This is a genomic window from Martinezella sp. CNPSo 3890 (assembly GCF_057784455.1).
Genome location: NZ_JBXSOR010000025.1, coordinates 1 through 56,401, shown reverse-complemented (window position 1 = coordinate 56,401; position 56,401 = coordinate 1). Strand labels below are relative to the sequence as shown.

Genomic DNA, 56,401 nt, shown 5'->3' with positions numbered 1-56,401 from the left:
GACCGTGCCGGACCATTCCCATTCGGCGGGCCCGGTCATCACGACATGGTCGTTACTATCCAGCCATTCGATGGTGAGCTTGCCCGGCGCGGGTGCGGAGGCAACCTCGATCGTCACCTTGCGGCCGGTGCGGCCGGTGCGCGCGGCGCTGACGGCGGCAGCACAAGCGGCCGAACCGCAGGCAAGTGTCAGGCCGGCGCCGCGTTCCCAGGTGCGGGTACGCAGCGAAGATGGGGACAGCACCTGTGCGAGCGTGATATTGGCGCGCTCGGGAAACATCGGGTGGTTTTCGAGCAGCGGGCCGAAACGATCGAGATCGAAGGACATCGGGTCCTTGTCGACCCAGAAAATCGCATGCGGATTGCCCATCGACATCGCCGAAGGCGAATGCAGGACCGGATTGTCGATCGGCCCGATCTGCAGCTCGATGCGGCTGGTATCGGAAAATTCCTCGGCAAGCGGGATCTTGTCCCAGTCAAAAACGGGCGTGCCCATATCGACCGAGATCGTGCCGTCCTCATGCTCTCTGGCATTGAGGATTCCGGCGACGGTCTGGAAGGTGAAAACCTTCTTGCCGGTTTCGGCCGCCAGCGCCTGTACGACGCAGCGCGTGCCGTTGCCGCAGGCCTGCGCCTTGGTGCCGTCGCAGTTCAGAATGTCGATCCAGGCATCGGTGCCCTCCAACTTCGGATCGTGGATCGCCATGATCTGGTCGAACTGGGTCGCCGGATCGGCATTGAGCGCAATCGCCGCCGCGGGCGTCACCACATCCTTGCGGCCGCGCATGTCGACGACCAGGATCTTGTTGCCAAGCCCGTTCATCCTCGCGAATTCGACCGTATTGCTCATAAGATCATTCCTGTTGTCGAGCTGTATATGGCGGAAATGCGGGGGAATTACCAGTGCTGCGTGAAGGACGATACTTTTCACACGATCGGCAGGACTTCTCCGGGCCGCCCCGATCCTTCGACAAGCTCAGGATGAGGGCGGAGCGAGTTGCCAGCCAGATGGGAGAGGTAGCCCTCATGGTGAGGAGGCCTGCAGGGCCGTCTCGAACCACGAGGGCGGGTGGCTCGTCCTTTGACCACAGCGAAGACCTCACCCAGAAACCTTGACGGAGTTCATTTTGAGAAAAAATCATTCTCGATGTCGGATTATCAAAAGCTGCCACGTCCTAGGCTCGTCCACTCCGTAACACCATAGGGATTATGACCATGCCGAATACCATACGCCTGCATCGCGTTCTGGCCACCAGCCCGGAAAAGGTCTATCGCGCATTCATCGAAGCCGACGCACTTGCCAAGTGGTTGCCGCCGAATGGCTTTACCTGCAGCGTGCATCACTTCGAAGGAAAAGTCGGCGGCACGTTCAAGATGTCGTTCCGCAACTTCACGACCGGCGAGAGCCACTCTTTCGGCGGCGATTTCCGCGAACTGATCCCGGGCGAACTTGTGCGCTACACCGACAAGTTCGACGACCCGAACCTACCCGGCGAAATGGAAGTGACCGTGACCTTGAAGAAAGTCCTCGTTGGCACCGAGGTCAACATCACACAGGCGGGCGTACCCGATGTCATCCCGCCGGAAGCCTGCTATCTCGGCTGGCAGGAATCGCTGATCAATCTGGCGAAACTGGTCGAGCCTGAGATTAAGCAGTAAGGTTCGCCGACGCACGACGCAATCCTTCTCCCCTCGGGGAGAAGGTGCCGACAGGCGGATGAGGGGGCTTGCCCGAGCACACTGAACTCAATGAATTCGAGGCGACTTAACCCCCTCATCCGACCCTTCGGGCCACCTTCTCCCCAGGGGGAGAAGGGATATTTGGCGCCCCCTCACACAATCGGCACATCGAAAACTTCGCCAGCCCTGAGCGGGCGAAAGCGATCCGGCTCCACGCCCTCGGCCTTCAGCGCGGCATCCAGCGCCTGAACGGGCGCATCGATGCCCTCGTCCGTCAGCTGGAAGGTCGCGAAATGATGACCGGCGACATAGGCTGCATTGCAGAGCTTCATGCCTTTGACTGCTTCTTCTGGATTCTGATGTTGGCCCTTCATGAACCAGCGCGGCTCATAGGCGCCGAACGGCAGGATTGCGAGGCGGAAGCCTCCATGCTTTTGCCGGGCGGCCTCATAATTGATGCCGTCGTGAAAGCCGGTATCACCGACATGGTAGATCTTGCCCGCTGGCGTGTTGAGCACGAATGCCGCCCAGAGCGCCATGCGCCGGTCTCCCATGCCCCGCGCCGACCAGTGATGGCAAGGCTCGGCATCGATGGTCACACCGGCCTTGAGGGCGATACGATCGCCCCAGTCGACAACAGTGATGTCGGCATCGGGAACGGCACGGCGGATGATCGTGTCGTTGCCGAGCGGCGTGACGATCTTTGGCCGGTGCGCCTGCTGCAGGCGGGCAAGGGTCACGAGATCGAGATGGTCGTAGTGATTATGCGTCACCAGCACGAGGTCGATATGCGGCAGGTCCTCGAAGCGGATGCCAGGCGGCACCACGCGCTTCGGCCCGACGGAGCGGAAGGGGCTCACCCGCTCCGACCAGACCGGGTCAGTCAGAACGTTCAGTCCTGCAATCTGCACCAGCATCGAGGCGTGCCCGACCATAGTCACCCGCATCTGATTGCCGAAGACATGCCGGTCGGGCTTGGCCAGCGGAAAGGCGCTGATGACGGGATTGGGCCAGCGCACCCTCCCGCCGCCGAGCTGCCAGCGCAAAAGATCGAACGCATTGCCGGGCGCGACACCACCAGGATTGAAGAAGCGTTGGCCATCGAAGTGGTCGGATACCGGACCCTGATAGTAGGGGTTTTTCCTAGCCGAGCGGGATGAGCTTGTCATGCCTTGTCCGCTCCTTGCGCGCCCGTCGCTTCGCCGGCCGGCACACCAATCCTGGCGAGCCATTCCGCCACCTCCTGCGTCGTCAGCGCCTCATCGAGCACGACGTTCGCCGGCATTGCGAATAGCTGCGGCGTGAAGAAACTCGTGTCCCACAATGCCGCGCCTGCCACCGGCGGGGAAAGCAGGATGACCTGCCGGCCATCGATGCGCGAAATCGTCTCGACGGATGCCTCGCCGGAAATGTCGACAAGACCCTGCTCATCTGGCCGCACGGTGTGATAGCGCCACCAGGGCTCGTCATTGCCATCTTCTGCTACGGTTACGCAGCGCGCCATATCGACAATGAACCTATTGGGCGTACGGCCGCCAGGAAGCCGCTCGCCGAAGGCTGCCTGGATAAGCGTGAACAGATGAAAGCAATTGACGATATTCTCATAGCGCAGACGAAAGCCCTGGCGGCTCGGCAGGTGCAGCACCAGCAGATCGTCGCTGCGGCTCAGAAGCACCTGGCGGACCCAGGCCGCACCTGGCGTATAATCCTGCAGCTCGGCAAGCTGCGCCATCAGCGCCTTATTGCCGGCCGCAAGCTTACGCTGCTCCGGCATGCCGGAAAGATGCGAAACCGCCGACTGGCTAAGCAGCTGGAAGGCGTCGAGCAGCTGCCTTTGCCGCGGGCTCAGCTCCTTGCGGCCGGCAAAGCCGCGATGGATCTGCGGCAGCCAGGCCAGATAGAGCTCCCACACGGCCGGACCGCTGCGCTCGACCGCCCCGCCCTTCTCGACAATGGTGCCGAGCATATTGGCAAGGATAGCAGCGCCCGGCGGCGGCAGGCGGCTAAGCTCGCGCGCCGCCCGCACCGCGATCTTCGGCTGGGCCATCGCCACCGCGTAGAAGGCCTGCGCCACCGCGTTGAAACGGGCGTCGACCCGGCCACCGGTATAGTTTCGGCAGGCGGCGAGGAGATCGGTCAGGGCTGCATCATTCATTCGGAACTGTCTCGGGGAATCATTTGGCGGCCGGGGATCGATACAACAATTCGAAGACGCTGGTATGGTCAAATCGACATCGATATGGTGATGTCATCCGTGCATTTCAGGCATTTCGGCCGCATTGGGTTGACTTTGCCGGCCTTTTCCTGTTTATCGCCCGCAATCTGCGACGAGCACAAGCCTCCGAGCCACCGACCGGGACCCATTAAGGTATAAAGAGATCCCGGAGGTCAACACCCGACAGCGCGATGCGCCCTCGGGTGCTTTTTGGCTTTGCGTCTTGTTTTCGTCATGGAAAAGCACGACGTTTTCGGGCGAGGAACCGCGCAAACTTGCGCCAAGTCCAAATCCCAAGCGATCGATAAGGAAGAAACGATGTTTGAAAACCTCCAGGACCGTCTTGGTTCCATTCTGAATGGACTGACAGGCCGCGGCGCGCTTTCGGAAGCCGATGTTTCCGCAGCACTGCGCGAGGTTCGCCGTGCGCTGCTCGAAGCCGACGTGGCGCTTGACGTCGTGCGCTCCTTTACCGATCGCGTCCGCGAAAAGGCCGTCGGCGCCGAGATCCTGAAGTCGATCAAGCCCGGCCAGATGGTCGTCAAGATCGTCCATGACGAGCTGATCGAGATGCTCGGCGGCGAAGGTGTCGGCATCGACCTGAATGCCCCCGCCCCGGTCGTCGTTATGATGGTCGGCCTGCAGGGCTCGGGTAAGACCACTACCACGGCCAAGATCGCCAACCGCCTGACCAGCCGCGATCGCAAGAAGGTCCTGATGGCCTCGCTCGACACGCGCCGTCCGGCCGCGCAGGAGCAGCTGCGCCAGCTCGGCGTGCAAACCGGCGTCGACACGCTGCCGATCATATCAGGCCAGTCGCCGACCGATATTGCCGCGCGCGCCGTGCAGGCCGCCAAGCTCGGCGGCCATGACGTCGTCATCCTCGACACCGCCGGCCGTACGCATATCGACGAGCCGCTCATGGTCGAGATGGCGGATATCAAGAAGAAATCCAATCCGCACGAAATCCTGCTGGTCGCCGATAGCTTGACCGGTCAGGACGCCGTCAATCTCGCCCGCAATTTCGACGAGCGCGTCGGGATTACCGGCCTCGTGCTGACCCGCATGGACGGCGACGGCCGCGGTGGTGCCGCCCTTTCGATGCGCGCCGTGACCGGCAAGCCGATCAAGCTGATCGGCGTCGGCGAAAAGATGGGCGAGCTGGAGGAATTCCATCCTCGCCGTATCGCCGACCGCATCCTCGGCATGGGCGACATCGTCTCCCTCGTCGAGAAGGCTGCCGAGAATATCGACGCCGAGAAGGCAGCCGCCATGGCTGCCAAGATGGCCAAGGGCAAGTTCGACCTCAACGATCTCGCCGATCAGCTCAAGCAGATGCAGAAGATGGGCGGCATGGGCGGTATCATGGGCCTGATGCCCGGCATGTCCGGCATGAAGGACAAGATGGCTGCCGCCGGCCTCGACGACCGCCTGTTCAAGCGCCAGCTCGCCATCATCTCCTCGATGACCAAGGCCGAGCGCGCCAATCCGGATCTCCTCAAGCATTCCCGCAAGAAGCGCATCGCCGCCGGTTCCGGCACCGACGCCTCCGACATCAACAAGCTTCTGAAGATGCACCGCCAGATGGCGGACATGATGAAGATGATGGGCGGCAAGGGCAAAGGCGGCATGATGAAGCAGCTGATGGGCGGCCTTGCCGGCAAGATGGGCCTCGGCGGCGGTATGGGTGGGATGCCCGACCTGTCGAACATGGACCCCAAGCAGCTCGAAGCCCTGCAGAAGCAGGCTGAAGCGGCAGGCCTCGGCCGTCCCGGCGGCCTGCCGGGTGGTTTGCCGGGTCTGGGCGGCGGGGGCGGTTTGCCGGGCCTCGGCGGCGCCAAGCTGCCTGGCCTTGGCGGTGGTTTCCCGGGCCTTCCCGGTTTGCCCAAGAAGAAGTGAGAGGGATCGCTGACCCATGATTGATCCAGACGTAAAAGCCCAATTGGGCAAATACCGCCAGTCGATCGACAATATCGATGCCGCACTGGTGCACATGCTGGCCGAGCGCTTCCGCTGCACCAAAGAGGTCGGCGTGCTGAAGGCCAAGTACGACCTGCCGCCGGCCGACCCGGCGCGCGAAGAATTTCAGATCGAGCGTCTGCGCCGCCTGGCAAAGGACGCCAATCTGGACCCGGATTTCGCCGAGAAGTTCCTGAACTTCGTCATCAAGGAAGTCATCCGGCATCATGAACAGATCGCTGCGGATTTCAAAGGGTAACCCCTGGCCGCATGATCCCGAAGACGCAGGACGTTTCCAGGGGATCACGCAGCAAGAAAAAAGCAGCGCGACGTAACCATACCGCACAACGAAGCGGTCAAGAAAAGCCTAAGGAGAATGAACATGGCATTGAAAATTCGTCTCGCCCGCGGTGGCTCCAAGAAGCGCCCGTACTACCACGTTGTCGTAGCCGACGCTCGCTCGCCGCGCGACGGCCGTTTCCTGGAGACCCTGGGCTCCTGGAACCCGATGCTTGCCAAGGACGACGCCAAGCGCGTTGAACTGAAGGTCGAACGCATCAAGCACTGGCTCGACCACGGCGCACAGCCGACCGACCGCGTTCTGCGCTTCCTCAACGAAGCCGGCATCGCAAAGCGCGAAGCCAAGAATAACCCGGAAAAGGCAAAGCCGGGCAAGAAGGCTCAGGAGCGCGCTGCCGAAAAGGCACAGAAGGCTGCTGACGCCGCTGCTGCTTCCGAGTAATCGGACCCCGCATTGATTGAAAACGGGTGGCATGGCGACATGCCGCCCGTTTTTTGTTTCCCATCGGCAAATGTTCAGCCTATGAGAGAACCAAAGACAGCGCCGCGTGTCACAAACGAGTGCCAAGGTCGATCGCTGTAGCATTTTGGATCTGCTGCATAATCCCGGCAATCGGCGAAGAGACCATGACGAAACTGCAAAATCCGGTATTGATGGCCACCATCGGCGCCGCACAGGGCTTGAGGGGCGAGGTGCGTGCCCGCGCCTATACATCCGATCCGACCGCGCTTGGCGATTACGGCCACCTGCACAGCATGGATGGCCGCAGCTTCGAAGTTCTGGAAATCCGCGAGGCCAAGAATGTCGTCATCGTGCGCTTTCGCGGCATCAACGACCGCAATGCCGCCGAAGCGCTAAACGGGCTGGAACTCTATATCGAGCGCGACAACCTGCCGGATGACGAACTCGACGACGACGAATTCTTCTACACCGATCTCGAAGGGCTGGAAGCCGTCGACGACCAGGGCGTCGGCTATGGCACAGTCAGCGGCATCTATGATTTCGGTGCTGGCGACCTGCTGGAGCTGAAGGGGCCGGGCAAACGGCCCGTGCTGATCCCCTTTTCCGAAGCAGCCGTGCTCGAAATCGATCTCGAGGGCGGCAAGATCCTGATCGATCCGCTGGCCGCCGGCCTGATCGACAACCCCGACGATCTTATCGGCAAGCCGGCAAAGCCGGAAAAGCCCCAAGGCAAGCCGAAGAAGTGATCCTTATTGGGAAGTGACCGCGCCATGAGTTTTCGGGCGACTATCCTGACGCTCTATCCCGAGATGTTTCCCGGCCATCTCGGCACGTCGCTTGCCGGCAAGGCGATGGAACGCGGGCAATGGTCGCTGGACACCGTGCAGATCCGTGATTTCGCCACCGACAAGCACCGCACCGTCGACGACACGCCGGCCGGCGGCGGCGCCGGCATGGTGCTGAAACCGGACGTGCTTGCCCGCGCGATCGACCATGCCAGCGAAAACGATAGCCGCCCCCGCCTGCTGATGAGCCCGCGCGGCAAGCCGCTCACACAGAAGCGCGTGCGCGAACTGGCCGCCGGTGACGGCGTCATCATCATCTGCGGCCGCTTCGAAGGCGTCGACCAGCGCGTCATCGACGGCCGTGGCCTCGAGGAAGTCTCGATTGGCGACTATATCCTCTCGGGCGGCGAGCCGGCCGCCCTCATCCTGCTCGACGCCATCGTTCGCATCCTGCCCGGCGTCATGGGCAATGATCTTTCCGGCCTGCACGAAAGCTTCGAAGGCGGCATGCTGGAACACCCGCACTATACCCGCCCGCAGATCTGGGAAGGCCGAGAGATTCCAGCCATCCTCACCTCGGGCAACCACGCGGCGATCGCCAAATGGCAGAGGGAGCAGGCGGAGAAGCTGACAAAAGAGCGGCGGCCGGATTTGCTGGACGAATTGTGGAAGAAGTAACGGCAACCCCGGCTGGATGAGCGACATTGGTTCAAGCGCGCCGCAAAACTGGCTCTAATCGCCACTTAATTCAGCCGCAAGGGGTGACAAAGGCGTGACAATAGGGTATGTGCGCGCCCGGCATGGGAAATTTCCCATCAACCAGCAAAGAAGAGCAGACGTATTCGCTCCTGCCTGAACGGGCATATATCCGAGGCGTGATCTCCGGGTCCGACCAAAGATAGAATGATGAGCGCTCTGGCTGTTGAACCAACAACGAGGTTGATACTATGAACATCATTCAGCAGTTGGAAGCCGAACAGGCTGCCAAGATCGAAGCCAAGCGCACGCTTCCCGAATTTTCCGCTGGCGACACCGTTCGCGTCAACGTGAAGGTCACGGAAGGCAACCGTACCCGCGTTCAGGCCTATGAAGGCGTTTGCATCGCTCGCTCCGGCGGCGGCCTGCAGGAAAACTTCACGGTTCGCAAGATCTCCTACGGCGAAGGCGTCGAGCGCGTATTCCCGGTTTACTCGCCGATGATCGAAAGCGTCGAAGTCGTTCGCCGCGGTAAGGTCCGTCGCGCCAAGCTCTACTACCTGCGCGACCTGCGCGGTAAGGCTGCCCGTATCGTCGAAAACACCGGCACCCGCGCCCGCAAGCTCAACGATGCCGAGCGCCAGGCTCTGGCCGATGAGAAGGCACGTATCGAAGCCGAGAAGGTCGCAGCCGCTCAGGCGCTCGCAGCCGAGAAGGCAGCAGCCGAAGCCGCAGAAGCAAAGGCAGCTGCCGAAGCTGCTGCTGCAGCCGAGCCGGCAGCAGAATAAGTTTCGCTCCATAGGGATCGCAAAGCTTGAAGGCGGCCCTAGGGTCGCCTTTTTGCTTCCAGCCGTCGGCGTCCGACAAACGGAAATTTCTCCGTCAGCCGCCTGTTTTAGAGTTGCTTTTCCATTTTTCTGATTGCAGCCACGGCAACGGCCTTGCCAGCAGCTTTCCAAATATGACAGTTTTCCGCCAGCCTGGCGTCGGATGATTTCAGGTCGAATCGACCTGAAATCTGAATCCGCGCCAGAATCAAATTGGGAGAGCATGATGTCGTCCGAAAACCGCTGACACTTTTCGGCATCATGCTCTAATCGGGGAGATTTTCATGGCATTCCGTCGTTCGTTCCTTCTGGGCCTTGGCGCCCTCGTGCTTGCACCTTTCGCCGCCTTCGCCGCCGATCTGCCGAACCTGAACGGCAGGACCGTCGTCGTCGTCACAGAGAATGCCTATCCGCCGCTGCAGTTCATCGACCCCAAGACGAACAAGGCGATCGGCTGGGAATATGACGCGATGAACGAGATCGCCAAGCGTCTGAATTTCAAGGTCGAGTACCAGAACACCAGCTGGGACGCGATGATCCAGGCCGTTTCCGAAGGCCAATACAACATCGGCATGACCGGCATCACCATCAAGGAAGACCGCAAGCAGAAGGTCGATTTCTCTGATCCCTATATGCGCTCGCAGCAGTTCATGCTCGTGCGTGGCGACGAGAAGCGCTTCACGGATGCCAAGAGCTTCGCCGCGGTCAAGGAGGCCCTGATCGGCGCGCAGCCGGGCACGACGCCCTTCTACACCGCCGTCTATGAAGTCCTCGACGGCAACGAGCAGAACCCGCGCATCAAGACCTTCGAAACCTTCGGTGCGACAGTGCAGGCACTGAAGACGGGAGACGTCGACATGGTGCTGACCGATGGCACCGCCGGCAAGGGCTATGTCGATGCCTCCAACGGCGGTCTGAAGCTGGTCGGCGGCCCGCTCGGCACCGAGGATTTCGGCTTCATCTTCCAGAAGGGTTCCGATCTCGTCGCCCCGATCAACGCCGCCATCGCCAGCCTCAAGGCCGATGGCACGCTCGACGCGCTGAACAAGAAGTGGTTCCTCGACTACAAGATGGGCCAATGAGCTCTGAAGACCGATATATTGGAAGCCCGCTCTGATGGCACCTTTGGCAGGTCCGGGCGGGCACCGCGGCAAGGAAGACTTTCCCTGGTGGCTGGTCGCCCTCGCTATCCTCGGCATCGCCGCCTCATTCGCAATTGCAGCGAACGGCCTCTATGCCCAGATTTTCTCTCTTCTGCTGAATGGCATCGGCGTCACGGTCTTCGTGACGCTGGTCGCCTTTACGTTGGCCATGCTGCTCGGCCTGGCACTGGCGCTGCTCGGCCTTTCCGATTTCCTCGTGCTCAGGCAGATGGCGCGCTTCTATATCGAGATCGTGCGCGGCATCCCGATGCTGGTGCTGCTCTCCTATGTCGCCTTCGTCGGCACGCCGGCCTTCGTCGCTGTCTATAATTTCATCACGTCTCCATTGGCCTCCGCTGGCTGGACGACACCGCTCGTCACCCGCGATGTGCCTTTCGTCTGGCGCACGATCATCGCGCTGACGATTGGCTATTCGTCCTTCATCGCTGAAATCTTTCGCGCCGGCATCCAGGCCGTCGACCAGGGCCAGATCGAAGCGGCAAAAGCGCTAGGCCTCAGCCGCTTCCAGCGCTTCCGACTTGTCGTCTTCCCCCAGGCGATCCGCGTCATCTTGCCGCCGCTGTCGAACGATTTCATCGCCATGGTGAAGGACAGTTCGCTCGTGTCCGTGCTCGGCGTCGCCGATATCAGTCAGCTCGCCAAGCTCTATTACTCGGCCAATTTCCGCTACTTCGAAACGCTGTCGATCCTCGCCTTCATCTATCTGCTGCTGACGATCGGTCTCTCGCTTTTACTCCGGCAGCTCGAAGCCTGGATGCGCCGCCGCTCCGGCAGCGACCGCTCCGCCTTCCCCCGTCTGGCCGCGGGCCAGCCGCCCGGCGCGCAAGTATGATGGCCAAAGGCGACCGTACCGATACTGCCTATCGTCGCCATTGCCGAAGGTTTTGAAAATTGATATGAGCATGGCCATGAGTAAGATCATGAGCAAAGACGGACGTTACGTCACGGCTTTCGTGCTGCAGGACCATAAGCGCCTGCCGGCACGTTTCTTTGCGATGATTTCGGGCGCGCTCAACAGCCGACTTCGCTGATCACACCCGAGGCCGGCGGTCCTGATCCGTCACCCCCCATCTTCGATAATGCCAATATGGATCTGTAGCCATGAGCGCTCCACGCACACTGTACGACAAAATCTGGGACGACCATCTGGTCGACGCCCAAGACGACGGCACCTGTCTTCTCTATATCGACCGTCATCTCGTTCACGAGGTGACGTCGCCGCAGGCTTTCGAAGGTCTGCGCATGTCCGGCCGCAAGGTTCACGCGCCGCAGAAGACGCTGGCCGTCGTCGACCATAACGTGCCAACCTCGCCGGATCGCCACCTCGGCATCAAGAACGAGGAAAGCCGCATCCAGGTCGAACAGCTCGCCAAGAATGCCGCTGAATTCGGCGTGGAATACTACTCCGAAAACGACAAGCGTCAGGGCATCGTCCACATCATTGGCCCCGAGCAAGGCTTCACCTTGCCCGGCATGACCATCGTCTGCGGCGACAGCCACACCTCGACCCACGGCGCCTTCGGCTCACTCGCCCATGGTATCGGCACCTCCGAGGTCGAGCATGTGCTCGCCACGCAGACGCTGATCCAGAAGAAGGCCAAGAACATGCTGGTGCAGGTCGACGGCCAGCTGCCGCCGGGCGTCACCGCCAAGGACATCATCCTCGCCATCATCGGTGAAATCGGCACCGCAGGCGGCACCGGCTACGTCATCGAATATGCCGGCGAAGCCATCCGCTCGCTGTCGATGGAAGGCCGCATGACCATCTGCAACATGTCGATCGAAGGCGGCGCCCGCGCCGGCCTGATCGCTCCGGACGAGGTCACCTTCGAATATATCAAGGGCAAGCCGCGCGCGCCGAAGGGCGAGGCGCTGGAGCAGGCAATCGCCTACTGGAAGACGCTGAAGTCGGATGAGGGCGCACATTACGACCGCATCGTCAAGCTTGATGCCGCCAACCTGCCGCCGATCGTGTCCTGGGGCTCCTCGCCGGAGGACGTCATCTCTATTCAGGGTATCGTTCCGAACCCGGATGAGATCCAAGACGAAACCAAGCGCGCTTCCAAGTGGCGTGCGCTCGACTATATGGGCCTGAAGCCGGGCACGCCGATGACCGAGATCAACATCGATCGCGTCTTCATCGGCTCGTGCACCAACGGCCGCATCGAAGACCTGCGCGCTGTCGCCAAGGTCGTCGAAGGCAAGACGGTGGCTTCCACGGTCAACGCCATGATCGTTCCGGGCTCCGGCCTCGTGAAGGAACAGGCGGAAGCCGAAGGTCTCGACAAGATCTTCAAGGCTGCCGGCTTCGATTGGCGCGAGCCTGGCTGTTCCATGTGCCTCGCCATGAACGACGACCGCTTGAAGCCGGGCGAGCGCTGCGCTTCGACCTCGAACCGCAACTTCGAAGGCCGCCAGGGCTTCAAGGGCCGCACGCATCTGGTTTCGCCGGCTATGGCCGCCGCCGCCGCGATCGCCGGCCACTTCGTCGATATCCGCGAGTGGAAATGATCTGCTTCGATTGATTGACTGCAAAAGGCGGCCTCAGAGCCGCCTTTTTTCTCTGCTGTGAAAATTCTCCCACCTGAGCCGTCTATCTCGGAATTCAGCGACAGCTCTTAGCCGTACCGCCTCAGGCCCGGTTTTCGCGACACCCGCTCGTCCTATATTTCTGAAATTTCTATTTGAGATTGCAGCCGGAAGATGATTTTATGCGGCCCGTCTGACTCATTCCCCGCGCTCCTCCCGATTTTTGATCCGAGAGGCACATGTCGATTTCAGATAAGATCTACCGCCCTTTCGAAAGGTTGATCCGGCCGCTCGACATCCCCTACCGGCCGCTGCCTCCCTCGGGGCCACTGGCCGTTCTTCTTCACTTCATCCTCATGTTTCGCGGCATCCTGATCACGCTCGCCCTCTGCACCATGGCGATTGAAGTCATGAGCCTGACCATCGTTTGGGGCCTGTCCGTCATTGTTGATGGTGTCACGCAGCAGGGTGCTGCCGCTTTCCTGCATAACGACCGGATGCTGCTGATCTTCCTTGGGCTGATGCTTTTCCCCTGCATCCCGATTGGCTCTTTCCTCGTCAATACGTTGAACTCGCATACGCTTGGGATCGGCATGCCGGCCGCCATTCAATGGCAAGGCCACAGGGCGGTGGAGCGGCAGGATCTCGCATTCTTCCACGATCTCTATGCCGGCCAGGTCGCCTCGCGCCTGCAGCAGGTAGCCTCAGCCGTCCAGCAGCAGGTCGTTTCGGCCTTCCAGTCCATTCCGCGCTTTATCATGCAGATGGTCGGCTCCGTCATCCTTCTGGGCGCGCTCTCCTGGCAGCTTGCCCTTCCGTCCATCATCTGGATCACGCTCAACGTGCTTCTCGCCGTCAGGCTGGCACCTGTCTTCACTGAGCGCTCACGCCGCTCGGCCAAGCGTCGCAGCCTGATTTCCGGCGCCATCACCGATCTCTACGCCAATATGCAAATGGTCAAGCAATTCGCCGCGGAAGACAGCGAGGCCGGCGCCATCAGAGGCATAATCGGCAAGGCTATCGAAGCTCAGCAGAGCGAACAACGCATCTACCGTACCGCTGAGGTCATCGTCGTCGTTCTCAACATGATGCACTGGCTGGCTATCCTGTCGATCGGCTTTACCGGGCTCGTGGATGGCTTCGTCACGATCGGCGAATTCACCGCCGCCGTTTATGTTCTCAACCGCCTCTCCGGTCACACATTTACTTTCCTGCAGATGGGCCAGCAGATCTTCCAGGCGATCGGCACGATCAAGGACGCCATGCCAGTCATGACGACGCCGCCTACCATTACCGACCGGCCGGACGCGCGGGATCTTGTCGTCCCGAACGGTGAAATCCGCTTCGAGAATGTTCGTTTCGCCTACAAATCTGGCAAGCCCGTCATCGATGACCTTTCGCTGACGGTGCGGCCGGGCGAAAAGATCGGCCTCGTTGGCCTCTCAGGCGCGGGTAAGACGACGCTCGCCAACCTGCTCCTGCGCTTCTACGATATTAAGGACGGCGCGATCCTGATCGACGGGCAGGATATCCGCGCCATCACGCAGGCAAGTCTTCGCCGCGCGATCGGCGTCATCGCGCAAGATGTGGCGCTGCTGCATCGTTCGGTCGGTGACAATATCCGCTACGGACGGCCGGAGGCGACCAAGGACGAAATTGAGGAGGTCGCGAAAATGGCTAGCGCCGATGCCTTCATTGCCGATCTCGCAGACAGCGAAGGCCGCAAGGGCTATGACGCCTTCGTCGGCGACCGCGGCATCAAGCTTTCCGGCGGCCAGCGCCAGCGCGTGGCCATCGCCCGCGCCCTGTTGAAAGACGCACCGATCCTGGTGCTGGATGAGGCAACCTCGGCGCTGGACAGCGAATCCGAAGCCGCCATCCAGGATAGGCTCAATTTGGTGATGGAGGGCAAGACAGTGATTGCCATCGCTCATCGCCTCTCCACCATTGCCAAGATGGACCGCATAGTCGTGCTCGATCACGGGCGCATCGTGGAAGAAGGCAGGCCCGAGGAACTGGCCGAACAGAATGGCCTGTTTGCCCGCCTATGGAAACGCCAGACTGGCGGCTTCATTCCTGAAGACATCAACGAACTTCTGCCGACATCGTCTACGATCTGATATCAGAAGTCTGGAGGCAACTGCTGCCTCAAGCATGTCGTGCAAAATACGAAGCGGTTTGCGATAACGACATGCGCAAAATCACGAGCCCAAGCGCGGCCGGCGAATCTGAAAGATCGCCACGCACCTTAGCAGCCTTCTATCCTCTCGGCGCGGTTGCCGGGTGCCTAGCGGGTGCTGATTGTTCGGTGGATGGAGCCTGCTGCGCCCGCTGGCTGAGCCAGACGCTACCGAGCACGACGACGATACCGAACATCTGCATCGGGCTCAGCTGCTGGCCGAGCACGGCCCAACCCAGGATCACCGCCATTGTCGGGCTGAGGAAGCCAAGCGGCGAGACCATCGAAGGCTCGAGCCGCGACAGACCCCGAAACCAGAGAATATAGGTGAGTGCTGCGCCGATCAGCCCGAGATAGGCGAAGCCGAGAATGTTGGCGCCGGTCAGATGCGGTAGTGGCGGCTCCAGCAGCAGCGCCACCGGCAGCAACACCACGCCGCCCGCCGTCAGCTGCCATGCCGTAAAGGTCAGCGGCGAGACATCAGGCCGCCAGCGGCGGCTGAGCACGGTGCCCGCCGCCATGGAGAAGGCACCGGCAATACCCGCAGCGATGCCGATCGGATCGAGCGTCGCATTCGGAGTCAGAATCAGCAGCGCAACGCCGCCGATGCCGGCAATGGCGGCGATAATCGAAAGGCCGCGGATCGCCGACCCCAGCAACAAGCGCGCCAGCACGATGACGATCAGCGGCTGGACTGCACCGACCGTCGCGGCCACACCACCCGGCAGGCGATAGGCCGAAATGAACAGCAGCCACCAGAAGACGGAGAAGTTCAGTGCGCCGAGGGCCAGCGTTTTCAACCACCAGATCCCGCGCGGCAGCCGCCGCACGATCACAAGCAGCAGCAGCCCGGCCGGCAGGGCGCGCAGCATAGCGACCGTGAGGGGATAGCCCGCCGGCAGCAGTTGCGTCGTTACCAGATAGGTGCTGCCCCAGATCGCCGGCGCGATGGCGGTCAGCAACAGGTCGAGATTGCGGTTCATGATCTTGGCCTCGAATTTATCTCGACCTCAAGATAACCTGAAATACCTTGACGTCAAGATAAATTCATGGCGAAGTTCCGGCATGGATCGCATCGACAAAATTCTCGCCCAGTGGCGCCGCGAACGACCGGATCTCGACACCACGGCCATGGGCCTGTTCGGGCGCTTGCGCAATCTCGCGCTCCATCTCTCGCGCGAGATGGAGAAGACCTTCGGCCGCTTCGGCCTGAACTCGGCAAATTTCGACATGCTGGCGACCCTACGTCGCTCGGGCGAGCCTTATACTCTCTCCCCCAGCGACCTTATGGAGACGATGATGGTCTCGTCGGGCACGATGACCAATCGCATCGATCAGCTGGAGAGGGCCGGCCTCGTCGCTCGCAGCCAGAACCCGGATGATGGCCGTAGCTTCCTGATATCTCTGACGCCGAAAGGCTTCGAGCTTATCGATGCGGCGGTGACGGCGCATGTCGAAACACAGAAACGCCTGATCTCCACCCTTTCCGAAGGCGAACGCATGGCTTTTGACCGCCTGCTGCGCAATTATTTAGCCGACTTCGAATCTGATTGATCGCTCCGACGCGATCCGGCGCAGACGTCGCGAATGCAGCCCCTCAGCCAGCGGTGCGCCGGGTCCGCATCCATGCGCGGATGCCAGAGCAGCGAGATCGTCACATCGGATGTCGGCACCGGCAGCGCGAAACTATGCATGCTGACACGCAGATTGCCCGTATAGCGCTCCGGCACACTGACGATCAGGTCGGAGGCGCGCGCCAAGGCCAGCGCCGCCGAGAAGCTGCCGACAATCGTTGCGATCTGCCGCGCCAGCCCCAGTTTCTCCAGCGCCTCGTCGATCTGTCCCTTCTGCAGGCCACGCCGCGAAACGAGAATATGCCGGCCGGCGGCATAACGCTCCGGTGTCATCTCGCGCGCGCCCAGCGGATGCCCGTGTCGGACCACTCCGATGAAGCGATCGCGGAACAGCGCCTGCGTCCGCAGCTCTGGGCCGGTATCGTCTCCCACGACGCCGGTCTCGAAATCGATCGTGCCGTCGCGCAGAGGCACGCTGTCCTTGTCCAGCTTCTGAGTGAAGTAGAGCCGAACACCAGGCGCCTGCCAGGCAATGCGTGCGATCAATTCGGCGCCGAAATTCTCCACGAAGCCTTCGCGGGTGCGCAACGTGAAGATTCGAGCAAGCTGCTTCAGATCGAGGCTTTCGGCGGGCCGCAAGGCCGCTTCCGCCTCCTGAACAAGATGACCGACGCGCTCGCGTAGCTCCAGCGCCCGCGGCGTCGGCACCAGCCCTCGCCCGGCCCTGACCAACAATGGATCGCCCGTCGTCTCGCGCAGCCGCGCCAGCTGCCTACTCATGGCCGACGGGCTCAATCGCAATCGCCGGGCGGCGCGCGCAACGCTGCCCTCGGCAAGCAGGACATTGAGAGTGACGAGCAGGTTGAGATCAGGCGTGGACATGATGCGACCATAACATGGTTTTCTTGATGCATAGCGTCAAATGCACTGATCAAGTGCAAATGCTGCGTATTCCGCCATATCATGCCGAGAGCTACCTTTCTGCCGGAAGTTTTATACGTCACTAGAAATGGAGCTCATGTTGCAGCCAATCATTGAAGATCCGGACAAAGCCGGCCACACAAAGTCCACATCCTCCATCCGCTGGGCCCTTACCAGCCTATCGCTGTCCATGCTGATGCCTTCGCTCGATACCAGCATTGCCAATGTCGGATTGCCAACGCTCGCCCAGGCATTCGGCGCCTCCTTTCAGCAGGTGCAGTGGATCGTGCTTGCCTATCTCCTCGCCATCTCCACGCTGATCGTCAGCGTCGGACGGCTGGGTGACATTTTCGGCAGGCGGCGCCTGCTGCTGATCGGCATCAGCCTTTTCACCCTCGCCTCGCTTTTCTGCGGCATTGCGCCGACACTCTGGCTATTGCTCGCCGCCAGAGGTCTGCAAGGTCTCGGCGCCGCCATGATGATGGCGCTCACTGTCGCGATGGTCGGTGAAACCGTGCCGAAAGAGCGCACAGGCAGCGCCATGGGCCTGCTCGGCACAATGTCTGCGATCGGCACCACGCTCGGCCCGTCGCTCGGCGGCCTGCTGATCGCAGGCTTCGGCTGGGAGACCATCTTCCTGGTCAATATTCCGTTGGGGATCGCGAACTTCCTGCTCGCCGCCTGCTTTCTGCCAGCGGATCGCCAGCACCGGAAGGCAAGCCAGGGGCGGCTGGATATGATCGGCACTTTTCTGCTGGCCCTGACGCTGGCCGCCTATGCGCTTGCCATGACGATCGGGCATGGAAGCTTTGGCGCTTTGAATATCGGTCTGCTGCTGGCCGCGTCTTCAGGCATCGCTCTGTTTGCCTTCACCGAGACGAAGGTGAAGTCGCCGCTGCTGCGCCTTTCCATGTTCCGCGATCCTAAGCTCAGCACGGGTCTTGTCATGAGCACCCTCGTTTCCACCGTCATCATGACGACGCTGGTGGTCGGGCCTTTCTATCTCTCCCGCGCTCTCGGCTTCGATGCGGCCCAGGTCGGCGCCATCATGTCCGTCGGCCCGCTGGTGTCAGCGCTGACGGGCGTGCCGGCCGGTCGCATCGTCGATCGCTTCGGCGCCCACCGCATGACCATGACAGGTCTTGTGGGCATGATCATCGGCCTGGTCCTGATGGCAGCACTGCAAGGCAGATTCGGAGCCGCCGGCTATATCGGGCCACTGGTCATCATCACCTCCAGCTACGCGATGTTTCAGGCATCCAACAACACCGCGATCATGAAGGGCATAGGCTCCGAGCAACGCGGCGTCGTTTCAGGCATGCTGAGCCTGTCGCGAAACCTCGGGCTGATAACGGGCGCGTCTGTCATGGGCGCCATCTTCACACTAGGATCGGGAACGAGCGATATTATCACAGCACGCCCGGAGGCCATTGCAACAGGCATGCAGATCACCTTTGTGGTCGGCGCCCTGCTGATCGTCGCGACGCTGGCCATCGCCGTCACAGGCATGGCACGTTCAAGGCGTGGCGCTCTTGCGCAAGAGGTCTCGTGAGAATGAGCCGAGAGGATGGCGGAGGATAATCCCGCCATCCGGTCACACCGATCCGTGGCCGCCGAATTGCGCCGAAACGAAATCGAGAAAGCTGCGGAGCTTCGGCGTGATGCGGCGATCCGGCGCATAGAGAACATGCAGCTGGCGCGTCGGCACGCTGTACCCGGGCAAAAGCGGCACCAGTGCTCCGGTTTCCAGGCTCGACTGAATGAGTTCGGACGACTGCAGAACGATACCGAGCCCTGCCAGCGCGGCTTTCAGCAGCGCCTCACCATTGTCGATCATCAGCCGGCCAGAAATCGGAACGCTCACATTCCCCTGTGGTCCTTCAAAATCCCAATGAGTCCTCAACATTGTATGCGAGAAGATCAGGCACTCATGATTTCGGAGATCGTCCGGCGTGGAGGGGGTGCCGTGGGCGCGCAGATAGCTCGGCGCAGCACAGATCATCAGGCGATAAGGCCCTAGACGGCGGGCGATCAATCCGCTGTCAGCAAGCTCACCGATGCGAAAGACCGCGTCATAGCCCTCATCGATCAGATCCACCATGCGGTTCGTCAGCGACAAATCGATCGAAACTTCCGGATGCGCATTCAGATATTTCGGAAGCACCGGAGCGAGCGCATGGATACCGAAGGTGACCGGGGCATTGACCCTCAGCTTGCCGCGCGGCACGGCCCGGGTTTCCGCCGCCAACGCCTCTGCTGCCTCGACTTCTGCCAGAATATTGCGCGAGCGCTCGTAAAACTGGCTGCCGACCTCCGTCAGGTGCTGACGGCGCGTGGTGCGGTGGAGAAGCCGAACACCAAGATGTTGTTCGAGAAATTGTACATGTTTGCCGACGAGCTGCGGCGACATGTTCAAGGCCTCTGCCGCGGCGCTGAATGAGCCGAGCTCGACTGCCTTGACGAAGATGCTCATGCCGGACAATCGATCCATTAGAAACAATCCGTTTAAAGTATCGATATATCTAGATCATTTATCCGGATATGGATATAATCTTATGTGTTTGTCAGTCACAACAAGGAGCTGACGAACATGAAAATCGCTGTCATTGGTACCGGAAATATGGGGGCGGGACTGGCTCGTCTGCTGACCCAAGCAGGGTCCGACCTGGTCATTGGCCATCGCGATCCCGCAAAGGCAGCAGCCTTTGCCGCCGAACTGGGCGCTGGCATCGAAGCGGGCGGCGTTGCCGCCGCTATCAAGCTTGCCGATATCGTCATACTGGCGCTGCCCTATAGCGTTATCGCGGAAACGCTGAAGGAAGCCGGAAATCTCAAGGGCAAGGTGCTGATCGATATCAGCAATCCCGTCACCGCAGATTTCAGCGGCCTCGTCGTCGGGCACTCGAGTTCGGCCGCCGAAGAAATCCAGGCGCTTGCGCCCGAGGCGACGGTGGTGAAGGCTTTTAATACGATTTTCGCACCGCTGCTGCCCGTCGAGGGACGTAACAGCAAGGTGCTGCAGGTCTTCATTGCCGGAGACGACGAGAAGGCCAAGCGCGCCGTATCCAGCCTCGTCAAATCCATCGGCTTCGAGCCGGTCGACGCGGGTCCGCTCCGCAATGCCCGTTTCATCGAACCGATCGGCGAGATGAACATCCACTTCGGCTTCTTCCTCGGCAAAGGTCCGACGGTGGCACCGGCCTGGGTTCAGCTCTGACGGCACTCAGGACTCCAGGATGACAGAAGGGGCTCGGAGCCTTCACTCCGAGCCCCTTTGCATAAGCGGATCGCAACCTGCGATCAGAAACTCGCCGTCAGCGGATCCGGCCCGATACGGCCGCCAGCCGAATCGAGCTTGGCCATATCAGCCAGGTCTTCGCCGTCGAGCTTGAAATCGAAAACCTTGAAGTTCTCCTCGATGCGGCTCGGCGTCACCGATTTCGGGATGACGATCAGGCCGTTGTCGATATGCCAGCGGATAATGACCTGCGCTGGCGTGCGGCCATGTTTGGCGGCGACCTTGCCGATGGCGGCGTTGGTGAGAAGCTTGCCCTGGCCGAGCGGGCTCCAGGATTCTGTCTTGATGCCGAGCTTGTCGTGAACCGCACGCAGTTCCTTCTGCTGGAAGGTGGGATGCAGCTCGATCTGGTTCAGCACGGGCGTCACGCCGGTCTCGCCGATGATACGTTCGAGATGCGCGGCGGCAAAATTGGAAACGCCGATCGAACGGGCGCGGCCTTCTTCCTTCAGGCGCACGAAAGCCTTCCAGGTATCGAGGTAGCGGTTGCGGTGCGGCGACGGCCAATGGATCAGGTAGAGATCGACATAATCGGTGCCGAGCCGCTTCAGGCTTTCGTCGAAGGCCTTCAGCGTGGAATCGAAGCCCTGCGCCTCGTTCCAGAGCTTGGTTGTGAGATAGATATCCTCGCGGGCGACGCCGGACTGGCGCATGCCTTCGCCGACCCCATCCTCGTTGGCATAGATGGCTGCGGTATCGACATGGCGATAGCCGGCTTTCAAAGCCGTGCTGACGGCCATCGGCGCAACATTCTCCGGCGTCTGCCAGACGCCGAGGCCGACCTGCGGAATGGAATGGCCGTCATTGAACGTGATTGTCGGTTGCGTGGTCACGATAAGTCTCCAAAGGATGATAAGTGGGTGGAGTGAAGGCGTGATTTAAATTCTGAAAGGAAAGGGCCGGCCTGGTTCGCATGGATGCACCAGTCTGGATGCCATATAGTGGAGAATGTTGGGATTTTAACCCCGGCCGACATTTCAGACAACCCGAACGGTCGTACCCCTTCGCAGCGATGGCAGAATGCGCCTCATGTCGCGAAGGCTGATTGCGACACACCCGGCCGTCGGCTCATATCCCGGCCTGATCAGGTGAAAGAAAATCGCTGAGCCGCGGTTGCGCCTGCGAGAGCTCACATTCCAGTCGAGCACCAGGCAGACGTCGTAGAGGCCGTCGCCTCGCCGCAATTCCTCATGGCTTGGCCCGAAAGGAGCTTTCACCAGCCTGTTATAGTTGGGATCGCCGGGCTGGTCGCACCACAGCATATCTTGACGAATGCGCCGCATAGGCAGCGCCGTCCGCAGAAAGCGAACCCGATCGCCGCGCGTGAAGCCGTGAAGCAACTTCATATCCGCGATGGGTGTTGCACCGTCTCCTTCGCGCTTCAATATGCTGCGTCCGGATCGGCCGATCGCTGCCGGTACCGTCATGCTCCCCACCTGTACCAGCGCCCGCGTTTTCTTACCTGGCGCAGGACGCACGACGATTGTCGAAGCGGTCCGCCTGGCCCCCGCCCTTGTCTTTTGCATTTTCCTCACATGTTTTTGCTTTGCGCGTGATTTCATTTGAAATCATAGCAGTTTCAACCAAACGACCAAGCCTGAGCCGCGTCGCGACTTGCTAAAAATGCAATTTGGCGTAGGACTTAAGTGGGATTAGAACGAGGACCCGAACGGCATGACCGCACGCACCATTCTCCTGGTGGACGATGATAACGACCTGCGTGAAATGTTGGTCGAGCAATTATCGCTTTACGAGGAATTCAACGTCCTGCAGGAGGCGACCGCCGGAAAAGGCGTGCAGACCGCGCGCACCGTGCCTGTCGATCTCCTCATCATGGATGTCGGCCTGCCCGATATGGATGGCCGCGAAGCCGTGAAGCTGCTGCGCAAGAACGGCTTCAAGGCGCCGATCATCATGCTGACGGGGCACGATACGGATTCCGACACTATCCTCGGCCTCGAAGCCGGCGCCAACGACTATGTGACGAAGCCCTTCCGCTTCGCCGTCCTGCTTGCCCGCATCCGCGCACAATTGCGCCAGCACGAACAGAGCGAGGATGCGACCTTCACGGTGGGACGCTACCTGTTCAAGCCAAGCCAGAAGCTGCTCACCACGGAAGACGGACAAAAGATCCGGCTCACCGAAAAGGAAGCCGCCATCATCCGCTATCTCTATCGCGCCGACCAGAAGGTCGTCACCCGCGACATCCTTCTCGAAGAGGTCTGGGGCTATAATTCCGGCGTGACCACCCATACGCTCGAAACCCACGTCTACCGCCTTCGCCAGAAGATCGAGCGCGATCCCTCCAACGCCGAAATCCTTGTCACGGAAAACGGCGGCTACAAGATCATTCCATAGGCGATCGATGGCGCTGAACGACGATATCCGACTGCTGTCGCAACTGCCGCTGTTTCACGGCATGGGCGATGAGCCGCTGCGGCTGATCGCCTTCGGCGCCGACCGCCGCCATGTGAATGAGGGCCAGACGCTGTTCCGGGAAAAATCGCCGGCCGAATGCGCCTATGTCATCACGCGCGGCAGTTTCGAGCTCAGCACCATCGATGCCGACGGCCAGAAACAGGTGGAAGCGGTGGTACAGGCAGGCACCATGCTTTCGGAACTGGCGATGGTGACCTTGGTAGAGCGGAAATACACGGCTGTTGCCGCCGAAGAATCCGACGTGATCCGCATCACCCGCGCCCTCTTCCATCGGCTGATCGAAGAATACCCAGACGCCGGCCTGCTGATCCAGAACCGTATCCGCGAAAACTTCGCCGCCCTTGCCAGGCAGGCAGCCGCAATGCTCGGCCGCTTCTCCTGACAGCAATTCCAGGAAAAGTGCGAAGCGGCTTTCCGTCCGGAATTGCGTAAATACAAAAGGATAGAGCGTTTTCGCGATTCAAAGAAAAGCGCAAACGCTCTAACAAGTTCAATTCCGCTTCAGAGATTGAAATGCGCTATGACCGGCACGTGGTCGGACGGACGGTCCCAGCCGCGCGCCGCTTTCAGGATCTCGATGCGCTGCAGATGTGGACCGAGATCGGAGGAAGACCAGATATGGTCGAGGCGGCGGCCGCGGTCGGCAGCCTCCCAATCCTTGGCGCGATAGCTCCACCACGTATAGAGCTTCTCGCTTGCCGGTACCTGCTGGCGCATCAGGTCGAGCCAGGCGCCGCGTTTCATCACCTCGAGCAACCCTTCGGTCTCTACAGGCGTATGGCTTACGATCTTCAGGAGCTGCTTGTGCGACCAAACGTCGTGCTCCAGCGGAGCGATATTGAGATCGCCGACGAGGATCGCGGAGGTGTTCTGCTCGGCATTGGCATGCAGCTTCTTCATCTCCTCGATGAAATCGAGCTTGTGACCGAATTTCGGATTGATGGCGCGATCCGGCTCGTCGCCGCCGGCCGGAACATAGAAATTGTGCAGGCGGATGCGCCGGCCGCCGCGCTCGAAGATGGCCGAGATGTGCCTGCTGTCGCCGACATTGCAATAATCCTGGCGATGGTCCTCGGTCAGCGGGAAGCGCGAGGCGATGGCCACGCCGTGATAGCCCTTCTGGCCATGGATGATGATGTGCTCATAGCCAAGCGCCCGGAGCGGCGCATGGGGGAAAAGCTCGTTCGGAACCTTGGTTTCCTGCAGGCAGAGAATATCGGGCCGGGCCTGCATGACGAATTGCTCGACGATCGGCATACGCAGCCGCACCGAATTGATATTCCAGGTCGCAATCGAAAATCCCATGCCCGAGCCTTTTCCTTGGAGCAATTCGAGGAAAAGTGCGCAGCGGTTTTCCGTCCGGAATTGCGTCAAAACAGACAGTCGGAGCGACTCGGCGATTCGATGAATCACCGGTCTCTCCGGTCAGCGTAAGGCTTTAGACCGGCTGTAGCGGAAAGAAAAGCGCCATTCGCCGCTTACCTATGGCTCGGGATGGAGTCGACCGTCAGCGCGTATAGTCGATGCGGAAAACGCTGTCGTCGAAGGCGACGTTGGTCTTCACATTGTTGATGATAACGTCGGTCGTCTTGCCCTGCGGATCGATAACGGTCCATTGGCGCAGGTCGTAGCTCTTCGAATCGAAGATCATCGTGATCGTCGAATCGCCGAATACGGTGCGGTTGCCGAGCGTGATCTTGGTCAGATCCGGCTGCGAATCGACATTGCGCACCATGTCGGCCGAAAGGTCGATCTTGTTGGCCAGCAGCAGGCTGAGCGGCGTCTTCGATAGCTGATACATATTTCTTGTCTGCGTCTGGTCGTTGATGACCTGCACGTTATTGCCGTCGCAAATCACGCGCATGCGCGACGGCGGATCGTAGTTGAAACGCATCTTGCCGGGCCGCTGGATGAAGAATGCGCCGCTCATCTGATCGCCGCGCGGTCCGATCTGCAGGAAACCGCCCTTCATCGACTTGATGGATGAGAAATGATCGGCAATGGCCTGGGCGATACCGGGATTGAGGGTCGCTGCAGCTGCCTGCGTCTGCGCCTGGGCCTGCGCGAAAGCCAAAACCGGCAGAGCACCTGCCGCGCCGACCGCAAGCACGGCGCCGAGTAGGTGCCGGCGGGTCAGGGACAGTCGGCTGGACGGCTGCGCATCAAATTTCGTCATCGAATTCTCCTTCATGCTTCGTCCATGGCGCGCAAAATCGGCGTCTTCATGGCGCAACGGCCCAGGGCCGGTAAGGGGCGGCAATCAAATTTCCCTGAACATAGAGGGGATATGCGACACGGAAAGGCTGATTGCCTCAGCGATCGAGAATATCGGCTTCGGTGGGAACGAGGATCTCACGTTTGCCGGCGTGGTTGGCCGGGCCGATCACACCTTCCTGCTCCATGCGCTCGATCAGCGACGCCGCACGATTGTAGCCGATGCCCAGTCTCCGCTGGATATAGGAGGTCGAAGCCTTGCCGTCGCGCAGCACGATCGCAACAGCCTGATCGTAGGGATCTTCCGAATCGGAGAGATTGGACGCGCCAACCGGACCGTGGCCGTCATCATCCTCGTCATCATCGGCGGTGATGGCATCGAGATATTGCGGTGCACCCTGCGTCTTCAGATAGGCGACGATATCCTCCACCTCGCCATCGGAAACGAACGGGCCGTGCACGCGCTGAATACGCCCGCCGCCGGCCATATAAAGCATGTCGCCCATGCCGAGCAGCTGTTCGGCTCCCTGCTCGCCGAGGATCGTGCGGCTGTCGATCTTCGACGTCACCTGGAAGGAAATGCGGGTCGGGAAGTTTGCCTTGATCGTGCCGGTGATGACGTCGACGGACGGACGCTGCGTTGCCATGATGACATGGATGCCGGCGGCACGCGCCATCTGCGCCAGACGCTGCACGGCGCCTTCGATATCCTTGCCGGCGACCATCATCAGATCGGCCATTTCATCGATAATGACGACGATGTAGGGCATCGGCTTTAGGTCGAATTCTTCCGTCTCATAGATCGCCTCGCCGGTCTGGCGATCGAAGCCGGTCTGCACGGTCCGGCTGATCGCCTCACCCTTTGCGACGGCCTGCTCGACGCGCGTATTGAAGCCGTCGATGTTGCGCACGCCGATTTTCGACATCTTTTTGTAGCGCTCTTCCATCTCACGGACGGTCCATTTGAGCGCGACGACGGCTTTCTTCGGATCCGTGACGACGGGCGAGAGCAGATGCGGAATGCCGTCATAGACGGAGAGTTCGAGCATCTTCGGATCGATCATGATCAGGCGGCACTGCTCCGGCGTCATGCGATAGAGCAGCGACAGGATCATGGTGTTGATCGCAACGGATTTACCCGAGCCGGTGGTACCGGCCACGAGCAGATGCGGCATCTTGGCGAGATCGGCAATCACGGGTTCGCCGCCGATCGTCTTGCCGAGCGACATGGCAAGCTTCGCCTTGGACGTCTCGAAATCGCGGCTGGCGATGAGCTCGCGCAGATAGACCGTTTCGCGCGTCGAGTTCGGCAGCTCGATGCCGATGGCGTTGCGGCCGGGCACGACGGCGACGCGCGCGGCGATCGCGCTCATCGAACGGGCGATATCATCGGCAAGGCCGATGACGCGCGACGATTTGATGCCTGGCGCCGGCTCCAGCTCATAGAGCGTGACGACCGGGCCGGGGCGGACATGGATGATCTCGCCCTTGACGCCGAAATCCTCGAGCACGCCTTCGAGCATGCGGGCATTCTGCTCCAGCGCATCGGCCGAGAGCGTCGCATCGCGGGCGACGGCCTTCGGCTCGGCAAGCAGATGGACGGCGGGGAGCTGGAAGCCATAGGGACGGATGAAGGAGGTCTGCGCCTCGCGTTCCGCCCGCGCACCCGGTTTTGGACGCGGCGCGGCCGGAGTGACACGATGGCCGGCAACGGCTCCCTTTGGAGCAGCCGGCGGGGCCAACGGCCACTCGTCATCCTCATCGTCAGGCAGGATATCGGCCGGACGCCGCGGATCGCGATCATAGATCGAATCCTCGTCTTCATCCTCATCGTCACCGAGACTGATCGACGGCGCGGAAACGACGCGGCGCGCCGGACCATCCATGGACGGCTCCAGACGGTCGCCCCGAGCCATGGGTGCCTTGGCGCGCACCGGCTCGTTCAGCGTACCGAATTCGTCGTCGTTGAAATCATAAGGCGCATCGAAGGCATGGTCGCGGCGCTTGCGCGGCCCCATGCCGAACAGCCGGCGCAGGCGAGCCTGCGTGTTGTACCAGGCATGCATGACCGCACCATAGGCCATGAAATTGGCGAGGAAACCGCCACGGTCGTCATCGTCATCCTCGTCCTCATCGCCGACCCGGCGGGCACGGCTGCGGGTTCCCTCGTAATCGTCCTCATCACTTTCGTCTTCCACGAGGTTTTCGCCGATGACGCCCGAGGCGAAGAGCATGAGCCAAATGGCCGGAACGGCGAGGACCGAACCAATGATGATGGCGACGACACCGCTCGGATAGGTGCCGATGAAGAGGGCTGGAAGACGCAGAAGAAGATCGCCGACGACACCGCCGATACCGTTCGGAATCGGCCAGGTGGGCGGCGCCGGGAAGCAGGCGATGGAGCCGGCCGCGACGATGCAGCCGCCGAACCAGGCGCCGAGGCGCGAGGGTACCCGATGAAGCTTGCGGTTTGTGATCAGCGCAAAGGCCCAGGCGACAACGGGTAGCATCGCCAGGATCGAGGCAAGGCCGAACGACTGCATCATGATGTCGGCAAAGGCGGCGCCGGGAAAGCCGAGCAGGTTGGTCGGCGCATTGGCAGTTGCGTAGGAATAGCTGGGGTCCATGACGTTCCAAGTCGCCAGCGCCGCAACGGCGAGCGCGAGCAGGAACAGTATCGCGAAACCCGTCAGGCCCTTGACCTGACGCCAAACCACGCTCGATAGCGATAAACGGTCGGGGCGACCGCTCAACGCCGCCGAATTGCTTCTGCCCATGATATCCAGCCCCGTTCCTGTCCAAAGCGCAAACGAATCGGTCTATGCCCACTCGCCGGCAGGTTAGCCATACCTAATCAGAGGAGGGTTAATGGCATGTTAACCATGCATGCCAACCTCATGAATCGCCTGTCGTCTGAAGAAAAATGGCTGTGCACGAACGAAAAGGGCCCGAACCAAGGTCCGGGCCAAGGGCGCCTATTTGCAATGAAATAGGACGCGACGGGATGTTGAGCGAAACCGGAGAGTTTGCCCCGGTTTCGCAAGCTCCAATCAGGAATTGTGGTAGGCCGCTTCGCCGTGCGAGGCGAGGTCGAGACCTTCGCGTTCGGCTTCCGGAGCGACGCGCAGGCCGATGATGACGTCGACGACCTTGTAGAGGATCGCCGAGCCGATGCCGCACCACAGGATTGTCGTGACGACAGCGGTCAGCTGGACAACGACCTGGCTGCTCATCGTGACGCCATCGGCATAGCCGACGCCGCCGAGCGAGGCACTGGCGAAGATGCCGGTTGCGATGGCGCCGAAGATACCACCGATGCAGTGTACGCCGAAGACGTCAGCCGTATCGTCGTAGCCGAACTTGTTCTTCACGACCGAGACGAAGAAGTAGCAGAGCGGCGAGACGATCAGGCCCATGACGATCGCGCCCATCGGACCGGCGATGCCGGCTGCAGGCGTGATGGCGACGAGGCCGGCAACCATGCCCGAAGCGCCACCGAGCATGGAGGCCTTGCCGCGGGTGAAGGTTTCGACCAGCGACCAGGAGATGATGGCGGCTGCCGTTGCGACGAAGGTATTGACGGTTGCGAGCATCGCGCCGCCGGAAGCTTCGAGGTTGGAGCCGGCATTGAAGCCGAACCAGCCGACCCAGAGCATCGATGCGCCGACCATGGTGAGCGTCATGGAGTGCGGAGCCATCATGTCCTTGCCGAAGCCGACGCGCTTGCCGACGAGAATAGCGCCGACGATGCCTGCAATACCGGCATTGATGTGAACGACGGTGCCGCCGGCGAAGTCGAGTGCGCCCATCTTGAAGAGCATGCCGTTGGAATCCCAGACCATGTGAGCGATCGGGAAGTAGACGAAGGTCGCCCACAGCGCGCAGAAGAGCACGGCTGCGCCGAACTTGATGCGCTCGGCGAAGGCGCCGATGATGAGTGCCGGCGTAATGGCGGCAAAGGTCATCTGGAACAGCATGAAGATGAATTCAGGGATGACCACGCCCTTGGTGAAGGTCGATGCCGTCGTCGAGGTCGAGACGCCCGACAGGAACATCTTGGCCGTGCCGCCCCAATAAGGGCTCGAACCACCGCCGAAGGCGAAGGAATAGCCGTAGAGAACCCAGAGGATCATCACGACCGCGCCGATCATCGTGCACTGCATCAGAACCGAGAGCATGTTCTTGGCGCGGACGAGACCGCCATAAAACAGCGCCAGACCCGGCACGAGCATGAAGAGCACGAGAATGGTGGAGATGAACATGAAGGCGGTGTCGCCCTTGTCCGGAACCGGTGCAGCGGCGGTCGCAGCGGCTGCAGCCGGAGCGGTCTCCTGCGCAAAGGCGATCGCCGGCGCAAGCAAGGCCGCAGAAAGCGCACCCACCCGTGTCAAGGCGGAGGAAAGCTTAGAAAATGACATGCAAATAACTCCCTGATCCGCCGTGTCTTACAGCGCTTCTGAATCGGTTTCGCCCGTACGGATGCGTACGGCATGGTCAATGGAATAGACAAAGATCTTGCCGTCGCCGATCTGGCCGGTCTTGGCGGCCGACGCGATGGCCTCGACGGCCTTGTCAACGGTTTCGGATGCGACTGCGACCTCGATCTTCAGCTTCGGCAGGAAGCTGACGGCATATTCGGTGCCGCGATAAATCTCGGTATGCCCCTTCTGGCGCCCGTAACCCTTCACTTCGGTCACAGTCAGGCCCTGGATGCCGACAGCCGTGAGGGCCTCACGGACCTCATCGAGCTTGAACGGCTTGATAATGGCCATCACAATTTTCATCTGGTTTCCCATCCTTTGTTAGCCTCGGCACGGAGCCGACTCTCCTTGCCGCCGACGAGTGTTTCTGCAGCGACTGGCCATATACATTCAAAGGACGTGCCAGATTCGTGACACATTTATAACGTGTTGAAATAAAACAGATTTATTGCACAGACCCAATAAAGTGGCATTTCTCATTGCGAGAGCCGCACAAATAAAGTGCAAATTTATAAATTTGCCGATTATTTAAGCATTTGCCTTTTTACGAATCAGGCCTTCCTGCGCCACCGACGCAATCAGGACACCGGATCGCGTAAACAGGCTGCCGCGGGTAAATCCGCGGGCGCCAGAGGCACTTGGGCTTTCCTGGCTGTAGAGCAGCCAGTCGTCGAGCTTGAAGGGACGATGGAACCACATGGCATGGTCGAGACTCGCCACCTGGACGGTCGGATCCAGTACCGATGTGCCATGCGCATTCAGGGAAACATCGAGCAGCGTCATGTCGGAGAGATAGGCAAGCACGGCATTCTGGTAGAGCCGGTTATCCGGCACCGGCCCCGTGACCCGAACCCAGATATTCTGCCGCTGGCTCGGCTGCGCGCGCGAGAAATAGCTCTCGATCGAAACGGGCCGGATCTCGATTGCCCGCTTGCGCTCCCAATAGCGGCGGACATTCTCCGGCGCATGGGCGAGATAGCGCTGTTTGACCTGCTCCTCGTCCATCAGTTCCTCCGGCATCGGCACGTCGGGCATGTCGCCCTGATGATCGAAGCCTGGCTCGTCGACCTGGAAGGACGCCGTCAGCGCAAAGATCGCCTTGCCGTGCTGGATGGCCAGTACACGCCGCGTATTGAAGCTCGAGCCGTCACGCAGGCGATCGACCTGATAGAGGATCGGAACCGAGGGATCGCCGGGCAGCATGAAATAGGCGTGCAGCGAATGCGCGAAGCGATCGCCATCCACCGTTCGCTGCGCCGCCATTAAGGCTTGGCCGATGACCTGCCCGCCGAAGACGCGCTGCCAGCCGACCTGCAGGCTATTGCCGCGAAACAGGTTCATCTCGATCGTTTCGAGATCCAGTGTCGCCAGTACGGTTTCCATCGGGGTGAGCTTCTCGGTCTCTCGCGACATTTTGCTTGAACTCCCATGGTAGGAACCGTCAACAGGATGCTCTATATAGAGCAGGACGTGACAGTAAGACACAGGGAAGCGCTATGTTGGACATGCTGGTAGTGGGTGGCGGATATGTGGGTCTTGCCGCAGCGGTCGCAGTCAAGCAGGCAGCCCCCCACCTCGATGTCATGATCGTGGAAGCCGCACCGGAATCCGCCTGGAAGAAGGATATGCGCGCATCGGCGATTATCGCCGCCGCCGCCAAGATGCTTGAAGTTCTGGGTGTCTGGAACGAGATCGCGCCGGAGGCCGAGCCGATCACCCGCATGATCGTCACCGATTCGCGCACCGGCGATCCCGTCCGCCCGGTCTTTCTCACCTTCGACGGCGAAGTGGCCGACGGCCAGCCCTTCGCCCACATGGTGCCGAACCTCACCATGGTTGGCGCGCTCCGTGGCGCCTGCGAGCGTCTTGGCATTACGATCAAGCATGGCCTCAGCGCCACGGATTTCGTCACCGACGACAACAAGACCACGCTCACCCTTTCGGACGGCAGCACGCTCGAAACGCGGCTTCTGGTCGCCTGCGACGGCGTGCGCTCCAAGCTGCGCGACATGGCGGGTATCAAGACCGTCAATTGGGATTACGGCCAATCCGGCATTGTCGTCACGGTCGAGCATGAGCGCCCGCATGGCGGCTGTGCCGAGGAGCATTTTCTGCCCTCCGGCCCCTTCGCCATCCTGCCCTTGAAGAACAATCGCTCCTCGCTCGTCTGGACGGAGCGCACCTCCGACGCCGAACGACTTGTGGCTTCCGACGATCTCTTGTTCGAAGAGGAACTGGAGCGCCGCTTCGGCCACAAGCTCGGCGCACTGCGCACGATCGGCGACCGCCGCGCCTTCCCGCTCGGCCTGACGCTTGCCCGCGCTTTCGTCGCGCCGCGCTTTGCGCTGGCCGGCGATGCCGCCCACGGCATTCACCCGATCTCCGGCCAGGGCCTCAATCTCGGCTTCAAGGATGTGGCGGCCCTTGCCGAAACCATCGTCGAGGCCGACCGCCTCGGCCTCGATATCGGCTCGATCAACACCCTCGAACGCTACCAGACCTGGCGCCGCTTCGACACCTTCCGCATGGGGGTGACGACCGACGTGCTGAACCGGCTGTTCTCCAACGACAACACGCCGCTACGCATCGCCCGCGATTTCGGGCTAGGGATCGTCGACCGCCTGCCCAGCCTCAAATCCTTCTTCATCGGCCAGGCAGCGGGGACGACTGCAAGGGATAATCCGCGGCTGTTGGCTGGTGAGGCGATCTGAAGAGTCGGGGTCGAATCGACAATCTCTGAAGCGGAACCTCTATTCGAGGTTCCGCATCTCGGCATCCATCCAGCTGCAGAATTGCCGGACCGCTCTCGATTCCGAACGGCGCCGGTAGCGATACGTGCCGGTTTCAACCGGTTCGTAGCCAGGCAAGTTTACCAGTGCACCCGATTTCATTTCCCGGCCCGTCAGGATGGTCGGTGCGAGCAGCACGCCAAGACCGGCGACGCAGGCATGAAGCGCAGCGTCGTCCGTGTCGAAGGCATGGCCGAAGGAAAAATCTGCCGGTGAAAGATGGAACGCCTCGCACCAGAGCCGCCAGTCCCAGTTACCCACACAGCATTGCAAAGCCGGCAGGCGCGGAACGGCAATCTCCCGACGATTAGCATCTTTCGCCAGCAAACCAGGGGAAACGACCGGGCGGCGCAAGTCGCGCGCAAGGAACTCCCATCCTTCGGCGACTTCCCCTATCCGGAAATGTCGAATGCTGACATCCGAGTCGGGAATGACCGGAAAACCGCGTGCGGAACTCGTTTCCACTCGGACGCGCACCTGTGGGCAGAGAGCGCGAAAGCGATCCAGTGACGGAATGAGCCAGCGCAGCGCAAGCGACGTGGTGGCGTGGACGCCGATTTCGTTTTCGTCGCGATAAAGCGCCTCGGCCGAGCGCTCGATGAGCCCGATCGCCGGCGCGACCTCCTGATAGAACCGCCGCCCTATTTCGGTAAGAGAGATGGTGTTGTTACCTCGGCGGAAGAAGCTCACTCCCAGCTCGTCCTCAAGCTTTTTGAGCTGGTGGCTCACCGCGCCGGACGTCACACCAAGCTCAGCGCCGGCGGCCGTCAGGCTTCCGGTACGCGCAACGATCGCAAACACCCGGATGGCGTTGAGAGAAACACTATGCCTTCCCTGCATGAATTTTCCTCAAGCTCCCCTCAAATTCCTCGTTTGAGCATCACGCGAAAATCCAGCACAAGCATACGCATAAAATGCTGATAGATCTGCGGCGTGGCCAAACCAAGCCGTCCAAATCCATAGCATGGCTGCCGGTTAAGGCAGCATTACTTTCTTTTCATTTTACCGACTGAGCAACCTGCCCATCTTTCCCATTCCGCCAGAAACAAAAAGCTGCTCCACCAAAGGTCCTTGATGCCTCCTCTTCGACATCGCTACCGCGACCCGATCACGCTTTTCGCACTGATTACGTGGATGCCATTCCACTCGCCCATAGTCCGTGCTGTTGCCGCGCTGTCACTCACACAGCTCATCGGCTGGGGCTCAACCTTCTATCTGCCGGCGGTGATTGGGCCTGCCATAGCTCGCGAGCTGGACATTGGTCTGCCCATGGTCATGGCGGGACCGACGATCATGCTCATTGTCATGGCGATGGTGTCCTGGCCGCTGAGCTCAATCATCGAACGCCACGGCGCGCGGCCGATCATGGCTTTCGGCTCTGCTATGGGCGCAATCGGCCTGCTGCTGATAAGCCTAGCCCACGGTCCGGTGTCTTATGTCCTACCGTGGATCATTCTCGGCCTTGCCGGCGCCTGCATGCTGACGACGCCGGCCCAGATCGCGGTGAGCGAGGTCGCCGGCGAGAAAACACACCAGGCACTTGGGGTATTGATACTGGTCGGCGGGCTGACATCGACCATCGTCTGGCCGACGACGGGGCTTCTCCAGGCGCAATGGGGCTGGCGCATGACAAGCCTGACCTATGCCGCTTTGATGCTGCTTGTCTGTCTTCCACTGCATTGGATTGCGCTTGGCCGCCACCCTAGGGAACGATCGCCCGTGACAGCGACAGCCGAACCCAACCCTATCGACAGGCCGAGTTTCACTTTACTGGCTTTAAGCTTCGCCGCCAACGGCTTCGTGACCTGGGGATTTGCCCTCACCATCATCGTCCTGTTCGAGGCTGCAGGTCTCGATCACGCCAGCGCGCTAGCAGCGGCGGCCTTCATTGGTATCGCCCAATGGGCGGGGCGCATGGTCGATTTCCTCGGCGGCCGGCGCTGGTCGGGCTTCGTCACCGGCCTCGCGGCCTCTGCCTTGTTTCCGCTGAGCTTCATCGTTCTTTTGCTGACCAGCAATTTCGCCGGCGCCATGCTTTTCGCCACACTCTACGGCATGGCGAGCGGCATCACCGCCGTCACCCGCGCAACGCTGCCATTGCAGATTTTCCCGGCTGACACCTATGCACGTGCATCTGCTCGGCTGGCCGTGCCGCTCAATCTTTCCTTTGCGGCCGCGCCACCGGCATTCACCGCCATCATGACATTAGCGGGTGCCCACGCCGCCCTGTGGCTGGCCCTTGCAATCTCGATTTTTGCATATTGCGCGCTTCTCGGTCTTTTGCTGGTACACCGCCGAATGAAGCGCGCATCACATCAGCACTGAAACTGCCCTTCAATCCTCGATACGTCTTGCCTCCGAAATCAGCATGATCGGAATGCCGTCGCGGATCGGATAGGCGAGACGCGCCTTTTCCGAGATCAGCTCGTTCTTTTCCCGGTCATAGCTCAGCCGCCCCTTGGTCAGCGGGCAGACGAGCAGATCGAGCAGTTTCGGGTCGACCTTGCTGACGGTGACATCCATCTGAAACTCCTACTGCAGCAGGGAATCGGTGTCGCCGGAGCCGGCGAGCACGATTTTGACAATGGCGATGAAGGTTTCTGCCCGGGTCTTCAGGTCAGGCGCCTCGAGAAGGGCCTGTTTCTCAGCCGGATCGAAGGGCGCCATCATCGATAGCGAATTGACCAGCATCATGTTGTCGGCCCGCTCGACGCTTTCCCAATCCGCCTCCAGCCTGTTGGCCTCCAGATAGGCACGGAAAGCCGAAAGCAGTGCCGGGCGATCGACCGTGCCTTCCTCGTGATGGGATTTCAGGTCCGAGATGAAGGGGGTGATGCGGAATATGCGATAGGGCTGGTGGGTAGTGATTTCATCCATCAGCCGGAAACGGCATATGCCCGTCAGTGCGGCGATATAACGCCCATCGCCGGTCTCCGAGAGGGAGGTGATGCGTCCGAGGCAGCCGACATGCGCCAGATTGGACGAATCCGGCGGCTCTCCCAGCGCCGGCTGGATCATGCCGATCAAACGATTTCCGGCGATCGCCGCATCGAACATGGCGAGATAGCGCGGCTCGAAGACATTGAGCGGCAGTTGCGCCCCGGGCAGCAGCAGCGCGCCGGATAAGGGAAAGACGACCACCGATTCGGGCAGATCGCCCGGCTTCAGATATCTCGCATTGCCGACTTGCATCTTTTCCATCCCGCTAGATCGCCCCGACGCGCTGCGCGCCGCAGTGGGCCGCGCAGGAACGACACACATTCGCGGTCATCGCCCCTTTTCGCGCCGCGTCACCGACAATGTGAGCCCGTCTGCCGAAAACACAAGAGCATTTTCGATGAAAACGCCGATGGGAGCCGTTTGCCGGATACATAGGACGGCCGTCTAACAAGCGATCGCCCGGAAGGTTCCGCGCGATCGCCATGCTCGTAGGACAACCGACCCGTTATGAAAACAGAATAGAGGAAAGCTTGCGCCGCGCCGCGATCGTGGCGGGATCCTTGGCACCCCATACCTCGAAGAACTCCAGCAGCTGGCGGCGCGCGCCGTCATCGTCGTAGCTGCGGTCCTTGCGCATGACGGTCAGAAGATGCTCGGCCGCCTCCTCGCGCTTGCCTTCGACATTGCGGATCTTGGCGAGCTTGATGCGCTGCTCGTGATTGTCGGGATTGGATGCCAGCTCCCGTTCGATCGCCACGGGATCGCCGAGCTTGCGGGCTTCGTCGATCTGGTCGAGCTTCTTGACCACGGCCTGGATACCGGCATCGTTGGCGAGCGTTTCCGGCAGATCGGTCAGCGCTTCGCGGGCGCGCTGGCTCTGGCCGGCGGCGATCATGCATTCGGCCATGCCCGCGAGCGCCTTGGCATTTTCCGGATCGGCCTGCAGCACCGCGCCGAAAAGTTCGGCCGCGCCATTGACGTCGCCGGCGGCAAGCAGGCCGCTTGCCTCTTCCAGAACGGCAGCAATCTCGGCTGCCGGATCGTCGCCGCCAGCGGGACCGCCGAGGCGATCGATGAACTGGCGAACCTGGCTTTCCGGCACCGCACCCATGAAGCCATCGGCCGGACGGCCGTTGACGAAAGCGATGACGGCCGGGATCGACTGGATGCCGAGCTGGCCGGCGATCGAGGGATGATCGTCGATATTCATCTTGACCAGCTTGACGCGGCCCTTGGCTTCGGTGACGACCTTTTCGAGCACCGGCGTCAGCTGCTTGCACGGGCCGCACCAGGGCGCCCAGAAATCGACCAGCACCGGCTGGTTGCGCGATTCCTCGATAACGTCCTTGGCGAAGGTCGCTGTCGTCGTATCCTTGATCGGCGAAGCGCCGCCAGCGGCTGGCGTGGCGCCGAAGGATGCCGAGGCCGACATCTGCCCGCCGAAGGAAGCGTTATAGGGATTGTTCGAACCGCTCATGAGTGTCTCCCGCCTGCCGGCATCCTTGATTTTGTGAGAAGCATGATCTCCAGACGAGACGACGAGGTTCGCCTGCCAGCACGCTCCATGAAGTGGCCAAAGCGACCGGACAATCCGAAGAGAAGCCGACCGCTATAATCTTAGCGCTAAAATCGTACGTTAGCTCGTCACTTTCAAGACTAGCGGCGTATGACCCGTCGCCTCCATGAAGCGCAGGAGATCACCGCTGGCAATCGAGGTGGTCGCATCGTTCGACAAGGGATGGCAATTGACAATGTCATGCGCCATCAGCTCGGCATCGAGGACGAAGGTGACATTGTTGGCGATGTCGTTGATCGCGCCGAAGGCCGTGACGGAGCCCGGGATGACGCCAAGATATTCCATCAGCTTTTCCGGCTTGCCGAAGGACACCTTGCTGGCCGCACCGATCAGCGTGTGCACGGTCTTCAGGTCGACCGTCGCGTTTTCCTCGACGGTCAGCAGGAAGAAATTGTCCTTCTTGTCCTTCACGAAGAGGTTTTTCGTATGGCCGCCCGGAATTTCGTCGCGCAGCGATACCGATTCGGCGACGGTGAAGACCGGAGCATGATCCTTGGTCGTATGGCTGATACCGAGCCCATCCAGGAATCGGAAAAGATCGTCGCGGTTTTTCGGGCTGGTCTCGGTCATGGCGTCTCACAATCGAAAATGGTTCGCCCCTGATACGTCGCCCACAATTTCATTGCAATCTTCGAGACGACAAAGCCCGGCGTTTCCGGGCTTTCCAATGGTTCGCGAAAAGAAGATGCAATTTTTCTTCGCGAACTCGTCATTTCCCTGTTGCATTTGAAAAATGGTTAGGCCATATAGCGCCCGTCGCCGCAAGACGACGCCCAGCGGTCCAACACACTACCCCGGATCGCGACGGGAATGAGCGGGTGTAGCTCAGGGGTAGAGCACAACCTTGCCAAGGTTGGGGTCGAGGGTTCGAATCCCTTCGCCCGCTCCAGTTTTCCAAGATCTTTCGCGAAGAGAAGAAGTCACGGCTCAGGCCGAGGCTGGCATTTTGCCGAAAAGGCAAGTTTGCGTATTCCTGTTTCCTTCCCTGCATCTATGCCTTGCCCACACCGCAGGGTCTCAAATCAGTCTCATTTGACGTTCAGGTCTGTGCATCGGATAGACCGGACGGAACGTGGTATTGCTCGCATGAAAACAAAGATTTCCCTGCTGGTTGCGATGCTTTCGCTTCTGTCCGTTCCCGCGTTTGCCCATCCGCATATTTTCATCGACGCCAAATTCGAGGTCGTCTCGGCGCCCGATGGCTCGATCAGCGAGCTGCGCAATGTCTGGAGCTTCGACGAAGTGTTCACCTCTTCCGTCCTTATGGATTACGGCAAGAGCAGCGACCAAGCTTTGAGCGCAACCGAGCTCAAGGCGGTGGGAAAGACGGTTCGGGATTCGCTGGCGCAGTATGATTACTACACGAACGTCACCAGCAACGGCAAAACAGTGCCGATGGCCAAGCCGGATGCGATCCAGGCGGACTACAAGGATGGTTCGCTGACGCTGACCTTTTCGCTGAAGCCGGAGCAGAAGACCTTTCTCAAGGGAACCACCATCTTCGGGATCTACGACAAGACGCTCTATACGGCGGTCGATTTCGCCACCGACAACGATTTGAGCACATCGGGACCGGCCTTCGGCCGCTGCAAGCGCAAGGTCATCAGACCCAACCCCAAGGAAGTCATGGCGGAAAACCAGGCCGCGTTGACAAGCATGTTCTTCAGCGATCCCAAGGGCACGGACTACTCGCTGCTGGTGGCGACGCGGCTCGAAGTCCAGTGCTGATCCTGCCAAGGACACCTTCCCTCACTCGAAAGGCGGACCGTCGTCTTCGGCAGGCCTCTTGCCGCTTGCAGCAGGCGATATATAGCGGCGGGCGATGATCCAGCAGGCGAGCGCCCAGCTCGCGCCGGCACACCAGCCGCCGAGGACGTCGGTGGGGTAATGGACGCCGAGATAGATCCGGCTCACACCAATCATCAACGTCAGCAGAATACCGGCCGCGACGATGAAGACCCGGGTCGAGCGATAGGTTCGCGTGCCTGAGATCAGCGCGGCAAGGGTCAGATAGGTCACGGCGGACACCATCGCATGGCCGCTCGGAAAACTCAGATCGTGAACCTCGACCAGATGCGGCACGATATCGGGCCGCGCCCGCGCGACACCAACCTTCAAGGCTGTGCTCAGCGCCCATCCACCCAGCACAGAAACGAGGATAAAGATGGCGATGGCGCGCTGCCGGTCGAGCAACAGATAGATCGTCACCAGCGCCGTCATCAGCGCAAGCACAGTCGTTCCGCCGAGGCTTGTTATGTCCTTGACCGCATGGGTCAGCCAACCCGGACCGATCGGCACAGAGAGATCGCCGGGCTGACGAAGCGCCAGCAGGATCGCCTCGTCGAATCCCTTCGTGCTGCCTTCGAGCACCTCTCCTGTGAGATAGATGAAAAGAAGAATTCCGCCCGAAAGTGCGGCGAACATTACAAGCAGCAAGGGCTCATAGCGGTTCAACCATCCAGGAATACCCGATGTGCCTAACGGCCGATCCTTCATACGCTAAAACCCGCCTTGCCTGCTCTCATATCGTTTCGTCCACGAACAAAGCCCGGACAAACCCTATCTAGGAATAAAATGCGCGGGTTCCAATCAATCAAAGCCGCGATGCTATGTTCGGTGCCGCAGGCGCTTCAGGTTCGTGAAATAAACTGTCTCTATCTTGACGCGAATTTGCTGCAGCCGGCGCAGGGAGGATCTGGTCGGCGTCGTTTCCTGCTCAAGGATCACGATAAAGGATACCGTCAATGAACCAGACGAGCATCGCCTCCACGAGCCGTGCAAAAGGCAATTCGGCAAGAGGTTAGACGACGTGTTTGCTTTCGAACTTTCCGCTATTTTCCACGCCGCGAGCTGTGCTAGTAGTGCTGCAGGGGCGATCAGGCATCAGGTGTTTTCAGAGTGTTAAATGTTGGGACATCTTTCTCCGCCCGGCTGTCTGCGCTGGCCGGAACGGGGCTGCTGGCAGCGTCTATTGTCGGCATGTTTCCCGCCTCATCCAGGGCGGACGATGCAGCCAAATCCTCATCCGATACCTGGGTCGTGACGCTTGGCGCGACCGTGGAATATGGCCCGAGCTATGAGGGATCGAAGCATTATACCTTCGGTGCCCTGCCGTCCTTCGATATTCACCGTTTGGGTGAGGCGCAGGAATACAGTGCCCCGGACGACAATTTCGATTACCAGCTCTTCGATCTCGGAGGCCTCGAAATCGGCCCTGTGGTCGGCTTGAGAGACGATCGCTTCGATCTCAATGATTTGCATCTGCAAAGCCAGCGCAAGGTGCGCTGGAATTTCGATGCGGGCGGCTTCGCCCAATATTGGCTGATGGACAATCGGCTCCGCTTCCGCACGGAGATCCGCCAGTCGCTTTGGGGCGGCGATGGACTGGTTGGCGATTTCGCCCTCGATTGGTTCCAGCCGCTCGGAGACAAATGGCTATTGTCCGCCGGCCCTCGCCTGTCGATGGCAAATTCGGTCTATATGCGCACCAACTTCGGCATCTCGGAAAGTGAAGCCGCGAGGCATGGCCATATCAATGCCTTCGATGCCGGTGCCGGCGTGAAATCGGTCGGCTTCACCGTGGCTGCGACCTATACGATCTCGCCGGAATGGAGCGTACAGGTTTACGGAAAATATAACCGTCTGGTGGGCGATGCGGCCGACAGCCCGATCACCTCGCGCTTCGGCTCACCCGACCAGAACATCATCGGCTTTACGCTCAACAGAACCTTCAACGTCAAGTTTTGAAGCGCTCTTCGCTTCATTCTCGGCGATATAGTTGCGCGTCAGCGGAATGATGTCGTTGCGCTTGGCAATCTGGATCTGGAAGACGACGAGATCCTCGTAGCGGAAGGCGGCCTCCGCCGTCGAAAGATAATATTCCCACATACGGCAGAAGCGCTCGTCGTAGAGCTTGGCGGCGTCGTCCCAGCGCGCCATGAAACGCTCCCGCCATGCCTCCAGCGTCTTGGCATAGTGCAGCCGCAGCACCTCGACATCGGTGATGGCAAGCCCCGCCGCCTCGATCTCCGGCACAATCTCCGACAGAGCCGGAATATAACCGCCTGGAAAGATGTATTTGTCGAGCCACGGCGTCGTGAAGCCCGGGGTTGCCGAACAGCCGATAGTGTGCAGCACCATGATGCCGTCATCCTCCAGCAGCTCAGCGCATTTGCGGAAGAAGGTGCGATAGGACGCAAGCCCGACATGCTCGAACATGCCGACGGAAACGATCCTGTCGAAGCGGCCGGTCAGGCTGCGATAGTCCCTCAGCGCAAATTGCACCTCAGCCGGCGTTCCCCTGGCCCTGTCGGCAATCCGCTTGGAGGCATAGTCGTGCTGCTCCTCTGAGAGGGTCACGCCGAGCACGTAACCGCCCGGCGCATGTTCGGCCATATGCAGAGCCAGGCCGCCCCAGCCGCAGCCGATATCGAGGATGCTGTTGTTCGGCTCGATCAAAAGCTTGGCGGCGAGATGCCGCTTCTTGGCAATCTGCGCGTCATCAAGCGATTGGTCGGCATGCTCGAAATAGGCGCAGGAATATTGCCGGTCCGGATCGAGAAAGAGCTCGTAGAGCCGGCCGTCGAGATCGTAATGATGGGCGACATTGGCTTTCGAGCGCCCGGGCAGGTTACGATGGCGGAAGATCCTGAGCTTGGTCCGGACATGATCGATGATGCGGGCAATAAGAGGGTGGGTGCTGTTCTGCCCCTCACGCAGCATCATCGCCACGAAATCGTAAAGCGTGCCGCATTCGACGATAAAGCGACCATCCATATAGAGTTCGCCCAGCCGCTTATCGGCGTCGATGAGGAGCGCCCATTCAGCACGGTCATCGGTGAAACGGACATGGACCGGCGCACCCGTGCCGTCGCCGAAGGTCAGCACACGGCCGCTGGCCGTCGTCACGGTCAGCGCGCCCCGCGTGACGATGGAGGAAAGTCCACGCTTCAGGCACCAGTCGACAAGGCTGGAGAAAATGGCGGGGGTTTTGCCCTTGGGGCGGTTGTCAGCTTGCATGTTGGACATCACCTATCCTTGCCGGTCCCCGTACGCAGTTCCTCCTGCTTCGGCTCCAATTCCTCATGATGCTCCTCCGTCTCGACACCGGCGCCTGCAATCAGCCAGACGCCCGTCAGGATAAAGCCGCTGCCGACCATCTGCAGGGCGACCACCCGCTCGCCGAAGACGAACCAGCCGGTCGCGACGATCAGCACATAGCTGATGCCCGTCAGCGGAAAGGCGCGGCTGAGATCGAGCTCGGCCAGCACACTCATCCAGATGAAGAAACCGACGATCTCGATGGCGATAGCCACCAATATCCATGGAGAGGAGAGAGCCTGCCACAGCCATGCCTGCATACCTTCATCGTGCAATTGCCCGGCGCCGAGCTTGATGAGGACTTGGTACAGGGTGCTCAACACCGGCACGGCAAGCCAGAAAAACCGCATATTGGGCATTACGCATCCGCCTCGTCTGTCGAGAACAGCGGCGATACCAGTCGCAGCACACTCTGAAGCAAGGGATTGCGATGGTGAAAATACATCGCATTGGCGGTCAGCCTGCTGCCGAGGCGCACCTTGTTTGCATAGTGAGCCTGCCCGCTCTGATAACGACCCAGGCCGTTCTCCAGGCAGTAACGCAGATTGGTAAACCAGCTGATGAAATAGAGATTATAGGGCCGGCCCTTTTCCCCATCCATGCAGAAGAACTTGTCGATAGCCACGCGCTCGTTATGCACGATCAGATTGGCGGCAAGCAGCTTGTCCTCGACGAAATAGAAGGCGCAGAAAGATCGGCCGGGCATATGGGCGAGAATGCCCTGGAAATAGGCAGGAGTCAGCTCCTCGAACTGCCATTCGCTGCGATTGCGCGTATCATGATAGAGCGCCATCACCTGAGGCAGGAACTCGCCGAAATCCGTCCGCATCTCCACCCTGACCTGGTCGAAGGATTTCATCTTGCGGCGCATATCTTTGCGGGTGCCAGCCGAAAGCCTGGCGAGATATTCGTCGATCGTCTTGAAATCGATGTCGAGCCACGCCGTCGGAAGAGCGCCGATCGAGGCATAGCCGCGCGCGGCAAACAGATCGCCGAACTCGGCCGAAGCCTGCTCCGGGATATCCTTGAGACCAATCAGCGCACACCGCTCCGTCACGGCAACCTGCTCGAAGAAGGATAACATCTCCGTCAGCAGGACGCGACGACGCTCCTGCGGGATGTCGGGATGAAAGCCGATCGCACCGGTCTCGGTGCAGGGCGATCCCAAACATGCAAGGCGCAGCTTCAGAAAACCTGGAAAATATCGCTGCACCCTGCGCACGGATCGACGCAGGAATCCCTCATCCAGCGTCGTATCGAGAGCGTAGAGGCAGACAAAGGCCGGCATGGCGACGCTCACGCGCCCACCCTCCGTAACGGTGATATAGCGCCATTCGAACCCTTCGAGGCCGGCTTCCTCGATCGCCAGCAGGCAATCATAATCCTCGACGTCATTCGGGAAGCATGCATTCCATGCGTCGCGGCCGATAGCGCGGATGCTGAAGTGAACTTCGGCCACCGGGTCACCCATCGACTGCGGCATGATTTTAAGCAGCGGCTGCGACATGACGCGCCTCGAAGAAGTCGGCCGTGAAATCGGCCACCTGCCGATGCTGCCGGTCGACATGGATCATATGATAGCTGTCCGTGATCCATTTCAGCTCATGCGGAGCACCGATATGCTCGGAAATATAGCGGGCATGCTTCGGGCTGGCGAGATCGTCGTCCTCGGCATGCAGGATCAGCGTCGGCGTCTGCATCTGCGGCAGCAGGCTGCGAAGCGTCTTGCCCAGCCGATGCATCTCGACCAGGCCCTTGCCGGGGAATTTTTCCAGAACCCCTTCGCTCGCCATGCCTTCGATCAGCCGGCGCATGCGCTCGTCCTTGATCCCGAGCGAGGTGGTCTCGCTGAAGCTCAGCCGGTCGAGGAACGGAACGCGCGACAGCCAGCCGATCTGCGAGGCCAGCAGCGGATAGTAGAAGGGAACGTCCCAGCCGTCATAACTGAAGCAAGGCGAATAGATCGCCACCGCACTGATGGTCTTCTTCTGCTGTTCGGCGGCCAGCATTGCCAGCTTGCCACCGACGCAGATGCCGGCGGCAAAGACCTCCTGCGTTCTGGATGCCAGCAGCTCCGATGCTTCGACGACAGAGGCGAGCCAGTCTTCCCAGCGGGTCTGGCGCAACGTCTTCGCATCGACGCCGTGGCCCGCCAGCAGCGGCGCATAGATACTGTAGCCCCTGCGGTTGAGATGCCGAGCCACTAGTTTCATTTCGGCAGGCGCACCCGTCAGTCCGTGGACCAGAAGGACGCCCTTGCCATTTGAGCCCTCCATGAAGAAGCTCAATTCATCAGCTTTCATGAGATAGCTCCGACTGCCGGTTTTCCTTGGCCATGAAGCCAAGCGCATGGCAGGTGCTGATGACATGCGTCCCGTTCTTTTCCTGCTCTTCCTTGATCTGCTCGTGCAGCGCCTGCAGCTTCGTCCAGTGGGTGCGGGGACGATAATGGTGCTCGGCATGATAGCCATTGCCGAACCAGAGCCAGTTGTAGAAAGGCTTGTGACTCGAAACGCCCCAGGCGATCGGCTCGTCCGGATCGCCGTTCAGATGCTCGTAATAGCCGTTCAGCGACGACAGGCAATTGCCGATATAGTAGAACGGCACGAAGAACAGCACCGCCTTCCAATCGTAGATCAGCGCGACCGCGGCAAGCCCCAAGAAGAAATAGAGCTCGAAACGCCCCCAAGCCGCATCGAAGGGGCGGTTGCGGGCAATCGCTTTGTGGATGTCGCCAAGGCTGTCCCGGAAGAAGCTCAGGAACGTATAGGACCATACGTTTTCCGGTTGGCCGTCGCGGCCATAGCGATAGATCGAGAGCATGTCGATCGTCTCGCCCTTTTCATTCGGACGGTCGCTATTGCCCGAATGATGGCGCATATGCACCCAATGATAATAGGTCTGCGAAAAGCCAATCGCGACCGACTCCAGGAGACTGAAGCCGTAGTTCATCCAGCGCGGCTTGAAATAGGGCGTGTGAATGAAATTGTGCGATATGCTGTTGATGTTCCAGGAGATTGAAACGGCATAAAGACAGCCAAGAATGGCCGAGAGCCAAAGTGGCCGGCTTTCGAAGCCGACAATCAGATAGACGTCGAAGGCGAGATGGGCGACGGCGGCAAGCACCGGTGCCAGATCCCATCGGGTGTGCGCAAAGATTTTCATAGTCCGGTAACTCCCACGCAAACCACACCGGCGGTGACGAGAAACACGCCCGTCGCGTGGCGCAGGTTGATGTTTTCCTTGAAGATGACGGCGCCGGCGAGCACGATGACGACATAGCTCATCGCCATCAGCGGGAAAGCGATGGTCAGTGGCACGTGCTCCAGAACGGCCGTCCAGGCGAAAAGCTCCACGGCCCAGAGCAGAATGCCGAGCCAGGTGACCGGTTTTGCCAGCGCCTTAAAGGGGGCGTTCTCACTGGCGGATTGCTTGAAGCAGACTTCGCGGGCGGTTTCCGCGACCACGCAGAACAGGATGAGCCCAAGCATGGGAAGTGTCAGGCTGCCAGTCATTGCATATACTCCGCCAGCACCTCCAGCAGGGCGTGATTGGCCGCGCTGTTGATGTTTCTCATCGTTTCGGCACCCTGCCGCATACGCGGCTGATCGATGAAGATCTCCGCGCGCTTCATGAACTGTGTCCGAAGGCTGCCAGCATAACTCGGGGTCGAATAATCCCCGATGACATCGGCGCCGATGATGCGGTGACGGCTGCCGATTTCGCTGATGAGGGAGAGGAGATAGGGCAACCGCATGCGGCCCTGATCCCAATTGGTAACGGCATCGTCGGCGGCCAGCACGTCCTTATCGATCGTCACGTAGACCGCCTCGGTGCGAATGCGGCTGAGCATATGATCGATGAAATTTTCCTCGCCGATTTCGGCGATCGATTTCCAGTGCAGCGCACCTCTTTCCTGTCGGTAGCTGGCACCGGTGCCGTAATCGGCCAGTACACGGCTCGGCGGATGTTCGTAAGGATAGAGTTCCAGCTTGCCGTCGGCGAGCCAATGCAGATTGGCCCCCTTGCGCTCGGGGCTGCGAAGATCATGACTGCAGACGCCGATCGTAATGACCTTCTGGATGCAGGGATTGGCAAGGGCGCGATTGACCCAGGAGCCGCAATGCATGCCGCCGTCGAACTTGACCCAATCCGGATGATTGTCGAAATGGATCAGTGTGGCCGCACCGGATTGTCGCTCGAGTGCGCCATCGAGCAGCAAAGCCGTGACATGGTGGAAATCGCCGGAGCCCATGAAGCACAATTGCGGGTCCTTGCCGGTCGTCGGCCTGTTCTTGACGATCTCGCGACTGAGATCATCAAGGGCGCTCTGTTTGCTCCACAGCCGAACCTGTTGCCCCGCATTCTTGCCGAAATACTGGTGCGCGCCGGCAAATTTGCAGGCGCGCACAAAGTCAGGCTGCAACTCCAAAGCATCATCGAGATGAAGAAGCAGCAGTTGCACCGTCTTATCTCCGGGCAGCACGCGTCAGAAGCTGATCGAGCAGGGCAAGCGCCAGATCGATCTCTTCGCGGGTGATCAGCAGGTTCGGAGCAAAGGTGATGACGTTCTTGTGGTAGCCGCCGACATCGAGCACGAGGCCGTAGGTCCTGCCGCCGACCTGAAGGTCGCCCTTCATGCCTTCGTCGCACATCCAGTCCATCGTCGCCTTGTCCGGCGTGTAGCTGTCGTCCTTGCAGATTTCCATGCGCAGGGCGAGGCCGAGACCGTCGACTTCGCCGACGATGGCATGGCGCTTCTGCAGCTGCTTCAGCCCGTCGAGGAAATGCGCGCCCTTTTCCATGATCGCAGCGCCGAAATCCTGCTCTTCCAGCATCTTCATCGTTTCGAGCGCGACGGCAGTCCCCATCGGGTTGCTGGCGAAGGTCGAATGCGTGGAGCCGGGCGGGAAGATCGTCGGGTTGATCAGCTCTTCGCGAGCCCAGACGCCGGAAAGCGGATTGAGGCCGTTGGTGATCGCCTTGCCGAAGATCAGCGCATCCGGCGAAACGCCGAAATGCTCGATCGACCAGAGCTTGCCGGTGCGGTAGACGCCCATCTGGATTTCGTCGACGACGAGCAGGATGCCGTGATCGTCGAGCACCTTCTTCAGTTCGACGAAGAAGTTCATCGGCGGAATGACGTAGCCGCCAGTGCCTTGGATCGGCTCGATATAGAAGGCCGCATATTCGGACTTGCCGGCCTTCGGGTCCCAGACGCCGTTATATTCGCTTTCGAACAGGCGGGCGAATTTCTGGACGCAGTAATGTCCGTATTCTTCCTTCGACATGCCCTTCGGGCCGCGGAAGTAATAAGGGAACTCGATAAACTGCGCGCGATCGCCGAAATGGCCGTAGCGGCGGCGATAGCGGTAGCTCGAGGTGATAGCCGAGGCGCCGAGCGTGCGGCCGTGATAGCCGCCCTCGAAGGCGAACATCAGGCTCTTGCCGCCTGTATAATTGCGCACGAGCTTCAGCGAATCCTCGACTGCCTGCGAGCCGCCGACGTTGAAGTGCACGCGGCCCTTATGGCCGAATTTACGCTCGGCATCCTGGGCGATCAGTGCGGCAAGCTCTACCTTCTCGCGATGCAGATATTGCGAGGCGACCTGCGGGAGACGGTCGAGCTGGCGATGGGCGGCTTCGTTCAGGCGCTCGTTGCGATAGCCGAAATTGACGGCGGAGTACCACATCTGCAGATCGAGGAACGGTGTGCCGGTCCGATCGTAGACATAGGAGCCTTCGCATTCCTCGAAGAATTTGGGCTTATCCGTGTAGTGAACCGTATCGCCATGGGAGCAATAGAGCTCCTCAAGAGCGCGCAATTCCTCTTCGGAGCGGACGGACTCTGTCTCGCCGCTGAAGGCTTCGGCTACATTCGTTTTCATTCAATGCCTCTTGGTCTGGTTCACGCCGTCTTGACTTGCGGCAGTGCACGGGAGCGTCGCTCGACGCTCGGGAGAACGGCTTCCATCTTTGAAAGCAGATCGGAGAAGTCTTCGAAGCCGACATAGGGAATGCCGTTTTCCTCGCAGTAATCGACAAGCTTGGCCTTGGCGAAAACGAGGTCGACCTTGTCGGAAACACAAAAGTCGCTACGCCCGTCGCCGATATAGACGTGCAGGTCGCTGCTATCGACGACGCGGCATTTGCAGACACCGGCACCGGATACGCAGCCCGTCGCCGTAAACGGCGGAAACAGCGAATAGGATTCGCGGCCCTGCGAAACGCTGCAGGTCAGCACATTGGCGACGATCGGAAGGCCCTCGATGCCATGACGCGCCAGGATGCGCCGGATGAAATAGTCCACACCATCGCTGACGATCGTGATAGGCAATTCGTCGCGGCGGCAAAAGGACAGGAAACTCTCGAAGCCCGAATCGATCGACAGCGTGTCGAGAAACCGGTCGAGTTCGCCCCGGCTTGCCTGGATGAGAGCGATCTGCCGGCGCATGCATTCACCCGAGCCGATCAGCCCCTGCTTCCACAGCTGTTCGATATCTTCCCACTCGGGGCCGGCGAAACGGGACAACACCATATCCGTCGCGTCTTCGATGGATATGGTTCCATCAAAATCGCAAAACACCTGCATGAAATACCCCTTCGCCTAATCCTAAGTTGCGTCTAACAACCTCAGATGAGCCGGGCATGAGCGGAAAATGATGCGAAAATGAAAAACGACGAGACGTTGTACTTTTAACTCAACGGCAATCTTAGATCGACCTGAAGACCGTTACCCAAACGTGAGGTAGAAAGATCGACCGTTGCCGAGAGACGGTCCGCCGTATCCGCAACGATAGCGAGACCAAGGCCGGCCCCTTCCGTGTGAAGCGTGTTGAGGCGATAGAAGCGCTGGAATACCGCTTCCCTTTCATGCGGCGGGATGCCGGGACCGCTGTCGCTGATGGAAATACAGCCAAAACCGTCCTCCGAAGCGATCGAAACTTTGATCTCCCCTCCGACGGGCGTGTATTTGATGGCATTGTCGAGCAGATTGGTGACCAGCATGCGTAGCAGCGACTCGTCCGTCCTGACTTGGATCGGCTCGTCCCCTTCGAGCACGACCTCGAGCTCGCGGCTGGTGATGATGTTGCCGAATTCGGCAATGAGCGACGCCATCCAGTGATAGAGCGGCACCGATGTCAGATTGAGGGGATGGTGGCTGACCCTGGCCAGCCGCAGCAGCTGCTCGATCAGATGGATGGTACGGTTGTTGCTGGCCACGAGATCGGAAATGATCGCCTGCCGCTCGTGATCGCTGTCGCTGTGTTCGAGCATCCGCAAAAGCAGCTTCACGCTTGCCTGCGGCGTGCGCAACTGATGCGCGGCAAGGTCGGAGAAGCGCCGCTCCAGCGTCAGCGATTGGCCGAGCTTTTCCAGCAGCTGATTGATCGACCGGCCAAGCGGCAGCAGATCGCGCGGCAGCTCTTCAACGGGGATAGCCGAGAGATCATCGGGCGATCGCGTGCGGATCTGCCGTACCAGCCCGTGGATGGTGCGCAGACCGCTATTGATGCCGAGCCAGATGAGAAAGCCGATGACCGGCACCAGCATCAGCAGCGGAAAGAACAGATTGAGGAGAATGTTGGAAACGAGCGTTTCGCGAAGCGCGATCTTCTCGCCGAGCTCGATCACGATGGTCGTGTTCGGGATCGGCAGGGAATAGACGCGCCACTCGTCTCCCCCATAGGTCAGCGTGGTGAAGCCGACCTTCTGCTGCGGTACATCGGAGAGAAAGGCCGTGCTGCTGTAGAAGCGGATATTGCCATCGACCCAGGCGCGAAACATGTGCGCATCGGCATAATCATCGGCATCTTCATTGAAGGCCAGCTGATTGTCCATGTTGAAGTCGATATCGTCGATCTGCTTGGCCGCATGGTCCGGATTCTTCTCCAGCGGGCGGCGCAGCAGGCTCCAGATCACATTCGCATCGTCGATGAGCTGGGCATCGTAGATATTGTTGATCTCCCGCGTCGCGCTGTTGAAGGCGAAAGCTGCGATCACGACGATCGTCACCACGACGACAGGCGCGATGCGCAGAAACAGCTTGCGGGTAAGCGTGGAATTGTTCATCGCTCGATCATGTAACCGACGCCGCGGATCGACTTGATGAAATCCGTGCCGAGCTTCTTGCGCAGATTGTAGATCGTCACTTCGATCGTGTTGCTCTCGACGGTGTTTTCCGCGTCATAGAGCGCATATTCGATATCGTTCTTCGTCACATATCGGCCGCTGCGCTCCATCAGCAGCTTCAGGAGATGGAATTCCTTCGCCGTGGTATGGACCTGCACATTGCCTTTGCGCGCCACCATGGCAGAGGGGTCGACTTCCACGTCGCCGCAGCGGATGACGCTTTCGGTCCGCCCGTCGCGCCGGCGGATGAGCGCGCGCAGCCGCGCCAGCAGCTCGTCGAGATCGAAAGGCTTGACCAGGTAGTCGTCGGCACCCTCATCGAGGCCCTCGACCTTCTGGCGCACGGAATCCATCGCCGTCAGCAGCAGCACGGGCACGGAATTTCCCCGCTGGCGGATGCGCCGCAACACCTCCATGCCGCTCAGCTGCGGCAGATTGATATCGAGCACGATCGCCGCGAAATGGGAATGCGCCGCCGCCTCGAGGCCGGATTCGCCATCGCGCATCCAGTCGACGCCATAAGCGTGCTTTTCCAGCGCCTTCTTCAGCGATGATCCGAGGATATTGTCGTCTTCAACAAGCAGAACGCGCACGACCGACCTCACTTAGCCGAATATTTCATAGCCGATATCGGCCGCAATTGGAGCGGCGATGTGGCAAAGCTATGACGGATCATTTCCGCCTGGCAAGAGCGCGGGCGTCCTGCATCTTCCGAACAGGTCGAAAACGCTCCGCAATCCACTGGCGGAAAATACTATCTCAGTTTCCGCATGGAGGCCTCCAGCGCCTCGAAGATCCGGGGATCGGTCGACTGCGCGACATTGAAGCGCATGAAGCGTCCGGCCGTATCCGAGAGGCTGAAAACATTGCCGGGCGCAAGGACAATGCCTTCGGCAAGGCAGGCACGCGCGACATCGGCGGCATCGAGCCCTTCCGGCAGCCGGCACCATAGAAACATCCCGGCCCGGGGCTTCAGCCAAGGCACGATGCCGATCGCCTCCAGCCGCGTCGACACCTCCGCCATGGTTTTAGCAAGCCGTACCCGCAGGGCCTCGACATGCCGGCGATAGCTGCCATCCTTCAGCGCGAGATGGACAAGCTCGGCCGACAATTGCCCGCAGCTGAAGCTGCTGGCAACCTTCAGATCGACAAGACCGTCGATCCAATCCCGCCGCGCCGCGATGAAGCCGCAGCGCACCGAGGCCGAAAGCGTCTTTGAAAAGCTGCCGATATGGATCACCCGGTCGAGCCCGTCATAGGCAGCGAGACGTGGCGCCGGAACATCCTCGAAATCGGCGAAGATATCGTCCTCGATGATCGTCAGCCCGGCAGCATCCGCCAGCTTCAGCAGCCGGTGTGCCGTCACGGGCGAGAGCGTCGCACCCGTCGGATTGTGGATGGCTGAATTGGTGATGTAGAGCCGTGGTTTGTGCTGTTCGAGGATCTGCCCGAACAGTTCGACATCCGGCCCCGTGGGCGTGAAGGGTACGGAGACGACATTGGCACGATGCGCCCGCAGGAGCGCATGAAAATTGAAATAGCAGGGATCGTCCACGAGCACGGTATCGCCCGGTTCGAGCAGGAAACGGCAGAGAAGATCGATCGCCTGCGTGCCGGATTCCGTCAGCAGGATCTGATCCGGCGACACCGTGATACCATGTTCGCCAAGGCGCCGGGCGAGCAACTGCCGCAGCGGCGGCAGGCCCAGCGGCGTCCCGTAATTGGCAAGCGCTGCCATGTCTCCACGCGCCAGCGTTCGCATCGCCCTGCGCAACGCCGCCTGCGGCAGCCAGGAGGGTGGAAGCCAGCCGCAGCCGGGCTTCAGGACATCGTCTCCCACCTCCAGCGATTGCCTGGAAATCCAGAGCGGATCGACGTTGCGATCCGATCTTGCTCCGGTCTCGGACAAGGAAAGCGGCGGCAGCGGGCCGCAGACGTAAAATCCGGCACCCGGCCGTGAACGGATCGTGCCCTCTGCGGCAAGCCGCTCATAGGCCTCGACCACGGTTGAAACAGACACCTGCATCGTCTTTGCGAAGCTGCGCACAGAGGGAAGCCGCGCGCCTGGCATCAGGCTGCGAGTGGCGATACGGTCGGAAATCGCAGCCATCACTCCCTCGATGCGCGTGCCGCCGCCTGCGCTTGCCACCAACAGACCATCCATCCGTACCGCCTCTTATACCATAACAGTTCATGAGAATTGTACTGTACCGTCTCTGGCTTGGCCAGACAAATGCGTCGATACCGCGAACATCAAGAAGGAGCATGCGCGATGGACAAGACGACGACAGGATGGATCTATGGTTTGGCGGGAGTGGTTATCTTCAGCGGCTCCCTGCCGGCGACGCGGGTGGCCGTGATGGATTTCGACCCTCTGTTCCTGACAGTTGCCCGAGCCGCAATCGCCGGTCTCCTAGGCCTCGGCCTGCTATTCGCTTTTCGCGAAAAGCGCCCGACCCGCGGCGATATCACCTCGCTCGTCATCGTCGCCCTCGGCTGCGTCGTCGGCTTTCCGCTCTTGACGGCACTGGCGCTAAAGCACGTCACATCGGCCCATTCCATTGTCTTCATCGGCTTGCTGCCGCTGGCAACCGCCATCTTCGGCGTGATGCGCGGCGGCGAGCGGCCACGCCCGGCCTTCTGGATATTCTCCATCCTCGGCAGTGCGCTGGTCTGCGGCTATGCGCTTGCGCAAGGCGTGTCGGCCTCGCCTGTCGGCGACCTCCTGATGCTTGCAGCCGTGATCATCTGCGGCCTTGGCTATGCCGAAGGTGCGGTCCTCTCGCGCCGGCTGGGCGGCTGGCAGGTCATCTGCTGGGCTCTGGTCCTGTCCCTGCCCGTCACCGTCGCGCTCTGCTTCATGACTATGCCGCACAGCATTGACGGCATCGGCGGTCCTGCCTGGCTCGGCCTCCTCTATGTCTCGCTCTTCAGCATGCTGATCGGCTTCATCTTCTGGTATCGCGGGCTCGCCCAGGGCGGCATTGCAGCTGTCGGCCAGCTGCAGTTCCTGCAGCCCTTCTTCGGCTTCGCGCTTGCCGCAGCCCTCCTCAAGGAAAGCGTCAGCTGGTCGATGCTCGTCGTGACCCTGGCCGTCGTCGCCTGCGTCGCCGGAGCGCGAAAATTCGCCCATTGAGTCCATCACCCGGCAAATCGCGGTGCTTGACCTTCTAAACCGATCAGTCTATTAACGACAAATCGGTTTAGAAGGAGCACATCATGCCGACCCCACTCGTCCCGCCTTTCACCCGCGAAACCGCCATCGCCAAGGTCCGCATGGCAGAGGATGGCTGGAACAGCCGCGATCCGGAACGCGTCTCCAAGGTCTATACGGAAGACAGCCAGTGGCGGAACCGCGCCGAATTCCCGCGTGGCCGCAAGGAAATCGTCGAATTCCTGACACGCAAATGGGCACGTGAACTCGACTATCGGCTGATCAAGGAACTCTGGGCCTTCGAGGGCAATCGCATCGCCGTGCGCTTTGCCTATGAATGGCATGACGACAGCGGCCATTGGTTCCGCTCATACGGCAATGAGAACTGGGAATTCGATGCCGATGGCCTGATGCAGCGCCGTTTCGCCTCCATCAACGACATGCCGATCAGAGAAGAGGACCGGAAATTCCACTGGCCGCTCGGCCGCCGTCCGGACGATCATCCCGGCCTCTCCGACCTCGGCCTTTGAGATGGTGCGTACCGTCTTCGAAAGATCCGATGCCATCGCCCTCGTTGCCGAAGTCTTCCGCGAACTCGGCTACGAAGGTGCGTCGATGAGCGAGATTACCGCCCGTACGAAATTGTCGAAAGGCAGCCTCTATCACTTCTTTCCGGGCGGCAAGGAAGAAATGGCGGCGGAGATCATGGCCAATATCGATGCCTGGTTCGTGACGGAGATGTTCAAGCCGCTGGAAGAGGGCGAGCCACGGTCAGCGATTGCCCGCATGTGGGAGACGACAGACAGCTATTTCCGCTCCGGCCGCCGGGTCTGCTTGATTGGCGCCTTCGCGCTCGATGAAACGCGCGATCGCTTTTCCACCGCTATACGTAACTATTTCCATCGCTGGGTCGAAGCGCTTGCCGGCGCTCTGCTCAGGGCCGGAGCGCCAGGCACCGAGGCGAAAATGCTCGCCGAAGAGGCCGTCATCGGCATACAGGGCGCTTTGACCCTTGCCAGAGCCCTTGGGGATGAGGCAGTGTTTGGCAGAACCTTGGCGCGGCTGAAGCGACGGCTGGAAACGGCGCTCGGCTAAACCGTTTCATCGACACGAATCACCACATAGCCAATGCTTCGCCCCTTGTCGAACAGGCTCGCGCCGACTGCTATTCATGCGCTTCTGCTGGCGATATCGCCGAAAATCACCTGGAAAGGACATCTTCAAGTCCTCAGGGCTGGGGATGACCACCTCAACAACCCACTGATATTAAAGAATCCTCCACAAAAGTATGTCATCGTTAATCATGTTTGATTTGCAACTATCCAAGCTCCTATGTTCAGCAGGGAATGGGAGCATCGAGGAGATGGATAGAAGATGCTGCAGCAGGTAACTGAAACCGACGACGCGCTGATCGACCGATTGCAACGTTCGGCCTTCGACTATTTCATGCTTTACACCAATCCGGAAAACGGACTGGTGGCGGATACGTCGATCAAGACGAGCCATTGCAGCATTGCTGCGGTCGGCTTTGCGCTGTCGAGCTATCCGGTCGCCGTCGAGCGTGGCTGGATTAGCCGTGCCGATGCGGCCAAACGGGTGCTGGCCGCCCTCGATTTCTTCGCCGACAGCCAGCAGGGCACCGAGCGTGGCGCCACCGGCCATCGCGGCTTCTACTATCACTTCCTTTATATGGAAACTGGCAAGCGCGCCTGGAACAGTGAGCTTTCGACGATCGACACGGGCCTGTTGCTGCTCGGCGTGCTGACCGCAGCCGCTTATTTCACCGGAAACAGCCAGGTCGAGCGCGATCTCCGCAAGCAGGCGAAATTCCTCTATGAGCGCTGCGACTGGCATTGGGCCTTGAACAAGGGCCAGACCATCAGCATGGGCTGGAAGCCGGCCAGCGGTTTCCTGCGCTGGCGCTACCAGGGTTATGACGAGGCGATCTTCCTCTATGTGCTGGCGCTCGGCTCGCCCACGCATCCCGTCCCGCCATCAAGCTACGACGCCTTTGCCTCGACCTACACCTGGATGATGTTCAAGGACACGCCCTTCCTCTATGCCGGGCCGCTGTTCATCCACCTCTTCTCGCATGCCTGGATCGATTTTCGTGGCATCCGCGACAAGCATGTCGCCGACAAGGACATCGATTATTTCCGCAATACGCAAACGGCGATATCAGTGCAGCGCGACTATACCGAGCGCAATCCTGGCCATTTTGTCGGCTATACGAAGGATATCTGGGGCCTTTCCGCCTGCGACGGCCCGAACCCGACAGGCACCAAGCACAGCCTGCGCTATGCTCCGAAGGTCTTCGGCTATGCCGCCCGCGGCGCCCCGCTCGGTCCCGACGACGGCACCATCGCCCCATGGGGACCGCTGTCCTGCCTCGCGTTCGACCGCGAGGCTGCACTCGACGGCACGCGGGCGCTGCTTTCGACCTATCCCAACCTGCTGCTCGACGGCCGTTTCCCCGGCGGCTTCAATCCGAGCGTCAAAGGCCCCGGCCCGGAAGGATGGGTGGACGACCGCTCCGTCGCCATCGACCAGGGCCTGCTGGTCATGATGATCGAAAACGCCCGTACCGGCATGATCTGGAACCTGATGCGGCAATCGCCGATCCTCCGCACCGGCCTGGAGCGCGCCGGCTTTACCGGCGGCTGGCTGAACGAGAAGCCGGCCATCGCGTGAGAGCGGATCGAGGGTGGCAGTCAGGCGTCTCCGTCAATGTCGTGACGATGTGCCTGGCCCCTCACCCTAGCCCTCTCCCCGCAGGCGGGACGAGGGGACGATAGAGACAACCAACTAGAGCCGTTTCGCTTTTCTTCGAATCGCGAAATGCTCTATCTCTTTGTTCTCTCGCAATTCCGGACGGAAAACCGCTACGCACTTTTCCTGGAATTGCTTGCCTCTCATCCGTGTAGCGCGCTGCTTTGCGCGATAACTCCCTCGCCCCGCTTCTGGCAGGGTATCCCATATGAGCGGAA

At 60.4% G+C, this 56,401-nt stretch carries 56 protein-coding genes and 1 tRNA gene (1 of these 57 cut by a window edge); 25 read left to right on the top strand and 32 right to left on the bottom strand.

Annotated elements, in window-relative coordinates:
• Positions 1-849 carry the 5' portion of a diaminopimelate epimerase gene (gene dapF / locus AC13RC_RS32050; RefSeq protein ID WP_488559597.1) on the bottom strand. It extends 57 nt beyond the left edge of the window, so only the first 849 of its 906 coding nucleotides appear in the window; the start codon lies at positions 847-849; the stop codon falls past the left edge of the window.
• A gap of 365 nt (positions 850-1,214) precedes the next feature.
• Here dapF and AC13RC_RS32045 point away from each other — a divergent pair, with 365 nt between their 5' ends.
• Positions 1,215-1,658, top strand: a complete 444-nt coding sequence (locus AC13RC_RS32045) for an SRPBCC family protein (RefSeq protein ID WP_162746327.1) — start codon at positions 1,215-1,217, stop codon at positions 1,656-1,658.
• Positions 1,659-1,831: 173 nt separating this feature from the next.
• Here AC13RC_RS32045 and AC13RC_RS32040 read toward each other — a convergent pair whose 3' ends face one another.
• Together AC13RC_RS32040 and AC13RC_RS32035 are read right to left on the bottom strand one after the other, a co-directional pair.
• Entirely contained in the window at positions 1,832-2,848 is a 1,017-nt protein-coding gene (locus AC13RC_RS32040) for an MBL fold metallo-hydrolase (RefSeq protein ID WP_488559596.1), read from the bottom strand.
• Positions 2,845-3,834: a hypothetical protein gene (locus tag AC13RC_RS32035; RefSeq protein ID WP_488559595.1), complete on the bottom strand. Its 990-nt coding sequence runs from the start codon at positions 3,832-3,834 to the stop codon at positions 2,845-2,847. Before AC13RC_RS32035 ends, AC13RC_RS32040 begins: the two co-directional genes overlap by 4 nt.
• Positions 3,835-4,212: 378 nt before the next feature.
• Here AC13RC_RS32035 and ffh point away from each other — a divergent pair, with 378 nt between their 5' ends.
• The 10 genes from ffh to AC13RC_RS31985 all read left to right on the top strand — a co-directional run bounded on the left by ffh (position 4,213) and on the right by AC13RC_RS31985 (position 14,736).
• Positions 4,213-5,793, top strand: coding sequence for a signal recognition particle protein (ffh, locus tag AC13RC_RS32030; protein ID WP_488559594.1), 1,581 nt, complete (start codon positions 4,213-4,215; stop codon positions 5,791-5,793).
• Between the two features lie 16 nt (positions 5,794-5,809).
• Complete coding sequence (locus AC13RC_RS32025) at positions 5,810-6,112, top strand: chorismate mutase (RefSeq protein ID WP_069614775.1); 303 nt, start codon at positions 5,810-5,812, stop codon at positions 6,110-6,112.
• Positions 6,113-6,235: 123 nt separating this feature from the next.
• Positions 6,236-6,595, top strand: coding sequence for a 30S ribosomal protein S16 (gene rpsP / locus AC13RC_RS32020; protein ID WP_069614776.1), 360 nt, complete (start codon positions 6,236-6,238; stop codon positions 6,593-6,595).
• Between the two features lie 185 nt (positions 6,596-6,780).
• The gene (rimM, locus tag AC13RC_RS32015) at positions 6,781-7,362 is read left to right on the top strand and encodes a ribosome maturation factor RimM (RefSeq protein WP_113330858.1); all 582 of its coding nucleotides are present in this window, start codon (positions 6,781-6,783) and stop codon (positions 7,360-7,362) included.
• 24 nt (positions 7,363-7,386) lie between these two features.
• Complete coding sequence (trmD, locus tag AC13RC_RS32010) at positions 7,387-8,079, top strand: tRNA (guanosine(37)-N1)-methyltransferase TrmD (RefSeq protein ID WP_488559593.1); 693 nt, start codon at positions 7,387-7,389, stop codon at positions 8,077-8,079.
• Between the two features lie 269 nt (positions 8,080-8,348).
• Positions 8,349-8,885, top strand: coding sequence for a 50S ribosomal protein L19 (gene rplS / locus AC13RC_RS32005; protein WP_069614778.1), 537 nt, complete (start codon positions 8,349-8,351; stop codon positions 8,883-8,885).
• A 323-nt stretch (positions 8,886-9,208) separates the two neighbouring features.
• Positions 9,209-10,006, top strand: coding sequence for a transporter substrate-binding domain-containing protein (locus AC13RC_RS32000; RefSeq protein WP_145321986.1), 798 nt, complete (start codon positions 9,209-9,211; stop codon positions 10,004-10,006).
• 34 nt (positions 10,007-10,040) lie between these two features.
• Positions 10,041-10,919, top strand: a complete 879-nt coding sequence (locus AC13RC_RS31995; protein WP_113352922.1) for an amino acid ABC transporter permease — start codon at positions 10,041-10,043, stop codon at positions 10,917-10,919.
• Between the two features lie 269 nt (positions 10,920-11,188).
• The gene (leuC, locus tag AC13RC_RS31990) at positions 11,189-12,598 is read left to right on the top strand and encodes a 3-isopropylmalate dehydratase large subunit (protein WP_152095780.1); all 1,410 of its coding nucleotides are present in this window, start codon (positions 11,189-11,191) and stop codon (positions 12,596-12,598) included.
• 257 nt (positions 12,599-12,855) lie between these two features.
• Entirely contained in the window at positions 12,856-14,736 is a 1,881-nt protein-coding gene (locus tag AC13RC_RS31985) for an ABC transporter ATP-binding protein (RefSeq protein ID WP_488559592.1), read from the top strand.
• A gap of 139 nt (positions 14,737-14,875) precedes the next feature.
• Here the strand turns inward: AC13RC_RS31985 and AC13RC_RS31980 are convergent, their stop codons facing one another.
• On the bottom strand, positions 14,876-15,778 hold the full coding sequence (locus AC13RC_RS31980; protein ID WP_488559591.1) for an EamA family transporter: 903 nt from the start codon (positions 15,776-15,778) through the stop codon (positions 14,876-14,878).
• Between the two features lie 82 nt (positions 15,779-15,860).
• Here AC13RC_RS31980 and AC13RC_RS31975 point away from each other — a divergent pair, with 82 nt between their 5' ends.
• On the top strand, positions 15,861-16,349 hold the full coding sequence (locus tag AC13RC_RS31975) for a MarR family winged helix-turn-helix transcriptional regulator (RefSeq protein WP_488559590.1): 489 nt from the start codon (positions 15,861-15,863) through the stop codon (positions 16,347-16,349).
• Here the strand turns inward: AC13RC_RS31975 and AC13RC_RS31970 are convergent.
• Positions 16,322-17,251 carry a LysR family transcriptional regulator gene (locus tag AC13RC_RS31970; RefSeq protein ID WP_488559589.1) on the bottom strand — a complete coding sequence of 310 codons (930 nt, stop codon included), beginning with the start codon at positions 17,249-17,251 and terminating at the stop codon, positions 16,322-16,324. The two genes, AC13RC_RS31975 and AC13RC_RS31970, sit on opposite strands and share 28 nt — an antisense overlap.
• A gap of 136 nt (positions 17,252-17,387) precedes the next feature.
• On the opposite strand from AC13RC_RS31970, the gene AC13RC_RS31965 reads away from it, so the two are divergent.
• Positions 17,388-18,842 (top strand): MFS transporter, encoded by a 1,455-nt coding sequence (locus AC13RC_RS31965; protein ID WP_488559588.1) that lies wholly within the window; start codon positions 17,388-17,390, stop codon positions 18,840-18,842.
• A 42-nt stretch (positions 18,843-18,884) separates the two neighbouring features.
• On the opposite strand, the gene AC13RC_RS31960 is transcribed toward AC13RC_RS31965, so the two are convergent.
• Positions 18,885-19,781: a LysR family transcriptional regulator gene (locus AC13RC_RS31960; RefSeq protein WP_488559587.1), complete on the bottom strand. Its 897-nt coding sequence runs from the start codon at positions 19,779-19,781 to the stop codon at positions 18,885-18,887.
• A gap of 66 nt (positions 19,782-19,847) precedes the next feature.
• Between AC13RC_RS31960 and AC13RC_RS31955 the strand changes: the two genes are divergently transcribed.
• A complete protein-coding gene (locus tag AC13RC_RS31955; protein ID WP_488559586.1) occupies positions 19,848-20,507 on the top strand; it encodes an NADPH-dependent F420 reductase in 660 nt (219 codons plus the stop codon).
• A gap of 83 nt (positions 20,508-20,590) precedes the next feature.
• Here AC13RC_RS31955 and AC13RC_RS31950 read toward each other — a convergent pair whose 3' ends face one another.
• Together AC13RC_RS31950 and AC13RC_RS31945 are read right to left on the bottom strand one after the other, a co-directional pair.
• Positions 20,591-21,421 (bottom strand): aldo/keto reductase, encoded by an 831-nt coding sequence (locus AC13RC_RS31950; RefSeq protein ID WP_488559585.1) that lies wholly within the window; start codon positions 21,419-21,421, stop codon positions 20,591-20,593.
• A gap of 144 nt (positions 21,422-21,565) precedes the next feature.
• A complete protein-coding gene (locus AC13RC_RS31945) occupies positions 21,566-22,114 on the bottom strand; it encodes a L,D-transpeptidase family protein (protein ID WP_488559584.1) in 549 nt (182 codons plus the stop codon).
• Positions 22,115-22,262: 148 nt separating this feature from the next.
• Between AC13RC_RS31945 and AC13RC_RS31940 the strand changes: the two genes are divergently transcribed.
• Together AC13RC_RS31940 and AC13RC_RS31935 are read left to right on the top strand one after the other, a co-directional pair.
• The gene (locus AC13RC_RS31940; RefSeq protein ID WP_092717256.1) at positions 22,263-22,946 is read left to right on the top strand and encodes a response regulator transcription factor; all 684 of its coding nucleotides are present in this window, start codon (positions 22,263-22,265) and stop codon (positions 22,944-22,946) included.
• Between the two features lie 7 nt (positions 22,947-22,953).
• Positions 22,954-23,409, top strand: coding sequence for a cyclic nucleotide-binding domain-containing protein (locus AC13RC_RS31935; RefSeq protein WP_069614788.1), 456 nt, complete (start codon positions 22,954-22,956; stop codon positions 23,407-23,409).
• 119 nt (positions 23,410-23,528) lie between these two features.
• Here the strand turns inward: AC13RC_RS31935 and AC13RC_RS31930 are convergent, their stop codons facing one another.
• The 6 genes from AC13RC_RS31930 to tesB form a co-directional block, all read right to left on the bottom strand.
• On the bottom strand, positions 23,529-24,332 hold the full coding sequence (locus AC13RC_RS31930) for an exodeoxyribonuclease III (RefSeq protein WP_488559583.1): 804 nt from the start codon (positions 24,330-24,332) through the stop codon (positions 23,529-23,531).
• Positions 24,333-24,534: 202 nt separating this feature from the next.
• Positions 24,535-25,203, bottom strand: a complete 669-nt coding sequence (locus AC13RC_RS31925; RefSeq protein WP_488559582.1) for an outer-membrane lipoprotein carrier protein LolA — start codon at positions 25,201-25,203, stop codon at positions 24,535-24,537.
• Between the two features lie 136 nt (positions 25,204-25,339).
• Positions 25,340-28,018 (bottom strand): FtsK/SpoIIIE family DNA translocase, encoded by a 2,679-nt coding sequence (locus AC13RC_RS31920; protein WP_488559581.1) that lies wholly within the window; start codon positions 28,016-28,018, stop codon positions 25,340-25,342.
• 273 nt (positions 28,019-28,291) lie between these two features.
• Positions 28,292-29,659: an ammonium transporter gene (locus AC13RC_RS31915; protein WP_113330874.1), complete on the bottom strand. Its 1,368-nt coding sequence runs from the start codon at positions 29,657-29,659 to the stop codon at positions 28,292-28,294.
• Between the two features lie 27 nt (positions 29,660-29,686).
• A complete protein-coding gene (locus AC13RC_RS31910; RefSeq protein WP_015341499.1) occupies positions 29,687-30,037 on the bottom strand; it encodes a P-II family nitrogen regulator in 351 nt (116 codons plus the stop codon).
• A 213-nt stretch (positions 30,038-30,250) separates the two neighbouring features.
• Positions 30,251-31,135, bottom strand: a complete 885-nt coding sequence (tesB, locus tag AC13RC_RS31905) for an acyl-CoA thioesterase II (RefSeq protein ID WP_488559580.1) — start codon at positions 31,133-31,135, stop codon at positions 30,251-30,253.
• An 83-nt stretch (positions 31,136-31,218) separates the two neighbouring features.
• Here tesB and AC13RC_RS31900 point away from each other — a divergent pair, with 83 nt between their 5' ends.
• Positions 31,219-32,433 (top strand): ubiquinone biosynthesis hydroxylase, encoded by a 1,215-nt coding sequence (locus tag AC13RC_RS31900; RefSeq protein ID WP_488559579.1) that lies wholly within the window; start codon positions 31,219-31,221, stop codon positions 32,431-32,433.
• Between the two features lie 39 nt (positions 32,434-32,472).
• Here the strand turns inward: AC13RC_RS31900 and AC13RC_RS31895 are convergent, their stop codons facing one another.
• Entirely contained in the window at positions 32,473-33,351 is an 879-nt protein-coding gene (locus tag AC13RC_RS31895; protein ID WP_488559578.1) for a LysR substrate-binding domain-containing protein, read from the bottom strand.
• 234 nt (positions 33,352-33,585) lie between these two features.
• On the opposite strand from AC13RC_RS31895, the gene AC13RC_RS31890 reads away from it, so the two are divergent.
• Entirely contained in the window at positions 33,586-34,836 is a 1,251-nt protein-coding gene (locus AC13RC_RS31890; protein WP_488559577.1) for an MFS transporter, read from the top strand.
• A gap of 9 nt (positions 34,837-34,845) precedes the next feature.
• On the opposite strand, the gene AC13RC_RS31885 is transcribed toward AC13RC_RS31890, so the two are convergent.
• The 4 genes from AC13RC_RS31885 to AC13RC_RS31870 form a co-directional block, all read right to left on the bottom strand.
• The gene (locus AC13RC_RS31885) at positions 34,846-35,034 is read right to left on the bottom strand and encodes a Trm112 family protein (protein ID WP_037154712.1); all 189 of its coding nucleotides are present in this window, start codon (positions 35,032-35,034) and stop codon (positions 34,846-34,848) included.
• A 9-nt stretch (positions 35,035-35,043) separates the two neighbouring features.
• Positions 35,044-35,703, bottom strand: a complete 660-nt coding sequence (locus AC13RC_RS31880) for an LON peptidase substrate-binding domain-containing protein (RefSeq protein WP_488559600.1) — start codon at positions 35,701-35,703, stop codon at positions 35,044-35,046.
• Between the two features lie 253 nt (positions 35,704-35,956).
• Positions 35,957-36,928, bottom strand: a complete 972-nt coding sequence (gene trxA, locus AC13RC_RS31875) for a thioredoxin (protein ID WP_152094822.1) — start codon at positions 36,926-36,928, stop codon at positions 35,957-35,959.
• A gap of 159 nt (positions 36,929-37,087) precedes the next feature.
• Complete coding sequence (locus tag AC13RC_RS31870) at positions 37,088-37,597, bottom strand: prolyl-tRNA synthetase associated domain-containing protein (RefSeq protein ID WP_488559576.1); 510 nt, start codon at positions 37,595-37,597, stop codon at positions 37,088-37,090.
• Between the two features lie 244 nt (positions 37,598-37,841).
• On the opposite strand from AC13RC_RS31870, the gene AC13RC_RS31865 reads away from it, so the two are divergent.
• Together AC13RC_RS31865 and AC13RC_RS31860 are read left to right on the top strand one after the other, a co-directional pair.
• A tRNA-Gly gene (locus tag AC13RC_RS31865) sits at positions 37,842-37,916 on the top strand.
• A 197-nt stretch (positions 37,917-38,113) separates the two neighbouring features.
• Positions 38,114-38,755, top strand: a complete 642-nt coding sequence (locus AC13RC_RS31860; RefSeq protein ID WP_488559575.1) for a DUF1007 family protein — start codon at positions 38,114-38,116, stop codon at positions 38,753-38,755.
• 21 nt (positions 38,756-38,776) lie between these two features.
• On the opposite strand, the gene AC13RC_RS31855 is transcribed toward AC13RC_RS31860, so the two are convergent.
• Complete coding sequence (locus AC13RC_RS31855; protein WP_488559574.1) at positions 38,777-39,523, bottom strand: phosphatase PAP2 family protein; 747 nt, start codon at positions 39,521-39,523, stop codon at positions 38,777-38,779.
• Positions 39,524-39,925: 402 nt separating this feature from the next.
• Here AC13RC_RS31855 and AC13RC_RS31850 point away from each other — a divergent pair, with 402 nt between their 5' ends.
• Positions 39,926-40,774: a MipA/OmpV family protein gene (locus AC13RC_RS31850; protein WP_113352939.1), complete on the top strand. Its 849-nt coding sequence runs from the start codon at positions 39,926-39,928 to the stop codon at positions 40,772-40,774.
• Here the strand turns inward: AC13RC_RS31850 and AC13RC_RS31845 are convergent.
• The 12 genes from AC13RC_RS31845 to AC13RC_RS31790 all read right to left on the bottom strand — a co-directional run bounded on the left by AC13RC_RS31845 (position 40,715) and on the right by AC13RC_RS31790 (position 52,424).
• Positions 40,715-42,046, bottom strand: a complete 1,332-nt coding sequence (locus AC13RC_RS31845; RefSeq protein ID WP_488559599.1) for a class I SAM-dependent methyltransferase — start codon at positions 42,044-42,046, stop codon at positions 40,715-40,717. The two genes, AC13RC_RS31850 and AC13RC_RS31845, sit on opposite strands and share 60 nt — an antisense overlap.
• An 8-nt stretch (positions 42,047-42,054) precedes the next feature.
• Positions 42,055-42,486: a DMT family transporter gene (locus AC13RC_RS31840; protein WP_488559573.1), complete on the bottom strand. Its 432-nt coding sequence runs from the start codon at positions 42,484-42,486 to the stop codon at positions 42,055-42,057.
• Positions 42,486-43,634, bottom strand: coding sequence for a peptidogalycan biosysnthesis protein (locus tag AC13RC_RS31835; RefSeq protein WP_488559572.1), 1,149 nt, complete (start codon positions 43,632-43,634; stop codon positions 42,486-42,488). Before AC13RC_RS31835 ends, AC13RC_RS31840 begins: the two co-directional genes overlap by 1 nt.
• A complete protein-coding gene (locus AC13RC_RS31830; protein ID WP_113352943.1) occupies positions 43,615-44,430 on the bottom strand; it encodes an alpha/beta hydrolase in 816 nt (271 codons plus the stop codon). The genes AC13RC_RS31835 and AC13RC_RS31830 overlap by 20 nt, the downstream gene beginning before the upstream one ends.
• Complete coding sequence (locus tag AC13RC_RS31825) at positions 44,420-45,292, bottom strand: fatty acid desaturase family protein (protein WP_269244589.1); 873 nt, start codon at positions 45,290-45,292, stop codon at positions 44,420-44,422. Before AC13RC_RS31825 ends, AC13RC_RS31830 begins: the two co-directional genes overlap by 11 nt.
• The gene (locus tag AC13RC_RS31820) at positions 45,289-45,642 is read right to left on the bottom strand and encodes a DMT family transporter (protein WP_069614805.1); all 354 of its coding nucleotides are present in this window, start codon (positions 45,640-45,642) and stop codon (positions 45,289-45,291) included. Before AC13RC_RS31820 ends, AC13RC_RS31825 begins: the two co-directional genes overlap by 4 nt.
• Positions 45,639-46,592, bottom strand: coding sequence for an arginase family protein (locus tag AC13RC_RS31815; protein WP_113352945.1), 954 nt, complete (start codon positions 46,590-46,592; stop codon positions 45,639-45,641). The genes AC13RC_RS31820 and AC13RC_RS31815 overlap by 4 nt, the downstream gene beginning before the upstream one ends.
• Before the next feature lie 4 nt (positions 46,593-46,596).
• Complete coding sequence (locus tag AC13RC_RS31810; RefSeq protein ID WP_488559571.1) at positions 46,597-48,015, bottom strand: aspartate aminotransferase family protein; 1,419 nt, start codon at positions 48,013-48,015, stop codon at positions 46,597-46,599.
• 20 nt (positions 48,016-48,035) lie between these two features.
• Positions 48,036-48,719, bottom strand: coding sequence for an MtnX-like HAD-IB family phosphatase (locus tag AC13RC_RS31805; protein ID WP_488559570.1), 684 nt, complete (start codon positions 48,717-48,719; stop codon positions 48,036-48,038).
• A 104-nt stretch (positions 48,720-48,823) separates the two neighbouring features.
• Positions 48,824-50,200, bottom strand: coding sequence for a sensor histidine kinase (locus AC13RC_RS31800; RefSeq protein ID WP_488559569.1), 1,377 nt, complete (start codon positions 50,198-50,200; stop codon positions 48,824-48,826).
• Positions 50,197-50,853, bottom strand: coding sequence for a response regulator transcription factor (locus tag AC13RC_RS31795; protein ID WP_069614823.1), 657 nt, complete (start codon positions 50,851-50,853; stop codon positions 50,197-50,199). Before AC13RC_RS31795 ends, AC13RC_RS31800 begins: the two co-directional genes overlap by 4 nt.
• A 161-nt stretch (positions 50,854-51,014) precedes the next feature.
• Positions 51,015-52,424, bottom strand: coding sequence for an aminotransferase-like domain-containing protein (locus tag AC13RC_RS31790; RefSeq protein WP_488559568.1), 1,410 nt, complete (start codon positions 52,422-52,424; stop codon positions 51,015-51,017).
• A 108-nt stretch (positions 52,425-52,532) separates the two neighbouring features.
• On the opposite strand from AC13RC_RS31790, the gene AC13RC_RS31785 reads away from it, so the two are divergent.
• The 4 genes from AC13RC_RS31785 (at position 52,533) to AC13RC_RS31770 (ending at position 56,105) form a co-directional block, all read left to right on the top strand.
• Entirely contained in the window at positions 52,533-53,396 is an 864-nt protein-coding gene (locus AC13RC_RS31785; protein ID WP_145635915.1) for a DMT family transporter, read from the top strand.
• Positions 53,397-53,479: 83 nt separating this feature from the next.
• Entirely contained in the window at positions 53,480-53,944 is a 465-nt protein-coding gene (locus AC13RC_RS31780) for a nuclear transport factor 2 family protein (protein WP_113330900.1), read from the top strand.
• 1 nt (position 53,945) lies between these two features.
• Positions 53,946-54,509 carry a TetR/AcrR family transcriptional regulator gene (locus tag AC13RC_RS31775; protein WP_113420394.1) on the top strand — a complete coding sequence of 188 codons (564 nt, stop codon included), beginning with the start codon at positions 53,946-53,948 and terminating at the stop codon, positions 54,507-54,509.
• A 279-nt stretch (positions 54,510-54,788) separates the two neighbouring features.
• Positions 54,789-56,105, top strand: coding sequence for a glucoamylase family protein (locus AC13RC_RS31770; RefSeq protein ID WP_488559567.1), 1,317 nt, complete (start codon positions 54,789-54,791; stop codon positions 56,103-56,105).
• Positions 56,106-56,401 lie beyond the last annotated feature (296 nt).

Coding starts and splice junctions, on each gene's coding strand:
- AC13RC_RS31790 (WP_488559568.1), bottom strand. CDS start 52,424: ATGGATGGTCTGTTGGTGGCAAGCGCAGGCGGCGGCACGCGCATCGAG.
- AC13RC_RS31810 (WP_488559571.1), bottom strand. CDS start 48,015: ATGAAAACGAATGTAGCCGAAGCCTTCAGCGGCGAGACAGAGTCCGTC.
- AC13RC_RS31960 (WP_488559587.1), bottom strand. CDS start 19,781: ATGGATCGATTGTCCGGCATGAGCATCTTCGTCAAGGCAGTCGAGCTC.
- AC13RC_RS31770 (WP_488559567.1), top strand. CDS start 54,789: ATGCTGCAGCAGGTAACTGAAACCGACGACGCGCTGATCGACCGATTG.
- AC13RC_RS31805 (WP_488559570.1), bottom strand. CDS start 48,719: ATGCAGGTGTTTTGCGATTTTGATGGAACCATATCCATCGAAGACGCG.
- trxA (WP_152094822.1), bottom strand. CDS start 36,928: ATGAGCGGTTCGAACAATCCCTATAACGCTTCCTTCGGCGGGCAGATG.
- AC13RC_RS31785 (WP_145635915.1), top strand. CDS start 52,533: ATGGACAAGACGACGACAGGATGGATCTATGGTTTGGCGGGAGTGGTT.
- AC13RC_RS31935 (WP_069614788.1), top strand. CDS start 22,954: ATGGCGCTGAACGACGATATCCGACTGCTGTCGCAACTGCCGCTGTTT.
- AC13RC_RS31825 (WP_269244589.1), bottom strand. CDS start 45,292: ATGAAAATCTTTGCGCACACCCGATGGGATCTGGCACCGGTGCTTGCC.
- AC13RC_RS31910 (WP_015341499.1), bottom strand. CDS start 30,037: ATGGGAAACCAGATGAAAATTGTGATGGCCATTATCAAGCCGTTCAAG.
- tesB (WP_488559580.1), bottom strand. CDS start 31,135: ATGTCGCGAGAGACCGAGAAGCTCACCCCGATGGAAACCGTACTGGCG.
- AC13RC_RS31975 (WP_488559590.1), top strand. CDS start 15,861: ATGGATCGCATCGACAAAATTCTCGCCCAGTGGCGCCGCGAACGACCG.
- AC13RC_RS31985 (WP_488559592.1), top strand. CDS start 12,856: ATGTCGATTTCAGATAAGATCTACCGCCCTTTCGAAAGGTTGATCCGG.
- AC13RC_RS31965 (WP_488559588.1), top strand. CDS start 17,388: ATGTTGCAGCCAATCATTGAAGATCCGGACAAAGCCGGCCACACAAAG.
- AC13RC_RS31835 (WP_488559572.1), bottom strand. CDS start 43,634: ATGTCGCAGCCGCTGCTTAAAATCATGCCGCAGTCGATGGGTGACCCG.
- leuC (WP_152095780.1), top strand. CDS start 11,189: ATGAGCGCTCCACGCACACTGTACGACAAAATCTGGGACGACCATCTG.
- AC13RC_RS31920 (WP_488559581.1), bottom strand. CDS start 28,018: ATGGGCAGAAGCAATTCGGCGGCGTTGAGCGGTCGCCCCGACCGTTTA.
- ffh (WP_488559594.1), top strand. CDS start 4,213: ATGTTTGAAAACCTCCAGGACCGTCTTGGTTCCATTCTGAATGGACTG.
- AC13RC_RS32040 (WP_488559596.1), bottom strand. CDS start 2,848: ATGACAAGCTCATCCCGCTCGGCTAGGAAAAACCCCTACTATCAGGGT.
- AC13RC_RS31885 (WP_037154712.1), bottom strand. CDS start 35,034: ATGGATGTCACCGTCAGCAAGGTCGACCCGAAACTGCTCGATCTGCTC.
- AC13RC_RS31860 (WP_488559575.1), top strand. CDS start 38,114: ATGAAAACAAAGATTTCCCTGCTGGTTGCGATGCTTTCGCTTCTGTCC.
- AC13RC_RS31995 (WP_113352922.1), top strand. CDS start 10,041: ATGGCACCTTTGGCAGGTCCGGGCGGGCACCGCGGCAAGGAAGACTTT.
- AC13RC_RS31980 (WP_488559591.1), bottom strand. CDS start 15,778: ATGAACCGCAATCTCGACCTGTTGCTGACCGCCATCGCGCCGGCGATC.
- AC13RC_RS31890 (WP_488559577.1), top strand. CDS start 33,586: ATGCCTCCTCTTCGACATCGCTACCGCGACCCGATCACGCTTTTCGCA.
- AC13RC_RS31855 (WP_488559574.1), bottom strand. CDS start 39,523: ATGAAGGATCGGCCGTTAGGCACATCGGGTATTCCTGGATGGTTGAAC.
- AC13RC_RS31930 (WP_488559583.1), bottom strand. CDS start 24,332: ATGGGATTTTCGATTGCGACCTGGAATATCAATTCGGTGCGGCTGCGT.
- AC13RC_RS31945 (WP_488559584.1), bottom strand. CDS start 22,114: ATGCAAAAGACAAGGGCGGGGGCCAGGCGGACCGCTTCGACAATCGTC.
- rplS (WP_069614778.1), top strand. CDS start 8,349: ATGAACATCATTCAGCAGTTGGAAGCCGAACAGGCTGCCAAGATCGAA.
- AC13RC_RS31800 (WP_488559569.1), bottom strand. CDS start 50,200: ATGAACAATTCCACGCTTACCCGCAAGCTGTTTCTGCGCATCGCGCCT.
- AC13RC_RS31900 (WP_488559579.1), top strand. CDS start 31,219: ATGTTGGACATGCTGGTAGTGGGTGGCGGATATGTGGGTCTTGCCGCA.
- AC13RC_RS32035 (WP_488559595.1), bottom strand. CDS start 3,834: ATGAATGATGCAGCCCTGACCGATCTCCTCGCCGCCTGCCGAAACTAT.
- AC13RC_RS31915 (WP_113330874.1), bottom strand. CDS start 29,659: ATGTCATTTTCTAAGCTTTCCTCCGCCTTGACACGGGTGGGTGCGCTT.
- AC13RC_RS31830 (WP_113352943.1), bottom strand. CDS start 44,430: ATGAAAGCTGATGAATTGAGCTTCTTCATGGAGGGCTCAAATGGCAAG.
- trmD (WP_488559593.1), top strand. CDS start 7,387: ATGAGTTTTCGGGCGACTATCCTGACGCTCTATCCCGAGATGTTTCCC.
- AC13RC_RS31840 (WP_488559573.1), bottom strand. CDS start 42,486: ATGCCCAATATGCGGTTTTTCTGGCTTGCCGTGCCGGTGTTGAGCACC.
- AC13RC_RS31780 (WP_113330900.1), top strand. CDS start 53,480: ATGCCGACCCCACTCGTCCCGCCTTTCACCCGCGAAACCGCCATCGCC.
- AC13RC_RS32000 (WP_145321986.1), top strand. CDS start 9,209: ATGGCATTCCGTCGTTCGTTCCTTCTGGGCCTTGGCGCCCTCGTGCTT.
- AC13RC_RS31775 (WP_113420394.1), top strand. CDS start 53,946: ATGGTGCGTACCGTCTTCGAAAGATCCGATGCCATCGCCCTCGTTGCC.
- AC13RC_RS31970 (WP_488559589.1), bottom strand. CDS start 17,251: ATGTCCACGCCTGATCTCAACCTGCTCGTCACTCTCAATGTCCTGCTT.
- rpsP (WP_069614776.1), top strand. CDS start 6,236: ATGGCATTGAAAATTCGTCTCGCCCGCGGTGGCTCCAAGAAGCGCCCG.
- AC13RC_RS31940 (WP_092717256.1), top strand. CDS start 22,263: ATGACCGCACGCACCATTCTCCTGGTGGACGATGATAACGACCTGCGT.
- AC13RC_RS31880 (WP_488559600.1), bottom strand. CDS start 35,703: ATGCAAGTCGGCAATGCGAGATATCTGAAGCCGGGCGATCTGCCCGAA.
- AC13RC_RS31820 (WP_069614805.1), bottom strand. CDS start 45,642: ATGACTGGCAGCCTGACACTTCCCATGCTTGGGCTCATCCTGTTCTGC.
- AC13RC_RS31895 (WP_488559578.1), bottom strand. CDS start 33,351: ATGCAGGGAAGGCATAGTGTTTCTCTCAACGCCATCCGGGTGTTTGCG.
- rimM (WP_113330858.1), top strand. CDS start 6,781: ATGACGAAACTGCAAAATCCGGTATTGATGGCCACCATCGGCGCCGCA.
- AC13RC_RS31925 (WP_488559582.1), bottom strand. CDS start 25,203: ATGACGAAATTTGATGCGCAGCCGTCCAGCCGACTGTCCCTGACCCGC.
- AC13RC_RS31845 (WP_488559599.1), bottom strand. CDS start 42,046: ATGCAAGCTGACAACCGCCCCAAGGGCAAAACCCCCGCCATTTTCTCC.
- AC13RC_RS32025 (WP_069614775.1), top strand. CDS start 5,810: ATGATTGATCCAGACGTAAAAGCCCAATTGGGCAAATACCGCCAGTCG.
- AC13RC_RS32045 (WP_162746327.1), top strand. CDS start 1,215: ATGCCGAATACCATACGCCTGCATCGCGTTCTGGCCACCAGCCCGGAA.
- AC13RC_RS31870 (WP_488559576.1), bottom strand. CDS start 37,597: ATGACCGAGACCAGCCCGAAAAACCGCGACGATCTTTTCCGATTCCTG.